Consider the following 55156-nt stretch of genomic DNA (forward strand, 5'->3'; position numbering starts at 1 on the left):
CCCAGAAGCCGGCGTTGGCCAGCGCCCCGGCCACCCGGGTCGCGAGCAGCACCCCGTAGCCGGGGGTCAGCGCACCCACCACATGGGAGGCGATGAACACGCCCAGGAAGAACAGCAGCGCACGGCGCCGGGGCCAGGTGCGGCCCGCCAGGGCGGTGAGCGGTGCGCCGATCACCATTCCGATCGCGAAGGCCGAGGTCAGCAGCCCGGCGGCGGCCAGTGAGACGTCGAGGTCGGTGGCGATGCCCGAGAGCAGGCCGGACAGCATGAACTCCGATGCGCCCTGGGCGAAGACCGCCAGCCCGAGCACGTGGACAGCGAATGGCATGAGAAGAAGACCCCTTGTACGGAACCGTCGGAGGAACGAGCGGTGTTCGTCGGGGGTGCGGGCCGCGCCCGTCCGTGCGCACCGGGGCGCGGGGAACGGCAACGCGGCGGAATGCCCGGTGTTCTCACGGACAGGGGAGTCGGCCCACACCGCCGCGGGATCCGGCGGTGGTCGACGACGCGACAGGGGAAGGCTCACCGACCGCTGGGGTCAGAGGCCTTCGGCGCTGCGGGTCGGCCACCGGCGGACCGGCGGCCGGAGTCTGTCGGACTCGGGGCTGGGCATGGGGAGAGGGTACCCGCCCCTCAGAGTGCGATGCGGGCCGCGATCGGGAGGTGGTCGCTGTCCGTGGCGGGGAGGGTCCAGGACGACAGGGGTTCGACGCCCCTCACCATGATCTGGTCGATGCGGGCCATCGGGAACGACGCCGGCCAGCTGAAGCCGAAGCCGTCGCCCGCCGCGCCCTGCGTGGAGCGCATCTGGGCGGTGACCGCGTTCAGGGAACGGTCGTTCATCGTGCCGTTGAGGTCGCCGAGCAGGGCCACCCGGTCGAGCCGTTCGTCGGCGATCGCCTCGCCCAGCGCGTCGGCGCTCTTGTCCCGCTGGTTGGCGGTGAAGCCCGCGTGCAGCTTGACCCGTACGGAGGGGAGATGGGCCACGTACACCGCGATCGAGCCCTGTGGCGTGCTGACCGTGGCGCGCATCGCGCGGGTCCAGCCCAGCTTGATGTCGACGGGGCGGGAGTCCGTCAACGGGTACTTGCTCCACAGGCCGACGGTGCCCTGTACCGAATGATGCGGATAGCGGGCGGCGAGGGCTTCCTCGTACGCGGCCACCTTGCCGCCGGGCAGTTCCTGCAGGGCCACGACGTCCGCGCCGGATCCCGCGACCTGCTGGGCGGTGCCCGCGGGGTCGGGGTTGCCGGCGTTCACGTTGTGCGTGGCGACGGTGAGGTCACCGCCGGCTCCTGACTTGTCGGCGAACAGGAGGCCGCCGAACAGGTTGAGCCAGACCACGGCCGGCAGGAGCACGGCGATCAGCGCGGTCGCCGAACGCCGGACGAGGCCGAGGAGGAACAGCAGCGGCACGAGGAGGCCGAACCAGGGCAGGAAGGTCTCGATCAGGCTGCCCGTGTTGCCGATGGTGTTGGGGATCTCCGCGTGGAAGATCATCATCAGGGTCAGGAGGACCGCGCAGAGCGCGAGGAGGATGCCGCGCCGCCAGATGCCGGGGTCCGTCGCCAGTCTGTGGCGCAGGGCCCTGAGGCGGGGCCCGGGTCCCTGCGGACCCGTGCCGGCGTTCTCGGTGTCCGCCCTGTACGCCTGCACCATTGCGCTGTCCTCACTGCCTTGCCGTACACATCGCCGCGCCTCACGACCCTAGGCGATGGGCGACGCTATTCGTGCCGTCGACGACGGCCGTACTGCCATCAGGACGACGGATCTGGCGTCGTGGGTTCCGGCCGATGGGGTGGTTGTGGTGGCTTGTGACAGAACGCTCACACAGGAGCGGTCGTCGGCTTCCCGGCCGTGACCTGCGGTTTCGGTGCGAGGCCCTGGAGCAGGATCCCGATGATGCGGTCGGCGAGGTCCTCGGGCAGGGGTGCGTCGGGGCGGTGGACGGTGCGTACGAGCATGGGGCCGAGGAACAGGTCGTCCATCAGCTCCGCGTCGAGGTCGTCGCGGAGCTCGCCCGCGTCCACGGCCCGCTGCACCGCGGCCAGCATGGCGACGCGGCGCGGCGCGATCACCGTGCACTGGTACTCGGTCCACAGCTTGGGGTGGCTCTTCATCTGCGCGAACACGTTGTGCAGGAGTACGGAGGAGCGCTGGGCGAGGCCACGCGTACGCATGGATTCCAGCAGGAGGCGGAGGTCCGCGAGTCCTTCGGTGCCGGAGACGGTGGGGTCGGCGGGTTCGATGTCGCGCAGGACGTCGACGAAGAGCTCCTCCTTGCCGCTCCAGCGACGGTAGATCGTGGCTTTGCCGACGCCCGCGGTGCGGGCGATGCGCTCGATGGACAGGCCGGCGAGGGGTTCACCGGCCTCCAGCAGCTCCACGACGGCGTCGAGGATCGCGCGCTCGGCGGCTGCGCTGCGGGGGCGGCCGCGGCGGGGTTCGGGGTCCTGAGCGTGAGGGTCCTGGCCGTGAGGGTCCTGGCCGGGTGAATCGTCGGCCCGGTCCTGTGCATGGTCCTGTGCCGCCTGCACGTGGGTCACCTCTCGCTGCGCCGTCCACCGCTCGTCGTTCGCCGTTCATCCTGATTCTCGCCGACCGGCGGGGGGTGGGGCGACCGCCGGGGCGATCCGGACGAGGAACGGGCCTCGTACGGGCCGCTCCGGCACCCACCCTCTCCCTCAGACGCCGGACGGGCTCGACGCGGCCTTGTCGTCCTCCGCCACGGGGGCTGCCCGGTTCTCGTCCTGGCCCGGAGCCTGCTGCCTGCCCGGCAGGAACAGGCCCACCACCACAGCACCGATCAGGGCCACCGCGGCCGAGCCGAGGGCCGTGACGTGCATCGCCGAGATGAACGCGTCGTTCGCCGCGACGACGAGCGGCTTGCCCGCCGGGCCCAGCTTCGCCGCGACGCCGAGGGTCGCCTCGATCGACTCGCCCGCCACGTCCCGCGCCGCGGCCGGGACGTCCGCGAGATGGCCCTCGATGTCACCGCGGTAGACCGTGGACAGCACCGAGCCGAGCACCGCGATGCCGAGCGCCCCGCCGACCTGGCGGAACGTGTTGTTGATGGCCGAGCCGGAGCCTGCCCGTTCGCGGGGCAGGGCCTGCATCACGGCGACGGTGACCGGCGGCATGATGTGCGCCATTCCCGTGCCCTGCACGAAGAAGACGACACACATCACCCAGACCGGGGTCTCCGCGTCGAAGAGCGCGAAGGCCGCGAGGCCTCCCGCGACCAGCAGCATGCCGACGGTGCAGACCGCGCGGGCGCCGAACCGGTCGACGACCAGCCGGGCGCGCGGCGCGAAGATCATCTGCGCGGCGGCGAGCGGCAGGATGAGCAGTCCGGACTGCAGGGCGCTGTAGCCGCGGACGCTCTGGAGGTAGAAGGCGGAGAAGAAGGTGACGCCCATCAGCGCGAAGAAGACCAGCGCGATGGCGGCGACGGCGGCGGAGAAGGCCGGCTTCCTGAAGTACGAGATGTCGATGGAGGGGTGGCTGCTGCGCTTCTCGTGCCACACGAAGACCGCCAGCACCACCAGCCCGCCGATCAGCGGCGCGAGCACCGTGAGGTCGGCGAAGTCGGCGAGCTCGCCGCCGCGGATGATGCCGTACACCAGCAGGACCAGGCCGACGATGGACAGGACGACGCCCAGCGGGTCGACCCGGCCGGGGTTCGGGTCCCGGGAGTCCGGTACGAGGACGGCCATGGCGATCAGCGCGACGATCACCACGGGGACGTTGACCAGGAAGATCGAGCCCCACCAGAAGTGCTCCAGGAGCAGACCGCCGGTGATGGGGCCGATGGCGATGCCGAGGCCGACGCTGCCGGCCCAGATGCCGATGGCCTTGGGCTGTTCGTCGCGCTCGAAGACGTTCATCAGGACGGCGAGCGTGGCGGGCATCACGAACGCCGCACCGAAGCCCATCAGGGCACGCCAGGTGATGAGCTCGCCGGGCGTGGTGGAGAGCGCGGCCAGGCCGGAGCCGATGCCGAAGACCAGGATTCCGGCCAGCAGCACCTTCTTGCGGCCGATGCGGTCGCCGAGCAGGCCCGCGGTGAAGAGCAGTCCCGCGAAGACGAGCGTGTAGGAGTTGATCGCCCACTCGAGCTCGCTCTGGGTGGCGCCGATGCCGGTCGGTGCCGGGCTGGCGATCGTCTTGACCGCGACGTTCAGGATCGAGTTGTCCAGCACCACGATGAGCAGGCTGAACATGAGAACGGTGAGGATCGCCCAGCGGCGGCGGTGGACCGCTTCCGGGACACGGGACTCGGCGGCAGGGGCGCCGGACGGTATGGACATGGCGACGACCCTAACCCACTTTCGATACGAGACCGTCTCGTATTGGAAAGTCTTTACCCGGTCGCCCGGGCCCACTTCCCGGGAGCGGCTCCGGGATGCCACCATGGAAGGGATCCGGGGACGCCGTCAGGGCGCCACGAGATGACGAAGGAGCCGTTGGCCATGTCGCTTCAGGCTGCGCAGAATCAGAACACCACCACCCCAGCAGGTCCCTCCCCCTCCGCCGGCAAGGCGTTGTACGGGGGAAAGAGCACCCGCCGCATCACCGTCCACGACATCGCCGCAGCCAGTGAGCGCGGCGAGAAGTGGCCCATGCTCACCGCCTACGACGCGATGACCGCGTCCGTCTTCGACGAGGCCGGCATCCCGGTCATGCTCGTCGGCGACTCCATGGGCAACTGCCACCTCGGCTACGAGACGACCGTTCCCGTCACGATGGACGAGATGACCATGCTCTCCGCCGCCGTCGTACGCGGCACCAAGCGCGCCCTCATCGTCGCCGACCTGCCCTTCGGGGCCTACCAGGAGGGACCCGTCCAGGCCCTCCGCAACGCCACCCGGCTGATCAAGGACGCCGGCGTCGGCGCGGTCAAGCTGGAGGGCGGCGAGCGCTCCCACGAGCAGATCCGGCTGCTGGTCGAGGCCGGCATCCCGGTCATGGGCCACATCGGCCTGACCCCGCAGTCCGTCAACGCCATGGGCTACCGGGTGCAGGGCCGCGGCGAGGAGGCCGCGCAGCAGCTGCTGCGCGACGCGAAGGCGGTACAGGACGCGGGCGCGTTCGCCGTCGTCCTGGAGCTCGTACCGGCCGAGCTGGCCGCCGAGGTGACCCGCACCCTGCACATCCCGACCGTCGGCATCGGTGCCGGGCCGGACACGGACGCCCAGGTGCTGGTGTACACCGACATGGTCGGGCTGACCGGCGGCAAGGTGCCCCGTTTCACCAAGCAGTACGCGAACATGCGCCAGGTGCTCGAAGACGCCGCGAAGGAGTTCGCCGACGAGGTCGTCGGCGGAACGTTCCCGCAGCCGGAGCACACCTTCCACTGACGCCCCTCTGACCACTGCCGCACCACCGACAGCCCGCCGACTCCCCCATCGGCGGGCTGTCGCCCTGCGGTAGGTGCGCTGTCAGCGGCTTGTCGGTGACTTGTCGGTGGCGGCTGATGTCATGGTGGACATGACGCGAAACGACAAGAACCCCAGGAACGGCACGAACGCCGTCGAGGTGCGGGGGCTGGTCAAGCACTACGGCTCGACCAAGGCGCTGGACGGCGTGGACCTCGATGTGCGCGAAGGCACCGTTCTCGGTGTGCTCGGGCCCAACGGCGCCGGCAAGACCACCCTCGTACGCTGCCTCTCCACCCTGATCCTGCCCGACGCCGGGCACGCGGTCGTGGCGGGCTACGACGTGGTGAAGCAGCCCCGGCAGCTGCGCCGCACCATCGGCCTGACCGGGCAGTACGCCTCGGTGGACGAGAAGCTGTCCGGCTGGGAGAACCTCTACATGATCGGGCGGCTCCTCGACCTGCCGCGCAAGAAGGCCAGGTCCCGCGCCGACGAGCTGCTGGAGCGCTTCTCGCTCACCGACGCGGCCAAGAAGGCCGCGATGGACTACTCCGGCGGCATGCGGCGCCGGCTGGACCTGGCCGCGTCCATGATCGGCAGCCCGGCCGTGCTCTACCTGGACGAGCCGACGACGGGGCTCGACCCCCGTACCCGCAACGAAGTCTGGGACGAGGTGCAGCGGATGGTCGCGGAGGGGGCGACCGTGCTGCTCACCACCCAGTACATGGAAGAGGCCGAGCAGCTCGCCAACGAGCTCACGGTCATCGACAAGGGCAAGATCATCGCCCGGGGCGGTGTCGACGAGCTGAAGGCCAAGGTCGGCGGCCGCACCCTGCAGATCCGGCCCTCCGACCCGGACCAGCTCGCCGCCATGGCGCAGGCCATCAGGGAGGCCGGACTCGACGGGGTCGCCGGCGCCCAGGCCGTCCCCGACGAGGGCCTGCTGTACGTGCCGATCCTCAGCGACGAGCAGCTGACCGCCGTGATCGGCCTGCTCGGCACCCGGGGCTTCTCCCTCGCCCACGTCGCCACCGCTCTGCCCAGCCTGGACGAGGTCTTCCTCGCCATCACGGGCGACAAGGCCACCGTCACCGACACGATCCCCCAGGAGGTCGCGGCATGAGCACGACGACTCTGACGCCCACCCCCACCGACGCGGCCGTTTCCGCACCGGTCACGAAGCTCCACGGCGAGGGCCGGATCGGGCTGCGGAACAACCTGCGCCACATCGGGGCGCTGGTGCGGCGCAATCTGCTCCAGATCAAGAAGGATCCGGAGTCGATGTTCGACGCGCTCCTGATGCCGGTCATCTTCACGCTGCTGTTCGTGTACGTCTTCGGCGGCTCGGTCGGCGGCAGCATGGGCGGCGGCCGGCAGGAGTACCTCAACTACCTGATCCCCGGCCTGATGGCGATGATGGGCATGAACATCGCCATGGCGGTCGGTTCCGGTGTCAACGACGACTTCCGCAAGGGGGTCATGGACCGGTTCCGCACGATGCCGATCGCCCGCTCCTCGGTGCTCATCGCGAAGATCGTGGTCGAGCTCGGCCGGATGATGGTCGCCACACTGATCCTGCTGGGCATGGGCTTCGCGCTCGGCATGGAGCTCCAGGAGTCGGTGCTCGGGCTGATCGGCGCGATCGCTCTGTCGGCGGCGTTCGGCGCCGCCATCATGTGGATCTTCATCCTGCTCGGACTGACCATGAAGACGGCTCAGGCCGTCCAGGGGATGGGGATGCTCGTGCTGATGCCGCTCCAGTTCGGTTCGTCCATCTTCGCCCCGACCCAGACGATGCCCGGCTGGCTCCAGACGTTCACCGACTACAACCCGCTGTCCAACCTGGCAGACGCCGCCCGTGCCCTGATGATGGGCGGCCCGCTCGCCCACTCGGTCTGGGTGACGCTCGGCTGGACCGTGGTCATCACCGCGGTGATGGCCCCGCTCGCGGTGTCCAAGTTCCGCAAGAAGTCCTGACGGACCGGGATCAGTCCCGGTACGCGTCGACGAGGGCGGTGGCCTCCTCCTGGGAGAGGCCACCGCCCTCGTCGTACGCGGCCTCGTAGGCGGCGTCCCCGAGGACGCCCCGGGCCAGCTCCTCGGCGGCGGCGTAGTTGTCCCGCTCCACCGACGTCTGCACATGCCCGTCCGGCAGGAGCGCCCGTGAGGCGGCCAGCAGCCGCGCCGCGAGAACGCCCCTGCGCTCCCCGCCGAGCCCGCCCAGCGCCCGCGCCACGGTGACCAGGTAGAGCACGTGCATCTGCGGCGCCACCATCTGCGACAACCGGTCGTCGGACAGCGACAGCGCCTCCCGGCTCCGGGTCAGGGCGTCCTCGTACAGCCCCTCCTGGTTGTCCAGCCAGGCCAGGCCGCCCAGCACGAACGCCTCGAAGACCCCTACGGCGGACGATTTGAAATCCCCCTGCAGCACGCCCAGTTGCTCGCGGGCCTCGGCGGTGCGGCCGGACATGCCCAGCGACATGGCCAGGAAGAACCGGGCGAACGCCGTCGACTCGTGCGCCGCGTGCCGCCCCTCGACGAGCACCTCCCGGAGGATCACCTCGCCCTCCGCACCGCGGCCGAGCTCTACCAGGGCGGCGGCGTACCGGGTGCGGAGCACCAGTACCTGGGCCCGGGCGCCGAGCTTCTCCGCGTACCCGATCGCGGCCTGGTAGTCGTCGGCCGCCCGGGTGTGGTCGCCCCTCTTCTCGTTGGCCTCGCCGCGCGAGGAGAGCGCCTCCGCCGTACCCCAGTCGTCGCCGAGACGGCGGAAGATCTCCAGGCTCTCGTCGGCGTCCGCACGGGCGGCGCCCGCCCAGTCGGGCCGGTTGGCGAGCACGTTGGCGCGCATCTGGAGCGCGGCGGCCAGCTCCCAGTCGAATCCGAGCTCCCGTGAGGCGCGGACCGTCTCGTCCAGCACCCCGCGCAGGTCCGAGATGTCCCCGGTGAGCACGACGGCGAAGAACCAGAGCGAACCCGGGCTGCGGCAGGTCTGCGGCTGGCCCGGCCGGTAGGCGGCGGCGATGGCCCGCAGGCGCGCCATGCCTGCCTCGTTCGCCCAGATGTCCATCGCGTGGTCCACGCTGGCCATCTGGACCAGTGCCACCTGGCGCCGCGCCTCCTGGAGCATGTCGGAACTCATCGGCGGCGGCGCGTCGGTACAGCGTTCGACGAGCGAGGGCGCGGCACCGGCGTTCGCGGCGAACGGGTCGGGGCCGAGCGCGGAGGCGGCTTCGGCCCATTGCAGTGCGTCGCTGCGCAGATCGCGCATCTGCCAGTACCAGGCGAGCGAGAGCACCATGCAGAGCGATTCCTGCTCGTCGCGGGCGGCGACGGCGTGCCGCAGGGCCGTGCGCAGGTTCTCGTACTCCCGCTGGAGCACGTCGAGGGCGGCGAGCTGTCCGGGGCCCCGGAGTTCGGGGTCGGTGGTGCGGACCAGCTCCCGGTAGAACACGAGGTGCTGCCGTTCGACGACGTCCCGCTCCCCGGCCTCGTCGAGCCGTTCGGCGGCGTACTCGCCGACGGTCTCCAGCAGGCGGTAGCGCATCCGGCCGTCCGCGGCGGGGGCGGCGACGACGAGGGACTTGTCGACGAGGGAGCCGAGCACCCCGGCGACGTCGTACGCGTCCTGCGGCCGGTTCGCGCAGACGGCCTCGGCTGCCGGCAGGGTGCAGCCGCCGGAGAAGACCGACAGGCGGCGCAGCGCGGTGCGTTCGTCCTCGTCCAGGAGGTCCCAGGACCAGTCGACGACCGCACGCAGGGTCTGCTGGCGCGGCAGCACGGTGCGGCTGCCGCTGGTCAGCAGACGGAAGCGGTCGTCGAGGCGGTCGGCGATCTGGCGCGGGGTGAGCATGCGCAGCCGTGCGGCGGCGAGTTCGATCGCGAGCGGAAGGCCGTCGAGGCGCTGGCAGATCTCGGCGCAGGCCGCCGCTGTCCGCTCGTCCGCGTCGACCCGGAAGCCGGCCAGGGCGGCGGCCCCTCGCTCGGCGAGCAGGCGCAGCGCCATCGGGTCGGGCAGCGGGTCGACCGGCCGGACGAACTCTCCGGGTACGCCGAGGGGTTCACGGCTGGTCGCGAGGACGGTGAGCCCCGGGCAGCGGGCCAGGAGGTGGTCGGCGAGGGCCGCGGCTGCCTCGACGAGGTGCTCGCAGTTGTCCAGGAGGAGCAGCATGCGGCGCTCGGAGCAGTGTTCGGTGAGCCGGGCGAGCGGTTCGCCCGCGCCCCGTTCGGCGGCCCGGAGTTCTTCGGCGCCCGCCCCGCGCAGCACGGTCTCGCGCCCGCCGAGCGCGGTGAGGACGGCCTCCGGAACCGCTTCGGGATCGTCGACCGGCGCGAGCTCGGCCAGCCAGACGCCGTCCGGCCAGGCGGCCGGATCGACGGATTCGGCCACCTCCTGGGACAGCCTGGTCTTGCCCGCGCCCCCGGGGCCCAGCAGGGTGACCAGGCGCGCCCGGGAGAGGTCCTCGCGCAGGGCGGCGATGTCGGTCTCGCGGCCGACGAAGCTGGTGAGCCTGGCCCGCAGGTTTCCGGGCGGGGCGGGAGAGGGCACCGGTTCGGGCCGGGGCCGGTCCTGGTGCAGCAGTTCCTCGTACAGCCGGCGCAGCTCGGGTCCCGGCGAGGAGCCCAGGCGCTCGGCGAGCGCGGTCCGCGCCTCCCCGTACGCCGCGAGTGCCTGGGCGGTCCGCCCGGCGGCCTGCAGCGCCCTGATGCGCAGGGCCTGCAGGGGTTCGTCGATCGGGTGGTCGGCACAGAGCGCGGCGAGTTCGGGCAGGGCCTCGTCGGGGCGGCCCAGCGCGAGGACGGCGGCGGTCCTGGTGCGGCGGGCCTCGATGCGCCGGGCCTCCCAGCGGACGGCGGCCGCCGCACGGTCGGGCAGGTCGGCGAGGGCGGGCCCGCGCCACAGGGCGAGCGCGTCGTCGAGGACCGTGACGGCCTTCGCCGCGTCGCCGTCCTCCAGGGCCCGCGCCCCTTCCCCCACGAGCCGCTCGAAACGGTGCAGGTCCACGGCGTCGGGGTCGGCGGCGAGCCGGTAGCCGTTCTCCACGGAGCCGATGGCGTCCCGGCCGAGGGCACGCCTGAGGCGGCCCACGAGTGCCTGCAGGGCGCCCACGGCATCGGCGGGCGGATCGCCGTCCCACACCTCGTCGACGAGAACCGTCGCCGGGACCGTGCGGCCGGGGCGCAGGGCGAGCACCGTGAGCAGGGCGCGCAGCCGCGCCCCGCCGAGGGCCACGGCCGTGCCGTCGTCGTGGAGTGCCTGGGTCGTACCGAGAATGCTGTAGTGCACGCGCCCATTGTCCGTGACGGCTCCGCACTTCGTGGAACTACCACCCGACCGCGAGACGTTCTCGCCCTGTCACCCGTACTGTCGGGGCTCGCCGCCCGCAGTCCAGCACAGCACCCAGGAGCTCCGCCGATGACCACCGCCTTCCGCCGCAGCGACCGGCGGATCAGTCCGATCTTCCTCGGGATCGTCGCCGTCATGGCCGTCTCGGGCTGGGCGGTGTGGACGGACTTCGCCGGCGAGACGGGCTTCGCGGTCTTCCTGTTCGTCACGGCGGCCTGGATCGTCTCGCTGTGTCTGCACGAGTACGCGCACGCCCGCACGGCACTGCACAGCGGGGACATCTCGATCGGAGCCAAGGGGTACCTCACCCTGAATCCACTCGCTTACACCCACGCCCTGCTGAGCATCGTGCTGCCGGTGCTCTTCGTGATCATGGGCGGCATCGGCCTGCCGGGCGGGGCGGTCTACATCGAGCGGGGCCGTATCACCGGCCGCTGGAAGCACAGTCTGATCTCGGCCGCGGGCCCCCTGACGAACGCTCTGTTCGCGATCGTCTGCACGGCGCCGTTCTGGCTGGACGCGCTGGACGGGGTCCCGCTCTCCTTCCGCCTGGCACTCGCGTTCCTGGCGCTGCTGCAGGTCACGGCCGCCATCCTGAACTTCCTGCCGGTCCCGGGGCTGGACGGCTACGGCGTGATCGAGCCGTGGCTCTCGTACAGGGTCCGGCGGCAGGTGGAGCCGTTCGCGCCGTTCGGGCTGATCGCGGTCTTCGGGCTGCTGTGGATCCCGGAGGTGAACGGGGTCTTCTTCGACGCGGTCGACGCGCTGCTGCGGGGGCTGGGCGTCAGCGAGGTCGAGACGTACTGCGGGCTCGACGCGTACCGCTTCTGGCGGGAGTGGTTCGGCGACCAGGACCCGGGCTGCTCGACGCTGGGGGCGTGAGGCCTAGCTCCCGGCCGCCGCGCTCTCCACCCTGTGCTTGCGGATGTAGAACCACGCCATGTTCGAGGAGAGGCCGGCCAGCAGCACCCAGATGATCCCGAGGAAGCTGCCCTGGACGAAGGAGACCACGGCTGCGGCGACGGCGAGAACGCAGACGACGAGGGCGTAGATGGCGAGGCGGGGCATGAGGGCTGGTGCTCCTGTCCGGGGATGGTGCGCGGTCCCGTCCAGTGTCCCTCATGCCCGTTCCTGCTCCGGGCACGGGCTCACACGTCGGTGGCGCGCAGCCCCGCGTGTGCCTTGTAGCGGCGGTTGACGGAGATCAGGTTGGCGACGAGCGACTCGACCTGGTGCGCGTTGCGCAGCCGGCCCGCGAAGACGCCGCGCATACCGGGGATACGGCTCGCGAGTGCCTGCACGGTGTCGGTGTCGGCGCGTGCCTCGCCCAGCACCAGGACGTCGGTGTCGATCTCCTCGATCGTCTCGTCCTGGAGCAGTACCGCCGAAAGGTGGTGGAAGGCGGCGGTGACCCGGGAGTCGGGCAGCAGGGCGGCGGCCTGCTCGGCGGCGCTCCCCTCCTCGGGCTTCAGGGCGTAGGCGCCCTTCTTGTCGAAGCCGAGCGGGTTGACGCAGTCGACGACGAGCTTGCCCGCGAGCTCCTCGCGCAGGGACTCGAGCGTCTTGGCGTGTCCGTCCCACGGGACGGCGACGATCACGACGTCGCTGCGGCGCGCACATTCCGCGTTGTCCGCGCCCTCGACCCCGTGTCCCAGCTCGGCGGCGGCGGATTCCGCACGGTCGGCGGCGCGGGAGCCGATGACGACCTTGTGACCGGCGCGGGCGAAGCGGTAGGCCAGGCCACGGCCCTGGGGGCCCGTTCCGCCGAGTACGCCGATGGTCAGCCCGGACACGTCGGGGAGGTCCCAGGGGTCCTTGGCGGGGGGCTTGGGTGCGCTGCCGCTCTCATTCGTAGTCATGGCGCCGACCCTACTGCGCGGTAGGGGAGGGCACCCTGCGCCGTCGGCGCTCTGCGAGATCCGTCACGCCGACGAAGGCGATCGCGGCGAGCACCGCCACCGGCCCCGCCAGGGACCTGAGCCAGAACCAGTCGCCGGCGTAGGTGACCCCGGCCAGCTGGAACGCAGCCGATGCCACGGCGCTCGCCCAGAGGATCAGGCCTCCGATGCCGCGCGCCCGCACCATGCGCGGCGTGGCCCGGCGGCGCACCCACGCGGGGGCCCGGCCACACAGGAGTGCGAGCGAGAAGGGCAGGGCCAGCAGGGACCAGCCGCATATCCACGCCCAGTTGAAGGCGTTTGCCGAGGTCATGGCGCCATCATGACAGTTCCGGCAGGGGACGGCAGTGCCAGGTCCAGGCAGTTCCCGTACGGATGGACTGCCGGGAACGGGCAGCCCCGGGAGGGCAGTTGGAGGCATGATGCCGGACCATGGATGCCGTACGCGTCGCGCTGCTGCGTGAAGTACTCGCCGGGACCGAGTGGCCCGCGGCGACCCGTCGGTTCGCCAGGGCCCTGCGGTCCTCGGTCGTGCCGCAGGGCGGCGGGCTGCTGCTGGTGGGGACCGAGGTGTACGAGCCGTGGCACATGGCCGCGCATCTGGTCGACGAGTCCACGTGGTCGGGTCTGCCGCAGCTGCGGCCCACCCTCGTGCGGCACCGGGTGGAGCCGGGCGATCCGGCGCACCTGGCCGTCGGACTGGGCCGGATCGAGGCGGCCGGGCGGGGCGAGACCCTGCTCGTGGTGGCCCCGGAGCGGCCCGGCGGCGGGCTGCTGGAGCGGGTGCACGACGCACGCCGGGCGGGGGCGACGGTGCTGACGCTGGACCGTGGCGACGCGGAGGTGCGGGGGCTCGCCCATGAGGCGCTGACGGTGGGCGACGGGGACGACGTGGACCTGGACACCGTGCAGCACCTGGTCAGCGCGGCGGCCGGGGAGAACGGCGCACCCTCCCCGCGGGGGCGCCGCACGTTCCGGGACCGGCTGTCACGGCTGGCCGACCAGCTGACGGCCCCGCCGCCGGCCCGCTGGTGAAAATGCGGTTGCCGCGGCCCGCCCGTCTGCGGACCATGGCCTCTCGTGACGTCCCGCCTTCTGCCCGATCTCTCGCCCTGGCGTTCCTCCACCGACTTCCGGTTGCTGTGGATCCAGGGGCTGATCACGTACTTCGGCAGCTTCATGGCGCTGATCGCGCTGCCGCTCCAGATCAAGGACCTCACCGGGTCGCCGCTGGCCGTCGGAGCCATGGGGGCGGTGGAGCTCGTCCCTCTGGTCGTCTTCGGTCTCTACGGCGGGGCCCTCGCCGACTCCGCCGACCGCCGCAGGGTCATCCTGGGCACCGAGGCGGGGCTGGGTCTGCTCGCTGTCGTCCTGCTGGTGAACGCGCTCGCGCCCGACCCGGCGCTCTGGCCCCTCTACGTGGTCGCCGCAGGTGTCTCCGCGCTTGCCGGGCTGCAGCGGCCCGCGCTGGACGCGCTGATGGCGCGGATCGTGCCGCACGACCAGCTCACTGCGGCTGCCGCACTGAATTCGCTGCGCTGGCAGATCGGCGCGATCGCCGGTCCCGCGATGGCGGGTCTGGTGGTGGCCTACGCCGGGCACGCCACCGCGTACACGGTCACCGTCGTGACATTCGCCGTCTCCGTACTGCTGTGCCTGCGACTGGCGGCGGCGCCGCCCGCGCAGGACGCACAGAAGCCCTCACTGCGAGGCATCGCGGAGGGGGCGCGGTACGCCTGGAGCCGCCCCGTGCTCCTCGGGACGTACGCGGTCGACCTCGCGGCGATGCTCTTCGCCTTCCCGAACACGATCTTCCCGTTTCTCGCGGACGAGCTGGACGCCGAATGGTCGCTGGGGCTGATGTACGCGGCCGGGGCGGTCGGCTCCCTGGTGCTGGGGCTGACCAGCGGCTGGACCTCACGGGTACGGCGGCACGGGCTGTTCGTCGTGGGCGGCGCCGCCGTCTGGGGGTTGGCGATCGCGGCGGCCGGATGGTTCCACAACGTGTGGCTGGTGCTGTGCTGCCTGGCGGTCGCAGGCGCGGGCGACATGCTGAGCGGGCTCGGCCGCTCCACGATCTGGAACCAGACGATCCCGGACGAGCTGCGGGGCAGGCTCGCGGGCATCGAGGTGCTCTCGTACAGCCTCGGCCCCCAGCTGGGCCAGGTCAGGGCGGGCGCCATGGCCGGCTGGACGGGCACCAGGTCCGCGATCTGGACGGGCGGGGTGGCGTGTGTCGCTTCGGTCGCGCTGCTGGCTGCGGCGCTGCCGAAGCTGCTCACGTACGACTCCGGAACGGACGAGGACGCGGCGCGCAGGCGGGCAGCGTCAACGGACCCCGCCGGGGTCCAGGCTTCCGGGGTCTAGGCCTCCGGGGTCTCCTCCGTGCGGTCATGCCACTTCGGGTCGTTCTCCCACTCCAGGTTCCGCTCGCGCGCCGTGTCCATGGCGTGCTGCGCGTCCTCGCGGGAGGTGTACGGGCCGAAGCGGTCCTTCGCCGGGCACTCGGGGCCCTCCTCGACCTTCTTGTGCTCCAGGCAGTAGTACCATTCGCCCGGTTTGCCGACCGTGCGCTTCTTGAACAGGGCCATCGTCGGATCCTTTCCTCGCAGCCATGCTGCCCCAGGCGCGCTGGTTAGACTCGCTGGCATGTCTGGCCAGTCGCTTCTCGTACCAGGGGAGATCACTCCCGTCCGTTCCGTTCCCGGAAACATCCGGCGCCCCGAGTACGTGGGCAAGCCCGCCCCCACGCCGTACACCGGGCCGGAGATCCAGGACTCCGACACCGTGGAGCGCATGCGGATCGCGGGCCGTATCGCCGCACAGGCGATGGAGGAGGCCGCGAAGCACATCGCCCCGGGCGTCACCACCGACGAACTCGACCGGGTCGCCCATGAGTTCATGGTCGACCACGGCGCCTACCCGTCGACGCTCGGCTACCGCGGCTTCCCCAAGTCCCTGTGCTCCTCGCTCAACGAGGTCATCTGTCACGGCATCCCGGACTCCACCGTGCTGCGGGACGGCGACATCGTGAACCTCGACGTCACCGCGTACATCAACGGTGTGCACGGGGACAACAACGCCACCTACCTCTGCGGCGATGTCGACGAGGAGTCGAAGCTCCTCGTGGAACGCACCCGGGAGTCCCTGAACCGGGCCATAAAGGCGGTGCGGCCCGGCCGCCAGATCAATGTGATCGGCCGGGTGATCGAGTCGTACGCGAAGCGGTTCGGGTACGGCGTGGTGCGGGACTTCACCGGGCACGGGATCAATTCCTCGTTCCACTCCGGTCTCATCGTGCCGCACTACGACAGCCCGCACGCGACGACGGTGATGCAGCCCGGCATGACGTTCACCATCGAGCCGATGCTGACGCTCGGGACGCACGAGTACGACATGTGGGACGACGGCTGGACCGTGGTGACGAAGGACCGGAAGCGCACCGCCCAGTTCGAGCACACGCTGGTGGTGACGGAGACGGGGGCGGACATCCTGACTCTGCCGTAACGCTGCGCCCGGTCCGGGCCGGGCGTAATGTTTTACCGACAGGCAGTCGGGAACCAATTGACTTAGGTAAACCTAAGTAGGAGGATCAGCGTACTGGCAGTCGGCGGCGCGCGCAGCTGGTGCTGCCGACATTTCCGTCTCTGTCCGGACTTCCCGTCCCCTCGGCCCCCGGAGGCCCCTCTTGGACGCAACCGCCACCACCCCGTTCTCCACGCTCATCCGCACCGCTTCGCACGAGCAGCACACGGAGGCGGAGTCCTCCTCCTTCATGAGCGACATGCTCGGCGGGCGGCTCGGGGTGGACGCGTACACGCGCTACACCGAGCAGCTGTGGTTCGTGTACCGGGCGCTGGAGGACGGCGCGCAGGCGCTGCGCGACGACCCGGTCGCGGGTCCCTTCATCCAGCCGGAGCTGATGCGCAGTGCCGAGCTGGAACGCGACCTGGCGCATCTGCGGGGTGCCGGCTGGCGCGAGGGCCTGGAGCCGCTGGCGGCCACCGCCGCGTACGCGGAGCGGGTCGCCGAGTGCGCCCGTGACTGGCCGGCCGGTTACATCGCGCACCACTACACCCGCTACCTCGGGGACCTCTCCGGCGGCCAGATCATCCGGGGCACCGCGGAGAAGACCTGGGGCTTCGAGCGCAAGGGCGACGGGGTGCGCTTCTACGTGTTCGAGCAGATCTCCAACCCGGCGGCGTTCAAGCGGGAGTACCGGGAGCTGCTGGACGCGGTGAACGCCGACGATCTGGAGAAGCAGCGCATCATCGACGAGTGCAAGAACGCCTTCGCGCTGAACACAGCTGTCTTCCACGAGCTGGGCGAGGTCTTCCCGCTCAGCGCGTAACGGTCCGGTTCAGCCCTTGGCGGCCAGCAGGACGCGGCCCCCGATCTCCACCGTGCCGTCCGGCGCGGGTGCGGTGAGGATCTGGGAGCCGCGTCCTTGTGCGATGTTGAGGGCGCGGCCCAGCTCCGCGCTCAGCAGCATGGCCGCAGCCCCCGTCGCCTCGTCCTCTTCGATGCCGTCGTCGCTTCTCGGGAACGCCCGCGCCCGTACCCGCCCCGCCGCCTCGTCCTCCCAGGCCCAGACGTAGAGCCAGCCCTCTCCGGGCGGCGGCTCCGTCAGCGCCTCGACCTCGGCGACGGACGCGTACCGCTCCAGCGTCCACCGCGCCGCCCATTCGGGGCGGGCCGTGATCCAGGTGAACTCGCCGTCCTGCCGGGCGAACACGTCCCCGACAGGCATCTCCAGGACCTCCAGGTCGAGCAGCCACGCCGCGCCGACGAGCGGGTGTCCGGCGAACTTGAGCCGCAGCCCGGGTGTGCGGATGTCGACGTTCCCGCGCTCCGGGTCGTCGACGAACACGGTCTCTGTGAAGCCGAGCCGGCGGGCGAGCGTCTGCCGGGACTCGTTGTCGGGGTATCTGCGCCCGTCGCGTACGACGCCGAGCGGGTTGCCGTGACGGCCGTCCGGGCCGCAGAACACGCGCAGTACGTCGATGCCGTCGGGTACGTCGAAGTCGTTCACGTGCGCATTCAAGCACCGAGCGGGCCGGGGTGACGCGACAGGCCGCACCGGCGGGTTCCGGTGCGGCCTGTCGCGGTAACCGATGGCGGGGATCAGGCGGTACGGCGGCGGCGCGCCGCCATCACCACTCCGGCGCCCGCTGCCACGACCACGCCCGAGGCCGCGAAGAGGGCTCCGGCCGGAACGTCGGAGCCCGTGGAGGCGAGCGAGCCGGATCCGCCGACCGTGCCGCCGGTGCCGCCGGTGGTCGAACCGCCGGTGGTCGAGCCACCGGTCGTGCCGGTACCGCCGTCGGTGCCCGATCCGCCGGTCGTGCCGGGGAGTTCGGCGTCCTCGTCGAGCGCGACCGCGAGGGTGAGGGCGTCGAGCTGCTCGCCCTTCGGGTACATGCCGCCGAACGCCTCGGTGCCGTCGGCGGTCAGCGTCGCCGGGACGCCGGAGAGGGTCACCACACCGTTCTTCGCGGCGAGTCCACCGGCGGGCAGCTTCAGGTCGGCGAGGGCCAGACCGGTGGAGGTGGTGACCTTCTTGGTCTCGCGGTCCTTGGTGGTGACGTCGGCGATCAGCGTGCCGGACGCCCCCCGTACCTGGACCTCCAGACCGGTGAGGGACAGGTCGAGCGTGTAGGCGTCGCCCTCCTTGTGGCCGAGGAAGCGGACCGTGCCCTCGAACGCGGCCTCCAGGGTCTGCTTCTCCGCGTCGAAGCGGCCGGTCGCGTCGGGGAAGCGGTAACCGTCGCCCGAGGCGGTGGCGCCGCCGGTCGTCTCGATCGAGCCCTTGGCGATGGGGCCTGTGACGTAGGTACGGAAGGACTTCTTGACGCCCCAGTCCAGGGTGCCGTCGACGAGCGCGCCCGGGTCGGCGGCCGGAGTGGTGGCCGAGACGGGCGGGGACGCCGGTGACGTGGGCTTGCCGGTGGCGGTCGCCGTGGCCGTCGGGGTGGCGGTCGGCTTCTCGGTGGGCTTCCCGGTCGGCGTCGGCTCCGTGGTCGGGGGCGCCGCGACCGCCTTGACGGAGAGGGTGGCCGGGTCGAGGGCGGTGCCCTCCGCGTACTGGCCGTTGAAGGCCTCGGCACCCGCCTTCGTCATCGTCGCGGGGATGTCCTTGAAGACCATCGCGCCACCCGCACCCTGGCCCGGCCTCACCGCCGACAGGTCGAGCGCCGCGACGGCCACATCGTTCTGGGTGCCCTGCGGAGTGGCGACATCGGCGGTGATCGCGCCGCCCGTGCCGACGGTGGTGACCTTCACGTCGGAGAGCGTGATGTCGAGGACGCCCCCGTGGGCATGGAAGTTGACGCCGCCCTCGAAGGCCGTGTCCGTGCCGTGGGTGCCCGTGTCGTAGGTGCCCTTGCCGTTGACGAACGTGAACACGCCGTTGCCCGCGGCCTGCTCGGCACCGTCCTTGACGGTGATCGTGCCTGCCCCGCCGATGTATCTGCGGAAGGACTCCTTGAAGCCCCAGTCCAGCGTGCCGTCCGTCAGCTCCGTCGTCGGGGCCGCCGCGACGGGGCGGGTGCCCGTGCTGTCGGCCGCGAGTGCGGGAAGGGCGAACGTCGCGCCGAGTGCGGCCGCGGTGGCGACTGCGGCGGCAAGGGCTATGGGGCGGCGGGTGGCTGCCATGGCTGGTGACTCCTCGAAGGACGAAGGTACGGAAGGGGAGAAGGGGGGATGGTGGGGTGGTCAGTGGCTCATGCGTCCGGCGAGCTGCGGCGCCGGGACACGTACAGCACGGCGGCGACGGAGGCGAGCAGCAGCAGGGCGCCGCCGCCGACAGCGGCGTAGGTTCCGGTGCGGGAGCCGGAGTCGGCGGCCACCGGCTGTGCGGCGGGGGTGGCGGAGGGCTTCTGCGCCGGTGCGGCGGAGGGCTCCGCCACGCTGCCGAGGTCGGGAAGTGCGGGCAGTTCCGCCTGTGCGTCGACGGCTACGGCGAGGGAGACCGGGTCCATCGCGGTACCCGCCCTGTACAGGGATCCGAAGGCTTCAACGCCTCCGGCGGTGAGGGTCGCGGGGGCTTCGGTGAGGGTGGCGAGACCGTTCTTCGGGGTGAAGCCCTTGGCGGTGAAGGTGACGAGCGGAACGTCCTTGCGGGTACTGCCCCCACGGGTGACGTCCGCCAGGAGCGTGCCCCTGCCCGACGTCACCCGCACGGCGACCCCGGCGAGTTCCAGGTCGAGACCGTCCGCCCCGGTGAAGCGGACGCTGCCTGCGAAGGTCGCGTCCAGGGTCTGCTCCGTGGCGTCGTAGGTGCCCTTGCCCTGCGGGAAGCGGAAGAGCGCTCCGCCGTCCTGGGCACCGCCGGCCAGGGTCCACCTGCCCCGGCCGATGGAGCCGGTGACGTACTCGCGGAAGGTGCGGCGTACGCCCCAGTCGACCGCGGCGGTCTCGAAGCGGCCGGCGGTCTCGCCCTTGGTCTTCGACGCCTTCTTCGACGGGGAGGAGGAGGGGGCGGCGGACTTCGGCGCGGCCGGGCCGGCGGTGTCGACGGAGAGGCTGATCGGGTCGAGGGGTGTCCCGGCCGTGTAGTAGCCGGCGAAGGCTTTCGCGCCCTGTGAAGTCAGGCTCGCCGGGACGTTGTTGAGGGCGACGGGCGTGGATCCGCCCCTCATGTCGATTCCGCCGAGCCCGAGCGTGGCCAGCGGCACCTGGGCGGAGGAGGTGACCCGGCCGCTCCCCCGGTCCTTGCTGACCATGTCGGCGTACAGGGTCCCGCTGCCGCCGCTGATCCGGACGGTGGGACGGCTGATGGTGAGGTCGAGCTCGTTGCCGCCGCCGGCCTTCCTGTGGCCGGTGAAGTGCACCCCGCCGGAGAAGCCGGCCGAGAAGGCACCGCTCGCCGGGTCGTAGGAGCCGGTGGCGGAGTGGAAGCGGAACTGGCTTCCGCCGACCGTCGCGGCTCCGCCGGTCAGGTTCCAGCTGCCGTTGGCGATGGGCCCGGTGACATAGCTCTGGAACGAGGACTTGATGCCCCAGTCCAGCCTGCCGCCCTGCACCGTGCGGCTCGCCGCCTGCGCGGCGGTGGCCGGGAGCAGGGCCGCCGTGAGCACCGCGAGAAGCGCAACGGCGAGCGCACGGACAGGTCGTGACGGCGGCATGGAACCCTCCGGGGGCTAGAAAGTGAGGTAAGGCTAACCTAAGCTCACTCCAGCTCGTGCCGGAACCCCCTCCGTCACTTCCCACCCGAAACACCCAGGACGGTGCCCCGTGCGTTTCCCCCAGAACTCCGTCACGGCGGGCCGGGAGGAAGGACGGCCACGCACCGCCCGGCTCGGAGCCCTCGCCGCGGTCGTGGCGCTCGCCCTGTCCCTCACCGGCTGCGGCGCCTCGGTGGATTCCGCCGCGGAACCTGCCGGAGCGGCGACCGCGTCCGCGGCCGCCGACCGTGTCGAGCCGCTCGCCACCACCCCCGAGCCGCACCTGCCGGTCACCGTGAAGTCGGCGGACGGGGCCGAGGTCACCATCACCTCGGCCGACCGGATCGTGCCGCTGACCGGCTCGCTCAGCGAGATCGTGTTCACCCTCGGCCTCGGCGGGCAGGTCGTGGCCCGCGACATCACCGCCACCTTCGAACAGGCCGAGAAGCTCCCGGTGGTGACCCGTGCTCACGACGTCTCGGCGGAGAGCGTGCTGTCGCTGAAGCCGACACTCGTCCTCGCCGACACCACGACCGGTCCCGCCGAGGCCATCGGCCAGATCCGTGACGCCGGCATCGCGCTCGTCGTCGTCGAGCCGCCCAAGGAACTGGCCGATGTGGGCCGCCGGATCGCCGCAGTGGCCGAGACGCTGGGCGTGAAGTCCGCGGGGGACGAGCTGAGGACGCGTACGGAGTCCCGTATCGGCGCCGTACAGAAGACGATCCCCGCACGCCGGGAGGGCGGGAAGCCGCGCGTCGCGTTCCTGTACCTGCGCGGCTCGGCCTCCGTCTATCTGCTGGGCGGCCGGGAATCCGGCGCGAGTTCCCTCCTCGAAGCGGCGGGTGCCGTCGACGCGGGCAAGGCCTCCGGGCTGACGAAGGACTTCACCGCCATCACCAGTGAGGCCCTCGCCGAGGCGGCACCGGACGCGATCCTCGTGATGAGCAAGGGACTCGACTCCGTGGGCGGCGTCGACGGCCTCCTGAAGATCCCCGGGGTCGCGGAGACACCGGCCGGGATGGACCGCCGGATCGTCTCGATCGACGACGGTGTGCTGCTGAACTACGGGCCGCGCACCGACCGCGTGCTGGCCGGACTCGTGGAGCAGCTCTACCCGAAGGGCGGCCGGGGCAAGTGACGACCACCCCGTACGAGCAGCGCACGGAGACGGTCACCGGCGCCGGGGCCCGGCGCGGCAGGGCGTTCGTCCTCACCGTCGCACTGTCGGCCGCACTGCTCGTCGGCTGCCTGCTCTCCGCCGGGCTCGGCGCGTACAACATCCCGCTCGGCGATGTCCTGTCCTCGGTGCAGCACCGGGTCGGGCTCGGCGGTCAGGCCCTGGACCGGGTCGGCGAGAGCGTCCTGTGGAACGTACGGCTGCCGAGGGTCGTCCTCGCGCTGCTCGTCGGCGCCTCCCTCGGCTGCGCGGGGGCCCTGATGCAGGGCGTGTTCGGCAACCCGCTGGCGGAACCCGGGGTCATCGGGATCTCCTCGGGGGCCGCGGTCGGCGCGGTCGCCTCGATCGCGCTCGGGCTGAACTTCCTCGGCAACTGGACCATCACCGTCTGCGCGTTCGTCTCCGGCCTCGCCACCGTCCTTCTCGTGTACGCGCTGTCACGCTCGGGGGGCCGTACCGAGGTGGTGACGCTGATCCTCACGGGTATCGCCGTCAACGCCTTCGCGGGCGCCCTGATCGGCCTGTTCATCTTCTTCGCCGACAACGCGCAGATCACCCAGATCACCTTCTGGCAGCTCGGTTCACTGGCCCAGGCGACCTGGCCCAAGGTGCTGGCCGTGCTGCCGTGCGCGGTGACCGGGCTGCTGCTGGCTCCGTTCTACGCGGGGAAGCTGGATCTGCTCGCGCTCGGCGAGCGGCCCGCCCGGCACCTCGGGGTGGATGTCGAGCGCCTGCGCGTCGTGCTCGTCCTCGTGGTGGCGCTGCTGACCGCCGCCGCGGTCGCCGTCGCCGGGATCATCTCCTTCGTGGGACTGCTCGTTCCGCATCTGCTGCGCATGGCGAACGGCCCCGGCCACCGGTTCCTCGTCCCCGGCAGTGCGCTCGGCGGTGCCCTGGTGCTGGTGGCGGGCGATCTCGCGGCCCGTACCGTGGCCGATCCCGCCGAGCTGCCGCTCGGGGTGTTGACCGCGCTCTTCGGCAGCCCGTTCTTCTTCTGGCTGCTGCGCAGGACCCGTCGCAAGCAAGGTGGTTGGGCATGAACCCGTTGAGGAAGCTGTTCGCGGTACGGGGCCGGGAGCTGCCGCCCCCGGTGGCCCCCGGCTCGCCGGTCGCCGAAGCTGCCGCACTGGGCGTCCGGCTCGGCGGGCGGCGGGTGCTCGACGCCGTGGACCTGACCGTCCTGGCGGGCGAGGTGCTGGCGCTCGTCGGGCCGAACGGGGCCGGAAAATCGACCCTGCTGGCGGCACTGGCCGCCGATCTGGCCCCTTGCAGCGGCGAGGTACGCATCGGCGGCCGCCCGGCCGCCGAGTGGTCGGCGGCCGAACTCGCCCTGCGCCGGGCCGTGCTGCCGCAGTCGGCCGTGCTCTCCTTCCCGTTCCCGGTCGAGGACGTCGTACGGATGGGACGTGCGCCCTGGTCGGGGACGGACCGGGAGGACGAGGACGACACGGCTGTCGCCGCGGCGATGGCCGCGACGGAGGTCACGGAGTTCGCCGCCCGTCCGTTCTCCGCGCTGTCGGGCGGCGAGCGGGCCCGGGTCGCGCTGGCCCGGGTACTGGCCCAGCGCGCCCCGCTGCTGTTGCTCGACGAGCCGACGGCCGCGCTGGATCTGCGCCATCAGGAACTGGTGCTGCGGATCTGCCGGGAGCGTGCGGCCGCCGGGGACGCCGTGGTCGTGGTGCTGCACGACCTGGGGCTCGCGGCGGCCTACGCGGACCGGGCCGTGGTCATGGACGGCGGCCGGATCGCCGTCGCCGGGCCGCCCGCCGAGGTGTTCACCGGAGAGTTGCTCGGCACGGTGTACCGGCAGCCGGTGGAGGTGTTCCCGCATCCGCGGACCGGGGCGCCGCTCGTTGTGCCGACAAGGGCCGCTTGACCCGCTTTTGACCTTCCTGTGGGTTCTCTGTGGGACAGCCGTGACCTGCTCGTTCTCCTGGCCCTCCGGTGAGAGCTGAATCACTGCACGGAGGGGTACCGACCAGGTAAGGCACCGCTAAGTTAGGTCCGCCTCACCAGCCTTTGGTCCGGCCTTTTCTCCGTTCTCTCGTCCCCTGTGGAGCCCGCATGCGAGCCGTTCGTCTCTCCGTTGTCACCGCTGCCGCGACCGTGGCCGCTCTGACCGCCGTCACGGGCTGCGCCGAGAAGAGCGACGGCAAGGGGGACGGCGCCGTTCAGGTCGTCGCGAAGGACGACGCGTGCGAGGTGTCGAAGACGAAGATCCCGGCCGGCCACGTCGAACTCGCCGTGGAGAACAAGGGATCCAAGGTCACCGAGGTCTACGTCCTGTTCCCGGACGACCGCATCGTCACCGAGCGCGAGAACATCGGCCCCGGCACCAAGGCGAGGATCACCGCCGAGGTCAAGTCCGGTACGTACGAGATCGCCTGCAAGCCCGGCATGAAGGGCGAGGGCATCCGCTCGACGATCGAGGTCACCGGCGGAAAGGCGGCCGAGCGCAGCCCCGAGATGGACAGGGCCGTCGCCGGCTACCGCACCTACGTGCAGGCGCAGGCCGACGAGACACTGCCCAAGGTGAAGGTCTTCACGGACGCCGTGGCCGCCGGCGACATCGAGGCGGCGAAGAAGGCGTACGCGGACTCCCGTATCGGCTGGGAGCGCACCGAGCCGGTCGCCGAGTCCTTCGGTGACATCGACCCGAAGGTCGACGTCCGGGAGGACGGCCTGGAGGACGGCCAGAAGTGGACCGGCTGGCACCGCCTGGAGAAGGCGCTGTGGCAGGACAAGAAGCTGGGCGCCGAGGAGAAGGCGCTCGCCCCCCTCCTCTACAAGGACCTGGCCGACTGGCAGAAGCGGGTCGGCAGGGCCGAGATCACCCCGACCTCGATGGCGAACGGCGCCAAGGAACTCCTCGACGAGGTGGCCACCGGCAAGGTCACCGGCGAGGAGGAGCGCTACAGCCACACCGACCTCGTCGACTTCAAGGCCAACGTCGAGGGTGCGGAGAAGTCGTACGAGCTGCTCAAGCCGATCGCTACGAAGAACGACCCGGTGCTGACCGCCACCCTGGACAAGCAGTTCGCCGCGCTGGACACGCTGCTGGACAAGTACCGCGCGGACAAGGCGTCCTACGAGTTCACCTCGTACGACAAGGTCGGCAAGGCGGACCGCAAGGAGCTCTCGGACGCGGTCAACGCGCTCGCCGAGCCGCTGTCCAGGCTCGCCGCCGCGGTGACGAAGTAATGCGGCCCCGAGCCGTCGAGACCTCCGGGGAGAAGGACTCCGCCCCGTCCCGCCGCGCACTGCTCGGCTGGGGCGGTGCCGGGCTTGCGCTGGGCGCCGTCGCGGCGGGCGGCGCGGTCGCCGCGGTGCGCTCCGAGGAAAATACGGAGCCTGCGGCGGACAGCGGCGCGGCAGTGCCGTTCCACGGTGCGCACCAGGCGGGCATCGCCACCGCCGTACAGGACCGGCTGCACTTCGCCGCGTTCGACGTGACGACGAAGGACAGGGCCGAGCTGATCGCCCTGCTCAAGGAGTGGACCCGGGCCGCCGAGCGCATGACGGCCGGGCGGGCGGTGGGCGACGGCGCGTACGGAGGCCCGGCCGAGGCACCGCCGGACGACACCGGTGAGGCGCTGGGCCTCAGGCCGTCGCGGCTGACGCTCACCATCGGCTTCGGCCCGTCCCTGTTCGCCGCGGACCGGTTCGGCCTCCAGGACCGCCGTCCCGAAGCACTCGTGGATCTCCCGAAGTTCCCCGGGGACAACCTCGACGCCACCCGCAGCGGCGGCGATCTGTGCGTCCAGGCGTGCGCGGACGACCCGCAGGTAGCCGTGCACGCGGTCCGCAACCTCGCCAGGATCGGCATGGGCCGCGCCTCGGTCCGCTGGTCGCAGCTGGGCTTCGGCAAGACCTCGTCGACGACGCCCGACGCCCAGACCCCGCGCAACATGATGGGTTTCAAGGACGGCACCCGGAACATCGCGGGCACCGATGAGGCCGCCCTGACGAAGCACGTGTGGGTGGGCCCGAAGGACGACGGCGGGTGGATGACCGGGGGTTCGTACCTGGTGGCCCGCCGTATCCGGATGCACATCGAGACCTGGGACCGCACTGGGCTCCAGGAGCAGGAGGACATCTTCGGCCGGGACAAGGGCGAGGGCGCCCCGGTCGGCAAGGCGAAGGAGCGCGACGAGCCGTTCCTGAAGGCGATGCTGCCCACCGCGCACGTACGGCTCGCCCACCCGGACACCAACGGCGGGGCTTCGCTCCTGCGGCGCGGCTACTCGTTCACCGACGGTACGGACGGTCTGGGCAGGCTCGACGCGGGACTGTTCTTCCTCGCCTACCAGCGCGATGTCCGCAAGGGCTTCATCCCGGTGCAGCGCAGCCTCGCCGCGAACGACGCCCTCAACGAGTACATCCAGCACGTGGGTTCGGCGGTCTTCGCCGTTCCGCCGGGCGTCCGCGACAAGGACGACTGGTGGGGCCGGGCACTGTTCTCATGACCGACACCGTGGAAGGACCGGCATGTTCGGCAACTATCTGATCGGCCTGCGCGAGGGTCTCGAGGCCAGTCTGGTCGTCTGCATCCTCGTCGCGTACCTGGTCAAGACCGGCCGCCGTGACGCCCTGCGCCCCGTGTGGACGGGCATCGGCGTCGCCTGCGCCATCTCGCTGGCCTTCGGCGCCGCACTCGAATTCGGCTCGCAGGAGCTGACGTTCGAGGCGCAGGAGATGCTCGGCGGTTCGCTGTCGGTCATCGCCGTCGGGCTGGTGACCTGGATGGTGTTCTGGATGCGGCGGACGGCGCGGCATCTGAAAGCCGAACTGCACGGCAGGCTCGACGCGGCGCTCGCCATGGGCACCGGTGCGCTCGTCGCCACGGCCTTCCTCGCGGTGGGCCGCGAGGGTCTGGAGACCGCGCTCTTCGTGTGGGCCTCGGTGCGGGCGAGCGGCGAGGGTTCCTCGTCGCCGCTGATCGGGGTGCTGCTGGGCATCGCGACCGCGATCGTGCTGGGCTGGCTCTTCTACCGGGGTGCGCTGAGGATCAACCTGTCGAGGTTCTTCACCTGGACCGGTGGCATGCTCGTCGTCGTCGCGGCGGGCGTGCTCGCCTACGGCGTGCACGACCTGCAGGAGGCCCGCTTCCTGGGCGGCCTGCAGGACAAGGCGTTCGACATCACCACCACGGTTCCGCCGGACAGCTGGTACGGCACCCTGCTCAAGGGCGTCTTCAACTTCCAGCCCGATCCGACCGTTCTTCAGGTCACGGTGTGGGCGCTGTATCTCATCCCCACGCTCGCGCTGTTCCTCGCCCCGGTAGGGTTCGGACGGTCAGTGCGGACGACGGATCAGAAGGCGCAGAAGGCAACGGATGACAAGGCTGGGTCGACTGGCGACGGGGCTCGCGACAGCGGCGGTGCTGAGCATGACGGCGAGCGGCTGCGTGACGGTGCACGGCGAACTGGAAGTTCTGCCGGGAGCGACGAGAACTGAGGCCGCACAGGCCCTCGATGACTTCCTCGTCGCCTACAACAAAGCGGACAAGGCATACGATCCGGCGCTGGACGCGGACCGGGTGACCGGTTCGCTCGGCGCGATCAACCAGGCCGGGCTGAAGGCCCGTCGGAAGTCCAGCCCGCAGGGAAACGCGTCGCACAAGCCGCTGGAGCTGACCGACGCCACGTTCAGCATTCCCAAGAAGGCGGGCTGGCCCCGGTGGTTCGTCGCGGACACGGACTCCAACCGCGACCAGGACAACGGGCGGCAGGACACCCGCTGGCTGCTGGCGTTCCTCCGCACCGGCCCCGACGCCCCCTGGAAGGCCGCCTATCTGGCGGTCGTCCCCCAGTCCCAGGTGCCGAAGTTCCACAAGGACGCCGACGGCCTGGCGCAGCCCGTACCCTCGGCCGACACCGACGGCACCCTGGCCGTGCAGCCGAAGGGCCTCAGCGGGACGTACACGGGCTATCTGTCGCAAGGATCACCGGATGTCTTCGCTCCGGGGCCGACGACGTCGGGCTGGCGGGACGCGCGCAAGAACACGCGCAGGGCCGGCTTCTCGTTCCAGTACGTCGACCAGGCGCTGGACAGCGGGACGTTCGCGCCGCTGGGCCTGAAGACGGAGGACGGCGGGGCCCTGGTCTTCTTCAGCAGCAAGCACTTCGAGCGGCAGACCGCGGCGTCGGGGCTGCGGCCCACGGTCAACCCGGACGTGGAGGCGCTGCTCACCGGTGAGGTGAAGAGCACCCTCACCAAGGAGCGGGTCTCCAGCCAGCTGGTGTACGTGCCCAAGCGGGGCGCCGGTGACTCGGGCGGCAAGGTGCGCGTGCTGAACCGGCTGCCCGGCCTGATCGCCGCACAGGGATCGTGACCTCCTCGGGTCACCTGCCGCCTCGTCCGGCGGTGTCCCTCAGCGGCTGAGCGGCCAGGCCACGGAATCGTGGTCGAGGTCGCTCTCGTCGGCCGTGTCCGCGTACTGCGCACAGGCGTCGGTCAGCGTCTCGAGCAGGGTCAGGGGGTCGGGCAGCGGGTTCTCCGCGCCGCGGATCCAGTGCACGTCCAGCTCACCGGGGAGCCGGGCGGGCGGCAGGAGGACGTAGCTGCCGCGGCAGTGCCAGCGCAGACCCGGGTGCTCGTCCATGGTCTCGGGGTGGCAGTCCAGCTCGCACGGCCACCACTCGTCCTCGTCCTCGGGGGTACCGCGGGTGGCGGTGAAGAAGAGCATCCGGTCCTCGCCGGACTGGGCCACGGGGCCGACGTCGATGCCCGCTTCCAGGAGCCGTTCCAGAGCGGCGCGGCCGGCCGTCAGGGGGACGTCGAGGACGTCGTGGATCATGCCCGTGGCGGTGATGAAGTTGGCCAGTGGCTGGCCCGCGGCCCAGCGCTCGATCTGCGCGCGGTCGGTCGTGGACTGCGTCTGCCAGGCGAACGAGACGGGATGCCGGGCGGGCGTGGGACAGCCGATGCGTTCGCACGAACATCGGTATCCGGCGGGATGCGCGGCAGGAGAGATCGGCATACCTGCCTCGGCGACGGCCAGGAGCAGCTCCAGCCGGGCGGCGTCGTCAGCCTCCGGCTGCGGTTTCGGCCGACGTCGCAGCCATTGGGAGATCCTGCTCTCTGTGCCGCGATAGCGGCCGGAATCGGCGCCCATCTATCCCCTCACCTCAGCGTTGCTCCTCCATGGTCCCACCATCCTGCTCCTCGGGTGGCCAGAGTTCCCAAGCGGGGTGCCCCGGGCTCCACGGAGAAGGGAGCCCACCTGCACCGAAAGTAAGGTTATGGACGTTTTATTCCGCTGGTCCGGCCGCGAGTCCCCGCAGGGTGAGGTCGACCACCGCGTCGGCGTACTCATGGGTGAGCGGCAGGGTCCGGAGCAGCCAGCGGTGGGTGAGCGGGGCGATCAGCAGCTCCAGCGCGATGCGCGGATCGATGTCGCCGCGCACCTCGCCGGCCTCCTGGGCGGAGCGCAGCCGTGTGACATACAACTGCATCTGCGGATCGAGCAGCTTCTCGACGAACTGGGCGCCCAGCACCGGATCGATGACGCCCTCGGCGGCCAGTGCGCGCATCGGCGCCTCGGTCACGGGGTCGTTCAGTTCGTCGACGGTCGCCCGCAGGACGAGCTTGAGGTCGGCCGCCAGGTCCCCGGTGTCGGGGATCGCGTAGCCGCCCCGGTCACCGGCCTCCTCGGCCGCCCGGGTCCCCACGTCGATGAAGGCCTCCATGAGGACGGCCGCCTTGGACGGCCACCAGCGGTAGATCGTCTGCTTGCCGACCCCCGCGCGGGCGGCGATACCCTCGATCGTCGTCCTCGCGTAGCCGGCCTCGCCCACGAGGGCGAGGGCGGCGTCGTAGATCGCACGGCGGGAGCGGTCGCTGCGGCGGCTGGAATCGGGCGCCTTGTGGGGTGACATCCACCCAGCCTACAAGCCCACGGTCCGATACGTATCGTCTTGTTGGCTGCCTGACGACCATCGCATGAACCACCCGATCGGATCACTGCGCATCGGCCGGGAGCAGCGCACCATGAACTCACGCACAGACCGTGCGCATCCCACCGTTCCGCAGCTCCGGCTGCCGTTCGAGAGGAGCCTGCATTGACCCGTGACGCCACCCCTCGTCGCTACCTGATGTGCGCCCCGGCCCACTTCAAGGTCACGTACTCCATCAACCCATGGATGGACCCCTCGAAACCTGTCGACCTGCCGCTGGCCAACACCCAGTGGGAGGACCTGCGCGACCGCTACCGCTCGCTCGGCCACACCGTCGAGCTGCTCACCCCGGACCCGGACCTCCCCGACATGGTGTTCGCCGCCAACGGCGCCACCGTCATCGACGGACGGGTGCTGGGCGCCCTGTTCGCCTACCGGGAGCGGTACGCGGAGGCCGAGGCGCACCGGGACTGGTTCCGGGCCAACGGCTTCACCGACATCCATGAGCCGGATCACGTCAACGAGGGGGAGGGCGACTTCGCGGTCACCTCCTCGTACCTCCTGGCGGGGCGCGGCTTCCGGTCCAGTCCGCTCTCCCACGACGAGGCGCAGGAGTTCTTCGGGCGCCCCGTGATCGGCCTCGATCTGGTGGATCCGCGCTACTACCACCTGGACACGGCACTGTGCGTCCTCGACGACGCGGCCGACGAGATCATGTACTACCCAGGGGCCTTCTCGCCGGGCAGCCGGTCCGTGCTGGCCAGGCTCTTCCCGGACGCGCTGATCGCCGAAGAGGCGGACGCCGCGGCGCTGGGCCTCAACGCGGTCAGCGACGGCCGCCACGTGCTGCTTCCGCAGGCCGCCGTCGGGCTCCTCGATCCGCTGCGGGACCGCGGCTTCGAGCCGGTTCCGATGGACCTCGGCGAGTTGCTCAAGGGCGGCGGCAGCGTGAAGTGCTGCACCCAGGAGCTGCGACCCTAGGGGTTCTCCGGGGGCGGCCAGGCGTCGCCCCACGCGGTGTCCCGGGCGGCACGGTACAGATCGCCGTGCCGCTTGGTGACCGTCGCGCGCTGCAGGCCCTCCTCGCGGGTGCAGAGCTCGAGGAGCACCTGGCCCTTGCGGATCTGCGGCCTCCGGGTGACCCGCGCCCCTACCGGATCGGTGGGGAAGCGGGTCGCCACGACGTAGCTGAACTTCTCGTCCTCGTGGCTCAGCGAGCCGCCCTTCACCCGGCGGTGCAGGGACGAGCGGCTGACCCGCGCCGAGAAGTGGCACCAGTCCGTGCCCGGCTCGATGGGGCAGGCGTCGCTGTGCGGGCAGGGCGCCGCCACGGTCAGCCCGGCGCCGATCAGCAGGTCGCGGGCCTCGATGATGCGGGCGTAGCCGTCGGGGGTGCCCGGCTCGACGATCACCACCGCCTGCGCGGCGGCCGCGGCCGCGTCCACCACCTGGATCCGGTCCTGCGGGGTGAGCTCCTTGAGGACGTACGAGACGGTCACCAGATCCGTGGGCGCGAGTTCCAGCGCCGTGCCGATCCTGGCTCGCTGCCACTCGGCGTCCCGCAGCCCGGGAATGCCCGAGGCCGCGGCCAGTTCGCGGCCGAGCTCGAGGGCGGGTTCGGCCCAGTCCAGCACGGTCGTGCGCGGCCCTTCCCAGGCTCCCGCGACGGCCCAGCTCGCCGCGCCCGTACCGCCCCCGATGTCGGTGTGCGTGGCGGGCACCCACTCCGGCGCCGCCTCACGGAATGCCGCGAGGGCGGACCGTACGGCCTCGAAGGTCGCGGGCATCCGGTACGCGGCGTACGCGGCGACGTCCGAGCGGTCGCGCAGGACCGGGGCGTCGGTGGGGGTGGTCCCGCGGTAGCTGGCGATCAGCCGGTCGACGGCCTGTGCGGCCTGCTTGGGCGGCAGCCCGTCGAGCAGCGCGTCCAGGGCCGTGCGCAGGGCTTGCGCTGTGGGGAGGGTGGCGTTCACCGCCGAATTGTAGGCGCAGGAGGCCGGTCCGCCGCTGCCGGACGGTCCGGTACGGAACCGGGACAGAACGGCGACGGAACCGAACTGCTCCCGGCCGCTGTCCTGTTGCTACGCTGACCGGCGCCGGATCGGGGACAGGTCATCGGGGATCGGTCGGGGGGATTTCTCATCGGGGGGACCATGAGACAGAAGATCGTGCGCCTGGCCCTGGTCGGCGGGGTGCTCTTCCTTGCGCTGCTGCTCCTGCTGGCCACCTGCGGCGGGGACGGCGGCAGCGGCAAGAAGGACGACAAGCCGAAGAAGCCGGTGAGGAAGAGCGCGGGCCCGGCGACGCGGTTGACGGTCCCGCCGGCCTACACGACGTCCCGCGGCTGGGAGATCGTGGGTGTGGGGCCCGACTACGCCCTCTCGCACACGACGGGCCGGCTCGCGTATCTGGTGAAGGCCTCCGAAAACCGCTACCGGCTGCGGACCGTCGACACGGAGACGGGCCGCAACGGCTGGAGCGGCGAGGCCTGGCGGCCGCCGGACCCGCTGCACTTCCCGAAGCTGCTGAGCGTCGCCAAGGAGGACCGGCAGTTCTTCGTGACCTGGTCGTACGGGAAGGTCGGCGACGGACTGACCCCGGCCGACACCTTCGTCTCCCTCGACGTGTACGACGCCGCGGACGGCGAGCGCCGGCGGGTCGAGCTGCCGTGGAACGGCGCGCCGACGGTCACGGCGACCGGCCCGGACATCCTGATCAGCGACGGCCGTGCGAACAGCGCGACGGTCGACCCGGTGACCGGCCGGGTCTCGGAGGTCGGCGCCGCCTCGGTGACGTACCCGAAGGGCTGCGCCGCCTGCAAGCAGCTCACCGAGGTGCGCGGGCAGACGGCGAAGGGGCTCCTGTTCAGCGGGGTGCGCGAATTCTGGGTGCGGGGCGGCTGGTTCAGCAGGACGGTCGCTCCCAAGGGCGCCGACGTGCTCTCCGGCGTGCCGACGTCCGTGGCCTCCGACCGGATCCTGGCGAAGTGGCGGCTCGCCAAGGGGTCGAAGCGTGCCGCGACGCACGAACTGTGGACGGTGCACGACGCCACGAGCGGCAAGGCGATGGTCTCGGTGGAGTGCCACAAGCCGGCCATCGAGCCCGGGCGCCATCCGCAGGCCGTCGTCTCTCCTTCGGCCCGCTACCTGGTGGCGGGGAACCTGGCCTTCGATCTGGCGGCGGCGAAGGGGGTCTGCTTCGAGGAGGAGGACGGGGCGGCGCAGCTGACGCTCGCCTCGGTGACGGACGAGGGCACGGCGTACGGCGCGACGAACGCGCGCGACGCCTCCGACGCCCTGGAGAGCGGCGGGGCCCCGGTCACGATGAGCTTCACGACCTGGGGCACCGAGCCGCTGTCACCGAATGTGCGGCTGCCGGAGGTGGAGACGTCCGGCATCGGAGTGTTCCGCTGGACGGACCGGAAGGACCGGCTGCACCTGCTGGGCTATCCGCGCGTGGGCTGATCCTGCGGTCCGCCCCTGTTCTGCCACGGCCGGCACAGGCCGAGGAAGCACGCCACCGCCGAGAGAGCGCACACGACCTGCACCACGGCCATGGGTACGGCGGTCTGCTCCCCCGCGATCCCGACCAGGGGTGAGGCGATGGCGCCGACGAGGAACGACGTCGTGCCGAGCAGCGCGGAGGCGGACCCCGCCGCGTGCTTCGTGCGCATCAGGGCCTGGGCGTTGGTGTTGGGCATCGCCAGTCCCATGGCGGACATCAGGACGAAGAGCCCGGTGGCGACGGGCAGCAGGCCGACGTGGCCGAACACGCCGGAGGTCATGAGCAGCAGGGCGACGGCCGCGAGGGAGATGACGGCGAGTCCGAGACCGAGCGCCTTGTCGAGGCTGATCCGGCCGACGAGCACCTTGCCGTTGATCTGGCCGACGGTGATCAGCCCGATCGAGTTGATGCCGAAGAGCAGGCTGAAGGTCTGCGGCGAGGCTCCGTAGATCTCCTGCACGACGAACGGGGACGCGCTCACGTAGGCGAACAGCGCGGCGAAGGCGAGACTGCCCGCGATCATGTAACCGGTGAACACCCGGTCCGCCAGGAGGCCGCGCATGGTGCGCAGCGCGTCACCGATGCCGCCGGTGTGCCGTTCCTCCTCGGGCAGGGTCTCGTGCAGCCACTTCCACACGATCAGGGTGAGCAGCACGCCGACGGCGGTGAGCACGACGAAGATGCCGCGCCAGTCGGTGAACCGCAGCACCTGTCCGCCGATCACGGGCGCGATGACGGGGGCGACGCCGGAGATCAGCATCAGGGTGGAGAAGAACCGGGCCATCTCCATGCCGTCGTAGAGGTCGCGCACCACGGCCCTGGAGATCACGATGCCCGCGGCGCCCGCCAGTCCCTGCAGGAGGCGGAAACCGATGAGGAGTTCCGCGGAGGGGGCGAAGGCGCAGATCGCCGTGGCGACCACGTAGATGATCATGCCGAGGAGCAGCGGCTTGCGCCGTCCCCACCGGTCGCTCATCGGTCCGACGACGAGCTGGCCGAGCGCCATGCCGGTGAGGCACGCGGTCAGCGTGAGCTGGACGGTCGCGGCCGGGGCGTGCAGCGAGTCGGTGACCGCGGGCAGCGCCGGGAGGTACATGTCCATCGAGAGCGGCGGCAGCGCGGTCAGCCCGCCGAGGACCAAGGTGACCAGGATTCCGGCCCGCCGTGCCGCGTCGGTGGCCGAGGGGCCCGGGGTCGCCGGTATGTGTTCCTGCCGGTGTTCCTGCCGTGCTGGGCGAATGTGCCGCTCTCGCTGCTCGTGGCGCTCGGACTGATCCGGTCGTTCTTGCTGTTCCTGCTGGGCCCGGCTCACGCCGCTGTCCGGCATCCTCGTCTCCGCTTCGTTGAATCCACATCTATGCTCTCAGCTCAGTCGTAGTGGTCGGAACCTTTTTTCATGAGGGCGGGCGGGCATGAGCAGGACTGTGCGTTGGGGTGTACTGGCGACGGGCGGCATAGCCGCGACGTTCACCGCGGATCTGCTGGCGATGAAGGACTCCGGCGCCGAGGTCGTCGCGGTCGCCTCCCGCACGGACGCCTCCGCGAAGGCCTTCGCCGAGCGGTTCGGGATCGGGCGGTCGTACGGCAGCTGGGCGGAACTCGTCGCCGACGACGACGTCGACGTCGTGTACGTGGCCACGCCGCACTCCGCGCACCGGGAGGCCGCGGGGCTCGCCCTGGAGGCCGGGAAGCACGTGCTGTGCGAGAAGGCGTTCACGCTCAACGCGCGCGAGGCGCGGGAGCTCGTGGCACTGGCCCGGGAACGCGGACTCTTCCTCATGGAGGCCATGTGGACGTACTGCAACCCGGTCATCCGCCGCATGACGGAGCTGGTGCGGGACGGAGCCATCGGCGAGATCCGCACGGTGCAGGCCGACTTCGGTTTCGCGGGCACCTTCGGCGCCGAGCACCGGCTGCGGGATCCCGCGCTGGGCGGCGGCGCGCTGCTGGACCTCGGGGTCTACCCGGTGTCGTTCGCGCACCTGCTGCTGGGCGAGCCGGACCGGGTGCAGGCGGACGCGCTGCTGTCCCCGGAGGGCGTCGACCTCAACACCGGGATGCTGCTGGGCTGGGACTCGGGTGCCACGGCCCTGCTGAGCTGTTCGATCGTGGGGAACCTGCCCACCACGGCGTCGGTCACCGGCACGGCCGGGCGGATCGACTTCCCGCACGGTTTCTTCCACCCGGAGCGCTTCGTCCTGCACCGTTCCGGCCGGGAGCCCGAGGAGATCACCACGGGCCCCGGACCGCAGGGCCTTTCGGGCATGCAGTACGAGGCCGCAGAGGTGACGCGTGCGCTGGTCGCGGGTGAGACGGAGTCCCCGCTGGTGCCGCTGGACGGTTCGCTCGCCGTGATGCGGACGCTCGACGCGGTACGTGACCGCATCGGCGTCCGCTATCCGGCGGACGACCGCGCCTGACCGTTCCGGCCGGCACGGGGCCGGGTCACGCGGGGGTGAGCCCCGGGTTCCCGGCCTCGGTCACGAAGGACGCGGCGGTGCTCAGGGGTGCTCCGGGCGTGGTGACGGCCGACACCGTACGGAAGTCGGCGCGCGCCTGTTCCGTGCCGAGGGTGACGAGGGCGTAGCCGCGGCGGCCGTTGTAGAACTTCATGTGCGGGTTGGCCTGGGTCTGGTTGGTCCAGTTCGCCGGCTTGTCCGCGCCGTCCTTGCCGCTGGCGATCGAGGTGGCCACGATCTCCGTGCCGACGGTCCGGGACGACGGGTCGTCGAAGTCCTTCTTCAGGTCGAAGCCGTAGCCGACGTGGACGTCCCCGGTCAACACCATCAGGTTGTCGACCCCGGCGGCCTCCGCCCCGTCCATGAGCCGCTGCCTGGAGGCCGGGTAGCCGTCCCACGAGTCCATGGACAGCTTGAAGGCGTCCGTGGGCACGTCACGCCGCTGGGCGAAGGTCACCTGCTGCGGTACGACGTTCCAGCGGGCGCGTGAGTTCTTCCAGCCGTCGAGCAGCCAGCGCTCCTGGGCGGCTCCCGTCATGGTGCGCGTGGGGTCCTCGGACTCGGGTCCGGGAACCTTCCAGCCGTCGCCGTACGCCTGGTTGCTGCGGTACTGGCGGGTGTCGAGGATGTCGAACTGGGCGAGCCGGCCGAACTCCAGGCGGCGGTAGAGCCGCATGTCGGGGCCGGTGGGGCGCTGCGGGGTGCGCAGCGGCTGGTTCTCCCAGTAGGCGCGGTAGGCGGCGGCCCTGCGCAGCAGGAACTCCTCCGGCGGGACGCTGTTCTCCGGGGTGTCGCCCGCGTAGTTGTTCTCGGTCTCGTGGTCGTCCCAGGTGACGACGAAGGGGTGGGCCGCGTGGGCGGCACGCAGGTCGGGGTCGGACTTGTAGAGGCCGTACCGCATCCGGTAGTCCTCCAGCGTGACCGTCTCCCGGTTGTAGTGGGCCGGGAGGGTGCGGTCGGTGTAGTTGCGGGCGCCGCCCGTGGCGGTGACCGCGTACTCGTAGAGGTAGTCGCCGAGGTGGAAGACCACGTCGACGTCCTCGGCCGCGAGGTGCTTGTAGGCGGTGAAGTAGCCGTCGTGGTACGCCTGGCAGGAGACGGCGGCCAGGGTGAGCGAGCTGTTGCGGGCGCCGCGTGCGGGAGCCGTGCGGGTCCGGCCGGCGGGGCTGATCCAGCTGCCCGCGCGGAAGCGGTAGTAGAAGGTCCGGTCCGGGCCGAGGCCGTCGACGTCCACGCGGACGCTGTGGCCGAACTCCGGGTGCGCGGTGACGGATCCGCGCCGGACGATCCGGGCGAAGCGCTCGTCGCGGGCGACCTCCCAGCGGACCTGCACGCGTGTGGCGGGCAGTCCGCCGTCGGCCTCGAAGGGGCGGGGCGCGAGTCTCGTCCACAGGAGGACGGAGCCGGGCAGCGGGTCGCCCGAGGCGACGCCGAGGGTGAAGGGGTCCTCGGTGATCTTCCGGGCGTCGAGCTCGGCGGCGCTCGCGGCACCCGCTGTGGGCAGGTTGACGGCGAAGGCCAGTGCGGCGGCGGCGCCGGTGACGGTGAGGAACCTGCGGCGGTCCACGCCGGACCCGAGACTCCGCGCGGCGTTGCGGAGCTCGGCGGAATGCCCCTGCTGACCGGGCGTGCTGATCTGTGCGGCTGTCATATGCCCCTCCCCTGCCGGATGCTGTCAGAGGCATTGGAGTGCGGGGCGACGACGTGCCGTTGGCGGGTACACAACATCCGTGTGGCGGCGCGATGAGCACCGGGTGCCCTGCGCCGCGAAACCTCCCGTACGCTGCCGGGCCATGAACGCTGAGCAGAGAATCGCTGTCGTCACGGGTGCGGGATCAGGCATCGGCCGGGCCGTCGCCCTCACCCTCGAGGAGGCCGGCTGGACCGTGATCCTGGCGGGGCGGCGGCAGGAGCCCCTCGGGGAGACCGCCGCCGCGGCCGGCGGCCGGGGGGACACCGTGTGCGTGCCCACCGATGTGACGGACCCGGACGAGGTGACGGCACTCTTCTCGCTCGCCCGGGAGCGCTTCGGCCGTCTCGATCTGCTCTTCAACAACGCGGGGACGTTCGGACCGCGTTCGGTGCCGGTCGAGGACATCGCGTACGAGGACTGGCGCACGGTGGTGGACGTCAATCTGACGGGGGCGTTCCTGTGCGCGCAGGCCGCGTACCGCCTGATGAAGGAGCAGGACCCGCAGGGCGGCCGGATCATCAACAACGGCTCCGTCTCCGCGCACGCGCCCCGCCCGCACTCGATCGCGTACACCGCGACGAAGCACGCCATGACGGGTCTGACGAAGTCGCTGTCACTGGACGGGCGTCCGTACCGGATCGCCTGCGGGCAGATCGACATCGGCAACGCGGCGACCGACATGACGGAGCGGATGCGGACGGGAATCCTCCAGGCCAGCGGCGACGTGGCCGTCGAACCGGTGATGGCGGCGGCCGACGTGGCCCGGACGGTGCTGCACATGGCGGAGCTGCCGCTGGAGGCGAACGTGCAGTTCGCGACCGTCATGGCGACCGCGATGCCGTACGTGGGCCGGGGCTGACACCTCGACGGCCGGACCGCCCACGCCCTCGCCCCGCCTGCCAGAACCCGTCGCAAAATGACCGAGTTTGCTGATTTCCGCAGCCACCACCGCGCAAGCGCGTGCTGCCCGTATGCTGCTGACCTTCACCAGAAGAACACAGAAGGAACACACAGCATGCGCATACGCACCGCCGCGCCTCTCGCCCTGGCCGCCGCCACCGCTCTGGCCGGCTCGCTCCTCGCCACGGCTCCGGCCTCGGCGGCCTCCCATCAGGGCGGACTGCACCTCGGCAAGATCCAGTACAACAGCCCCGGCAGCGACACCCGGACGAACACGTCCCTGAACGCCGAGTTCGTGGACATCCACAACAACGGCACGGTGAAGCTCCAGCTCAAGGGCTACCGGCTGAAGGACAACACCGGGTACACGTACACCTTCGGCAGCTACACGGTCGCCGCGGGCAAGACGGTCCGGGTCCACACGGGCAAGGGCAGCACCTCCGGGGCCCACGTGTACTGGAACCGCGGTTCGTACGTCTGGAACAACACCGGCGACAAGGCCAGGCTGTACAAGCCCAGCGGCTCGCTCCAGGACTCCTGCTCCTGGACGAGTTCGAGCACCGGGATCAAGACCTGCCACTGACCGCAGTGAACGGCCGCCGCGGTCCGGGGGGTCCGCGGAACGGCCAGGGGGTGGTACGGGGGGTCAGGGCCCCGTACCACCCCTCGGGAATTCCCCCGGCCGCGCTTCAGTTGTCGTGAGGCATGAGCCGACCGCCCCGCACCGAGGTACTCCGCTACACCGCCTTCTCCGCCGACCCGGACGGGGGCAATCCCGCCGGCGTCGTGCTGGACGCCTCCGGTCTCGACGACGCGGCGATGCTCGCCGTCGCGGCGGAACTGGGGTACAGCGAATCCGCGTTCCTCACCGCATCGGACGGCCGGGGTGGGTACACGATCCGCTACTTCAGCCCGAAGGCCGAGGTCCCGTTCTGCGGCCACGCGACGGTCGCGACGGCGATCGCCCTCGCCGAACGCGACGGTCCCGGAGACCTGCTCCTCGCCACCGCCGCCGGTACGGTCCCGGTCACCGTCACCCGGGACGGCGACGAGCTCCGCGCGACCCTCACCAGCGTCGAGCCGAGCGTCTCGGACATCGGACCGGACGACCTGACGGAGGCACTGGCCGCGCTCGACTGGCCCGCCGCCGACCTCGACCCGGCCCTGCCGCCCCGTATCGCCTACGCGGGCGCCCGCCACCTGGTGCTCGCCGCCGCGACCCGTGAGCGACTGGCGGACCTGGACTACGACTTCGCCCGCCTGGAAGCCCTGATGCACCGCCTGGACCTGACCACGCTCCAGCTGGTCAGCCGCGAGTCGGCGACCGTCTTTCACGTCCGCGACCCGTTCCCGGTCGGCGGCGTGGTCGAGGACCCGGCCACGGGCGCGGCGGCGGCCGCGTTCGGCGCGTACACCCGGGAGCTCGGCCTCGTCCCGGACGACGCCGTCCTCACCCTTCACCAGGGAGCGGACATGGGCCGCCCCGGCACGCTCACCGTGGAACTGCGCCCGGACGACACCCGTATCAGGGTGAGCGGCACGGGAACCCGCATCGACTGACCCGCACCGACCGCTGCGGCGCCCTCAGATCACATACACGCCCGCCCGCGCCGCCACCGCCGCCGCCTCGGCCGCGCGGTCGGCGGCGGCTTCGTCGAGGGGGTCGCCGCTGGCCAGCAGCCGGTAGTAGAGGGGCGCGGAGACGGCCCGGATCACCTCGCCCGCGTCGGTCCCGGCGGGCAGCTCGCCCCGCTCGACCGCCGCGTCGACGCAGCCTGACCACTCGGCGATGCGCACGGCGTAGAAGCGGTGCAGCGCCTCGGCCGTGCGGGCGTCACAGGTGGCCGCCGCGATCACGGCGGCGAAGAGCGCACCCTGGCGCGGGTCGGTCAGGGTGCGCACCACCAGCCTGGCGTTGGCCCTCAGGTCCTCGTCCAGAGAACCCGTGTCCGTACGCGGTACGGACTGCTCCGCCATGTCCGTGAGCAGATCGGCGACCAGACCCGCGGTACCGGCCCAGCGCCGGTAGACCGTCGTCTTGCCGACCTCGGCGCGTCGCGCGACATCGGCGAGGTCGAGCCGGTCGAATCCCTGCTCGACCAGCACGTCACCGGCCGCCCGCAGGACCGCTTCCCGCACCCGGGCCGTGCGCCCACCGGGCCGGACCATGCCCGGCTCCGCTCCTTCAGCATCCATAACGGGCCTCCAGTTCCATTAGTAACCCCAGTCCTGCTACGGTGACTCCACCCTAACGGAACCACGGACCCGTTAGAGCCATCCGCTTCAGGAAAGGGCTCCCCATGTCCACGTCCCGCACCGCACCTCTCACCAGCCCGGCTCCCGCGGCCCCTCCCCTTCTCCGCATGACCGGACGGCAGAAGCTCGTCCTCGTCCTGCTCCTCGGCGCACAGTTCATGATCGCCGTGGACTTCTCGATCCTGAACGTCGCCCTGCCCGCCGTCGGCGAAGGGCTCGGCTTCTCCCTCTCCCACCTCCAGTGGATCGCCACCTCCTTCGCGCTGGCCGCCGCCGGGTTCACCCTGCTGTTCGGCCGCGTCGCCGATCTCGTCGGCCGTAAGCGCCTGTTCATCGGCGGCATGGTCGTCCTCGGCCTGTCCTCCGTACTCGGCGGGCTCGCCACCTCCCCCGAAGTGCTGCTCACCGCACGGGTCCTGCAGGGCCTGGCCACCGCCGCAGTCACCCCGGCCGGGCTCGCGCTGCTCACCACCGCGTTCAGGGAGGGACCCCTGCGCGACCGCGCCCTCGGTCTCAACGGCGCCCTGATGTCGGCCGGTTTCACCGCCGGGGCGATCCTCGGCGGCCTGCTGACCGACCTGCTCTCCTGGCGCTGGGCCTTCTTCGTCAACGTCCCCGTGGCCGCACTGGTCGTGGCGCTCGCCCCGTCCGTGATCACCGACTCCCGGCCGGCCGAACGCACCGGGCTCGACGTGCCGGGCGCCGTGACCGTGACCGGCGGCCTGCTGCTTCTCGTGTTCGGGCTGACGCAGGCCGGCGAGTCCGGCTGGCTGGCGCCGACGACCCTGGCCGCGCTGCTCGCGGGCGCCGCCCTGCTCGTCGCCTTCCTGTTCGTCGAGAAGCGGGCGGCGGCGCCCCTGGTCCCGGTGCACATCCTGAAGCGGCGCAGTGTCATCTGGGGCAACGCCACCGGACTGATCGCCTTCGTCACCGAGACCTCCCTGGTCTTCCTGCTCACGCTCTACCTCCAGGAGGTCCTCGGCTACTCGCCTTTCGCCACCGGCCTCGCCTTCGGCGTGCTGGGAGCCGGGACCGTGATCGGCGGCATGCTCGGCGGCCGTGCGGTGGGCAGGTTCGGCAACCGGCGCACGATCGTCCTGGGCGGCGTCGTCCAGGCCGCCGCCACCCTCTCCCTGGTGGCGCTCGGCACCTCGGGCGGCTGGATCCAGCTCCTGCTGGCCGCGACCTTCGTCGGCGGCATCGGGAACATGCTGATGATCGTGGGCTTCATGGTCACCGCCACCTCCGGACTCCCCGACGAGGAACAGGGCCTGGCCACCGGGCTCGCCACGATGACGCAGCAGGTCGGCATCACGATGGGCATCCCGGTCATGAGCGCGGTCGTCACCGCGCGGATGGGAGCGGCCACCGGGCCCGACGCGGTGCTGTCCGGCGTGTCGGCCGCGGTCCTGGTCAATTCGGCACTCGTCCTGGCCGGTGCCCTGCTCGCCGGAGCCTTCCTCGGCAGGCCCGGCGCGCGGACGTCCGCAGGGTGAGTCGGGTCCGGTCCTGGGACGTGTTCGCGAAAGGATGACGGCCATGGCACGCCCCCTTACCGTTCCCAGCCTCACCGCCGGAGCCGACTTCGTCCTGCGCCCCTGGGAGATGAGCGATCTGCCCCTCGTGCGCGAGGTGGCGGCGGACGACTACATCCCGCTGATCACCACGATCCCCTCGCCCTACTCGGACCCGGAGGCGGAGGCGTACGTCAGGCGCCAGTGGGAACGGGCGGCCACCGGCACCGGCTACCCGTTCGCCATCGTCCGCACCCGGGACCGGCGGCCGGTCGGCTCCATCGGGCTGTGGCTCAGGGACGAGGCCGAGGGCCGCGCGTCGGTCGGGTACTGGATGAGCGAACGCGCCCGTCGGCAGGGAGTGGCCGGCGCGGCACTGCGTGCGGTCACCACCTGGGCCCTGCACGACCTCCGTATCCCCCGCGTCCAGCTCCTCGTCGAGCCCTGGAACACCGCGTCGGCACGGACCGCCGAGAGTGCCGGGTACCGGCCCGAGGGGGTGATGCGCGGCTGGCAGCAGATCGGGGACCACCGCCGGGACATGGTCATGTACGCGCGCCTGACCGATGCCGCGCCCGCCGAAGGCTCCTGACCGGCCTCGGCACCCGCCCGCATGTGCTCCCGTGCGGCGGTCAGCCGAGCCAGCTGCCGTCGCGCATGAGGTCGCGTCCCCGCAGCTCGTTCGCCTCGCGCCAGGCCTGGATGCGCCGCGGCCTGATCAGGAAGTACTGGTAGGGCTCGTCGAGCCCGCGCGGGTCGAAACCGGTCCTGGCCGCGAACGCGTCGCCCGTCCCCGGCGCGAGGCCGTCGACGTCCACCGGCTCGGCGATGCCGTCGACGAGGACGGCGTCGCGGGTCGGCCCGAGGCTGAGGCGCACCCGGTGGTCGGCCAGCAGGTTGCGGCCGGTGACCGAGGCGCGCGGTGTCGAGACGAGGAACGCGGTCCCGTCCCAGAGGTACGAGAGCGGGATGAGGTGGACGCCGCCCGGGGAGCCCGACGTCGCGACCCAGAGATCGACCTCGTTCTCCAACTTCGCGCGGGTGTCCCGCAGCCTCTCCTCGCGTCCACGCGGCGGCGCACCCGTCATGATTCCTCCAGTTGTCCCGTGGAGAGCCCGTCCTTCGGGGACGGGCTCCGTCAGCAGTGGCAGGTGTGGCGGCAGTCGCACGTCAGGACGCGAGTGCCGGCGAAGCCGCCTCCCAGGCAAAGCCGTCCGGGTCGGTGAAGGGCCCGTCGGCGCCGCCGATCACGAGGCGGTGCGATCCGGTGCCGTCAGGGGAGACCCCTGCGTCCTTGGCGAGGGCACGGCGCCGGTAGAGCGCCAGCTTGACGGGGCCCGGTCCGGCGGCGAACTCGACGTACACGCGTCCGAAGCTCTTGGCCACGGCCAGGCCCTGACCGGCGTAGAACCGCTTGCTCGCGACCACGTCGGCGACTCCCAGCAGGAGCACGACGTCGTCGATCCGACGGGTGGCGGGACCGGTGTCCTTCTTGGCCGAGGTCGCGACCTTCCAGATCGCCCCGTCCGGTGCCTGTACGACACCGCCGTAGCCCCAGAGCGACTTCGCGGCGGGCTTCAGCGGGGTGGCGCCCGCGTCGACCGCGGCGTCGACGAGGCTGTCGACGTCGGCCGGCTGCGACACGGTGAGCGAGAGCGTGTACCCGCGGAAGCCGGTCGTGGGTGCCTCCGAGGCCCGCAGGCGAATCTGCGTGTCCAGGCCGAAGGCGGTGGAGTAGAAGTGGCGGGCGGCCGACGGGTCGGCCACGTCGAGGGTGACGGATTCGATGGAGTTCATGGTCATCACGCTAGTTGCGGCTCGACGGCCGGCGCTTCTTGATTCCTGACCGGTCTTGTCACCTGTTTGGCCACACACGGCGGCATCCCCGCCACAGCGACCGTCGCGCCGCGGCGGTAGGCGCCGGGCGGCATGCCGACCAGTTCGGTGAAGCGGGTGGTGAAGGTGCCCAGCGACGAGCAGCCGACCGCGAAGCAGACCTCGGTGACGCTGAGGTCACCGCGCCGCAGCAGCGCCGCCGCGCGCTCGATGCGCCGCGTCATCAGGTACGAGTACGGCGACTCGCCGTACGCCAGCCGGAACTGACGGCTGAGGTGCCCGGCGGACATGTGCACGCCGACCGCGAGCGCCTCGACGTTCAGCGGCTGTGCGTACTCCCGGTCGATCCGGTCGCGGACGCGGCGCATCCGGGCGAGGTCGTCGCTCAGGCGCTGCGTCGCGATGCGTGCGCGCCCCCACGAGGGGTGACACATGGGAGAACTCCTTCTCGTCGGTGTCCGAAGAGTTTTCGTCGGTGTCCGCGAGCATCCGCAGGCATGCCGAAGCACCCGGCGACGTGCTCGACGGCGGTGAGGGCTTGCCGGTTCTCCTCGGGCGGTCATCGGTCCGGCCGTCACGGCCGGACCGATGACCGGACGGATCAGCGGACTTGCTGGATGCGGACCAGGTTGCCCGCGGGGTCGCGGAAGGCGCAGTCGCGGATGCCGTACGGCTGGTCGGTGGGCTCCTGGACGATCTCGGCGTCTCCGGCCTGCACCTTCTCGAAGGTCGCGTCGAGGTTCGGGGTGGCCAGCAGGATCCAGCCGTAGGTGCCCTTGGCCATCATCTCGGCGATGGTGCGGCGCTCGTCCTCGGTGATGCCGGGGTCGGCGGCAGGCGGCGCCAGGAGGATCGAGGTCCCGGGCTGACCGACGGGGCCGACCGTGATCCAGCGCATCTTGCCCTGTCCGACGTCACTGCGGACCTCGAAGCCGAGGACGTCGCGGTAGAAGGCGAGGGACGCGTCCGGGTCGTCGTGCGGGAGGAAGCTCGCGTGAATGCTGATGTCCATGACGACCAGATTAGGTGCGGGTCCATGACCCGCGCTTCTCGAATCCTGACCGATCCGGCGCCCTCAGACGATCGGCGGGCGCCCCAGGCGCGTCATCCTCCACACGGTGCGCCACCTCATCGGCCTGCGCGGGGCGCAGGGCGTCCGCACGCCCTCGACGAAGCCGCCCCACCACGCTCCGAGCCCGGCCAGGGACCGGCTGCGCACCAGGGTGAGGAGGATCCACACACCGAGATGGACCGGGATCAGGGGCGCGGGGAGCCGGCGGCGGACGAGCCACACCCGGTTCCGGGCGGTGAACCGGTAGTGGACCGCGTGCCGGGCAGGCGAGGTCTTCGGGTGCTGGAGGACGAGCTCGGGTTCGTACAGGATCTTCCACCCCGCGTCGAGCGCGCGCCAGGCCAGGTCGGACTCCTCGTGCCCGAAGAAGAACTCCGAGGGCCACAGGCCGGTCTCCTCGAGCATGGGCATCGAGAAGGCGTGTCCGCCACCGAGGAACGCGGTCACCAGGCCGCGGCGCATCGGATCGTCGGCACGCAGCCGGGGCACCCAGCGCCGCTCTGTGTGTCCGTGTTCGTCGGCGACCCGGAAGCCGATGATCCCCAGCCGGGGGTCCGCCGCGAACAGCAGCTGGACCGTGCGGAACACGTCGTCGGCGACGAGCAGGCCGTCGTCGTCCAGCTCGATGACGGCGTCGACCTCGCCCGATTCGCGCAGCACCTCCAGACCGACGTTCCGGCCTCCCGGGCAGCCCAGGTTCTCGCCGAGCGGGACCTTGGTCACGTTCTCGGCGACGTCCACGCCGTCGAGGGGCGTCGCGTTGCCGATCAGCACCACTCTCGCCGCGGGGACGTCCTGCTTCTCCACCGAGGCGAGCAGCGCCTCCAGCTCCCGCGGACGGTTCCCCATCGTCACGATGACAACTCCGAGGCGTGGCAAGGACATGGCGGCAGGCTCCCGTGCTCGGCGACGAGGCCGATGCTAAGGGCTGTCCTGCCGTCCCCGGTGGATCAGCGCGCGGGGTCGGGCGCGACCGCGGGCGGAACCTGCGGGGCCCTCCACCGGTACAGCACGTCGGGTTCCTTCTCCTCGTTGCGGCTGCCGTCGTCGTAGGACTCCGCGGTGAACCCGTGCCGCTCGTAGAAGGCGCGGGCTGCGGTGTTGCGCTGGAAGGTGTACAGGCTCAGTTCCCCGCCCGAGGCCTCCTTGACCAGGGCGAGGAGCTGCGAGCCGATGCCGCGGCGCAGGGAGCCGGGGCGCAGGTAGAGCTGGTCGAGTTCGTGCCCGTCCACGTCCAGCGAGGCGAACCCGAGCACCTCCCCGGCCTCGCTCTCGGCGACCCACACCGTGCTTCCGGGAAGCACGACGTGGGTGATCCAGGCGAGCGTGTCCTCATCGCTGTGGACCCGGGGCAGGTAGGGCAGGGCGTCGGCCCGCGAGTCCAGGAAGACCTGGGTGATCTCCTCGGCGTCCCGGGCCGACGCGGCGCGCAGCCGTATCCCGGTCCCTGCCTGCTGTGCCGGCTCGTCCGTCGTCATCCCTTTGCTCCCTCGCTCGTGAACGCACAGCTATACCAGGGGCGTCGGGGTGTGGCGCGGTCTTTTCCGGGCCGCAGGCGGGCAGTTCGGCCGGAGTACGGGGCGGATGCAACCGAGCCCTCAGGCGATTCCGAGATGGTGCTTGAGGGTCGGCCCGTCGTAGTCGTTCCGGAACAGCCCTGCGCGGCGCAGCGCTTGCGCCACGCCCTGGGTCAGCAGCTCCAGCCCCTCGGGCAGATGGCTGTGCGACAGCACGAAGCCGTCCGCAGCCCTCTCGTGGAAGAGCTCGGCGAGCTCGGCAGCCACCTTCTCGGGCGTACCTGTGAATCCGAGGTGCAGGCTGTTCTGCCGGTGCTTGATCACCAGCTGCCGGACCGTCTGCCCGTGATGGGTGCGCAGCCACGCCGCGCCCCGCTGGTACTGCTCCTCCCGGAGGGCCTCGGCCTCTTCGAGCAGAGTGAGAGGAATCGGCTCGTCCAGGGGCAGTTCGGCCAGTCTCAGGTGGGGGCTCACCACCGTCTGGAGGTAGGCGATCGCCTTGCCGACATCGATGCCCTCGACCCACTCCCGCTCCAGCGCCGACGCCTCGGCCTCGGTGGCGCCGAGGACGACGTGGGTGCCGAGCAGGATCTTCAGCGACTCCGGATCGCGGCCCTTGCGTCTGGCCCGGTTCTTCATGTCGGCGTAGAACGCCTGGGCGCTGCTGACGTTGTCGGCTGCGGCGAAGACGACATCGGCGTAGGTGGCGGCGAAGTCACGGCCTTCGTCGGAGCGGCCGGCCTGGACCAGCACCGGCCTGCCCTGCGGAGGACGGTGGATGTTCAACGGCCCGTCGACACTGAAGTGTTCGCCGCGATGACGGATCGGGCGAATCCTCGCCTCGTCCGCGAAGACGCCTGCCTCGCGGTCGAAGACCATCGCATCGGGCGCCCAGCTCTCCCAGAGCCCGATGGCGACATCGACGAACTCCCGTGCGCGGGCGTAGCGCACGGCCTTGGAGGGCAGCGGCTGGTCCCCGTAGTTCTCCTCGCCGACCGTCGAGGTCACCATGTTCCACCCCGCACGGCCACCGCTGATGTGATCAAGGGTCGCGAACTGGCGGGCCAGTGTGTACGGCGCGTTGAACGTGGTCGATGCCGTGCCGATGAGGCCGATGTGCTCGGTCCGCGCCGTCAGCGCCGAGAGCACGACCATCGGTTCCAGATAGTGCGGCGGGCCGCTCGCCCGTACCCGTGAGGGATCGAGGCGCAGGTTGTCGGCGCGGAACAGTGCGTCGAACTTCGCGTCCTCGGCGGCCCGGGCGACCTCGGAGAGCAAGGGGAGCGAGAAGGCTTCCTCGATGCGGCTGTTCTTCCGCCGCCAGAGCTGGCCGGCGGGCCGCCCGACCGACATCGCCAGATGGATCCGACGGGGCCGTTCGGCAGCCATTACTGCGGCCCGTCGGGCAGCGGCGGCTCGATGATCGGCAGAGCTTCGGCATGCCAGCGCGCGAAGCCGCCCCTGACGTGGGTGACGTTGCGGTAGCCGTATTCGTTCAGTTTCTCGATGACAGGATCTGAGCCGAATTCGGAATTGCAGAAGACCACGATCTCCCCGTCTTCCGGGAGGTCGGAAAGCTGCGATATCAGGGTCGGCGAGTCGGGGTCGAGCAGCTCATCGGCGTGCGCCTTGTTCACCTTCACCGCACCCTCGATATCTCCCTTCTTGGCGTCCGGTCGATTCCTGCGGACGTCGATGAAGAGAGCCCCCGCCTGACGTTTCCTCTCGGCGACATCGGGCTCGATCAACTGGTCTGCGTGGTGAATGACTCGGGTTTCCGGGTTGGCCATGACCGCGTTTCCTCCTGGGGAATTTATGATCCGGCAGAACGGGCGCCACGCCATTGATTCGCAATTTGGCCGGCGCCCGTCATGCGCTGTGAACTCTATTTCCTCGATGCCGCCCGCACAACCCTGCATCAAACACTACGGACTTGAATCATAATTTCGCAGTACATCAATGATTCGCACGGCGACGGAGCGCGAGAAATCCGCTCGGCGGGCAGTTCGAACCGCCGGCTCAGAAGCCGACCGGCCGCCGCGGCGTGTACGGGTCCTCCAGACGCGCGATCTCGCCCTCGTCGAGCTTGACGTCGATCGCCCCCAGCAGTTCCTCGAGCTGTTCGACCCTGCTCACGCCGACGATCGGCGCACTGACCGCGGGCTGGTGCAGATTCCAGGCCAGCGCCACCTGCGCCCGGGTGAGACCCCGTTCGGCCGCGACCGCGCCCACCTCCTCCACGATGGCGCGATCCGATTCCTGCGCCTGGTTGTAGAAGGTGGAACCCGGCTCGTCCGTCTCGAGCCGGTGGGTCACCGTGCCCCACTCACGGGCCAGCCGGCCACGGGCCAGCGGGCTCCACGGGATCACGCCGATGCCTTCCTCGAGGCAGAACGGGTGCATCTCGCGCTCTTCCTCGCGCATGAGCAGGCTGTACTGATCCTGCATCGAGACGAAGCGGGTCCAGCCGTGCAGGTCCGCCACGTACTGCGCCCGGACGAACTCGCGGGCATGCATCGAAGAGGCCCCGATGTAGCGGACCTTCCCGGAACGCACCAGGTCGTCAAGTGTCTGGAGGGTCTCCTCCACCGGTACGGAACGGTCCAGGCGGTGAATCTGGTACAGATCGATGTAGTCCGTGCCGAGGCGTCGAAGACTCGCGTCGACCTGGCTCAGGATGGCGCCGCGCGACAGCCCGCCGCCCTTCGATCCGGGGCCCATCCGGCCGTTCACCTTGGTCGCGATGACGACCTCCTCGCGTACCCCGAACTCCTGGATGAGGGCGCCGAGGATTTCCTCGCTCGTCCCGTCGGAGTACACGTTCGCCGTGTCGAAGGAGGTGATCCCGGCATCCAACGCCGCGCGGACAACCGGTCGCGCCTCGTCGATTCCGATGGACCACGGGTGCGTTCCACGGTTCGGCTCGCCGAAGCTCATACAGCCGATGATCAACCGGGAGGTGGTCAGGCCGGATTTTCCAAGACGTGTGTATTCCATCGACTTCTTCCTTTTTTCATGTCCCGCCGATGAGTGATCCCGGCGGAAGAGTGATGTATGAGGTGCCCCGATGCGCCCCGGTCGAGAGCGGACCAACCGGATCCGAGGCATGTTCATCAGCCCGGGGCGTCACCGCGTACGACGGGACGGGACGGGTCCGAAGCCCACTCCGACCACGAACCTGGGTACAGCTCGGCAGCAATTCCGAGCGTGCTCAGGGCCAGAATGTCGACGGTGGCGGCGATACCGCCGCCGCAGTACACCCCGACCCCGGTCCCCTCTGATATGCCGAGCGCCGCGTACTGCTCGCGCAGCTCGTCCTGTCCTTTCAGACGGCCGTCCGTACCGAGATTGGCGGCGCTGGGCAGGTTCAGCGCACCAGGAATGTGCCCACCGCCCTGCTCCCCCGTGTAGGCGTCGGCCGCGCGGGCGTCGAGCAGCTTGCCGGACCGTGCCAGTCGCGCCGCTTCCTCGGCGTCGAGCGTCGGCAGCGAGCCCGGCGTCACCGTGAAACCGCCGCCCCCTTCGGCAGGTTCCTCGCGGCTGAGCCGACCGCCCGCGGTGACCCATGCCTCGACACCCCCGTCCAGGTATCGAACGTCGGGCACCCCCGCCCAGGTGAGAATCCACCACGCCCGTGTGGCCAGTTGCGGCTCCGCCCGGGTGTGGACCACGACGACCGCGCCGTCGTTGATCGACCATCGCCGCACCTGGCGCTGGACCGCCTCCCTGCTCGGCAGCGGGTACGTGCCGGAGCCCGGGTACCGCGCGCCCGCCAGTTGCGTGGGCAGGTCGACGTAGTGGGCGCCGGGCAGATGCTCCGACGCGGCCAGGGCGTGCGCCGGCTCGCGCCCGATCTCCAGCAGGACGATGTCGCGACCGCGCTCCAGCTCCTTCAGCAGGTGCTCGGCCGAGATCACGGCCCTCCCTGTTCCCGTACCTGTCATCGCGCCGCTGCCTCACTGTTCTCGAAGGGTTCCGGCAGATCAGCGCTCTCGCCACGGAGCGGTTCAGCCCACAGTCCGGCCAGCAACCGGCGGGCCGTACGGTCCGTTTCGCGCAGTGCCACGGCGTCGCCACGTGGCGCCGGCGCGGCCAGCGAGCTGACGCGGGTGTCGCGCATGAGCACGCCGAGCGCGTACAACTGCGACGCGTGGCCCTGCTCCGGCGCACCTTCCGGCTGGAGCAGGCGTCCGGTCAGCGGCTCGGCCAGGGGTGCGGCGGTGGGTACCGGTCCGTGGGCCGACGGCAGGTGGAAGACGTCAGCGAGCTCGCGGCGCCGAAGGGCCCGCAGCAGCGGATCGGTTCCGGTGTGCAGGCTCGGTGCCGGTACGCGCGCCTCGATCACCAGGTCCGCCCGTACACCGGCACCGGGCACGCGCGGCGAGCGCCACTGTGTGTGGCCGGTGGCATCGGGACGGCCGTCCGGGACAGCGCGCGGGCCGAGGAACCTGACCACTCCTGCGTCGTGGAGCGCCAGCAGCTGCCGCAGGCGTACGGAGGGCGGACCGTTGTTGAGACGGAACGCGAGGTCGATGAAGTGCGCGTAGCCGCCGAAGTAGCTTTCGGCAGCGAGTCCGCCGTCCTCCACCGCGGCGACCAGCAGTCCGCGTGCTTTGCCGAAGGAACGGTGTGCCACCTTGAGACTGCTCGCGGCCCCCTTCGCGGTCTCGGCCACATCAGTGAGCAGGCGGCCCCGGACCGCGTCCCCGAACGTTGCCGGGCTGTCCCACACCCGCTGTGCGAGCGCCGCATCGCTGTGCAGGTCGAGCCGGTGCGCAGGGTCCGGGACCGCGTCGGCGACGACGTCCCGCCACTCGGCGCTGTCGGGTGCCAGCGCGACGAGCGCGTCCAGCAACTGCGGCAGAGGGACGGTGAGCACGTCCGGATTCGCCGTCGCCAGATGCGTGTAGTAGTCCCAGAGCGTGTCGCGCGCGATCGCCGGGCCCACGCCGTCGAACCGTCCCGGGCGCGGTTGGCGAAGCAGCGCCTCGCCGAGGAAACGGTGCCGGCTCTCCCCGTCCGGCACCGCCGTACCCGGACGGCTCCAGTACGGAACGCCGATGCGCGAGGTGGCGTGCAGCACGGGTTCGGAGCCCGATGGTTCGTAGCGAAGCCCGTACGGAGTGGCATCGTCGGGCAGGAAGCGTCCGCCTCGGCCGATCGTGAGCAGGGTGGCGACGTCGAAGAAGCTCAGCCCCAGGCCTTCGACCACGACGTCCGCACCCGGCTTGGCCTCGGCCAGGTCCTGGTCGCTCGCGTTGTCACCGCGCAGTCGCCGGACCGCCGTGGGCGGGCGGACGGTCTCGTGGTCCCGGGCAGGCGTCGACCAGCCGGTGCACAGGACGACGGCGTCGGCCAGGAGCGGCACGGCGCCGCCTGCGAGGGAGACGCGGTAGCGTGCTCCGACCCGCTCGATGTCGGTCACGCGGTCACGTCGCCAGTCGTGACGCACTCCCTCCGGGAGTGAGGCGACCACCGTCTCGTGGCACCACCGCAGGTAATGGCCGAGCAGCACCCGCGGGGTGCAGGTGTCCGGTGTCGCGGCCCTGACCGAAACCGCCAGTTCGGGCCGCCGGGCCAGATCGGCGGCCAGTTCCCCGGTGACGACGGCGCGGCCGGTGTCCGTGAGACCGCCGTCGGTGCCGAGGTCTCCGCCGCCGGTCGCCTCCGTCCCGGTGAGGAAGCCCGCGACCTGCTGCTGCCACTCCCACAGACTCGGTCCCGCCACCTTCGGCCCGTCGGAGCTGACGGAATCGTCGAGCCATACGGTGTAGGCGGACGCCGGAGTGTTCATGAGCAGGGCGGTGCACTGGTCGGTGCGCCAGATGCGGCCCGGTCCGGGCGGCTGTTCGTCGACGGAGACGATCCGGAGCCGCCCGCCGGGTGGCCGGAACTCATCGGTGTTCGCCGCCAGCCGCTCAAGGACCGATGTCCCCCGGAAACCGCCGCCGATCACCACGACGACGCGCTCGGACGGCTCTGCAACCGGCCCTGCGGCCTCAGACATGAGCGGTGGCCCCGACCCGTCGCGCGGGGCGGCTGAGCCCGTAGTGCCGGCGCAGAGTGGTTCCCGCGTAGTCCGGCGGACGCAGGCCCCGCCGTTGCAGTTCGGGGACCAGGTGCTCGACCAGCGCGTACGTGCCCTGGTGCAGCAGCTCCGGCTGCAGGTTGACGCCGTCCAGCGCCCCGGCCCTGAACCATGCCTCCAGCTCGTCGGCCACCGTGGCGGCGTCACCGACCAGCAGGTTGTCCGCGCCGAGGCCACCACCGAGGCCCTGCGCGAACTCCAGGACGGTTCCCGGGCGTTCGCGCTCCACGAAGCGGTGAACAGCCCGAAGGTGCGAACGGTAGGAGTTGGAGCTCTCCACCGGGGGCACAGGGGGAAGCGGGGCGTCGAGCGGCAGGTGACTCAGGTCGTATCCGCTGAACAGGGCCACCTGTCCGAGTACATGCCGGGGATCGGCCAAACGGTTCAGCTCGGCTTCGAGCGCCCGCGCTTCGTCCGTCGTACCGGCGACGAGCACGCGGAAGCCCGCGAAGATCCGCACCGAGTCCGGGTCACGTCCTTCGGCCGCGGCACGGGCGCGCAGGTCCGCGCGGAACGCAATGCCGTCGTCGATCGCGCCGACGACCGTGTAGACGGAGTCGGCGTGGCGGGCGGCCAGCGAACGGCCGTCCTCCGAGGAGCCGGCCTGCACGATCACCGGCCACCCCTGCGGCGGGCGCGGGGAGTTGAGCGGGCCCGCGATCCGGAAGTGATCGCCGGCGTGATCGACCGGGTGGATCTTCTCCGGGTCGACGTACCAGCCCCGGTCGCGGTCCTGGACGATCGCGTCGTCCTCCCAGCTGTCCCAGAGCTTCTTGACGGCCGTCACGAACTCCTCCGCCCGGCGGTAGCGATCGCCGTGCTGAGGCAGTTCGTCCTGACCGAAGTTGCGGGCGGCTGCCTGGATGGCGCTGGTCACCACGTTCCAGCCGAACCGGCCACGGCTGATCCGGTCCAGCGACGCGGTCTGACGGGCGACGACGAAGGGATCGGAGTAGGTGGTCGAGATGCTGCCTATCAGGCCGATGCGGCTGGTGCCCACCGCCAGCGCGGACAACAGGGTGAGGGGCTCGAACACCGGCGCGACGGCGGCGGGTTCACGCGAGAAGGTGAGTTTGTCCGCAAGGAACAAGGCGTCGAACCTGCCACGTTCCGCGGTGCGGGCGATGTCGAGAAGCGCATCGATGTCGTTGATTTCCGCCAGGTCGACGGAGGGGTGGCGCCACGCGGCAGGGTGCGAGCCGGCCGGCTTGATGTTCAGGTTGAGGCCGAGCGTCGCTCGCGATGGTCCGGTCACGGTGGTCTCCTTCAGTACATACCTAGGCATAGAGATCTCGCATCTGCCCGTGCGTCGCGCGCCCGATCGCATCGGCGAGCCGGTCGATCGACGCCGTGTCGTCCGGCAGTCGGAGCGTGGCGATGCGGAGATGGCCTGCGGATGGTGGTTCCACGAAACTGCGGCTGCCCGCGCCGACGGAGTAGCCGGCAGTGGCGAGGTCGATGAGGGTGTCGACCTCGCTGTTCACTTCGGCCCAAAGGAACTGGGCATTCGGGCCGGAGTGGGTGGTGATACCGCGTCGCAGCAGGGCGTCGGCCAGCGCCGCCTTGCGTTTGGCGTACACACCGCGCGCCCGCTTGAGCGTCCGGGCGGTGGCGGAGCTCTCGATGAGGTGGGCGAGCGCGTCCTGCATGATGCGGCTGTTGACGGCCAGCCCGTAACTGCGGTTGTCGCGGATGCGCTCCACCGCCTCGCGCGGACCACCGATCACCGACGTACGCAGATCGACCCCGTACGACCGGCAGAACGAGCGAACGCGTACGGCCTGGCCCGGCAGGACAGTGCCGAACGTCGGGCCCGCCACGTTGGCGAGCGGACCCACCGCGTCGTCCTCGACCACGATGACGTCATCGAAATCGGCGATGACGTCGGCGAGTTCCCTGACGCGTTCGGCGGTGGCGGGCGGTGTCATGGCGTAGGGGCCGGTCGGCTGGAACAGGTAGGTGCGGGCGCCCCCCTGCAAGGCCGATGCCAGTGCGTCCGGGTCGGCCCCGTTCGCGTCGGCGGGTACTTGGAACACCTCGAGGCCCAGCCGCCGGATGTGATCGAGAAGGCCGGGATTGATCGGGACGTCGATCGCGACCTTCCCGCTCGGCGTGGCCAAGGTGCCGACGCAGAGCAGCGCGGCCTCCGCGCCGCTGCCGCCCGCGATGTACGCCTCGGCCGCGAACGGCCAGTCCCGCTGGGCGACCGTCCGCAGCCGGTCGGTGATGTACTGGCGGACGTTCGAATGCAGATTCGGGCTCCGCAGACCGGCGGCCAGGGCCTCGGCCAGGTCCGGCAGCAGGTCGGGGTCGGACGATGCGTGCGCGAGTTCACCGGCCGGGCTCGTCGCCGGGGCCTCGGTACCGCCGGGTTCGGCAGTGGGGGCCGGGCGGGCTGTGAGGGGATCGGCCACCACGGTGCCGCCCCGCCGGCGCGTCTCGACGAGGCCCTTG

General features: G+C 71.2%; 53 protein-coding genes and 1 pseudogene (2 of these 54 cut by a window edge). 23 read left to right on the top strand and 31 right to left on the bottom strand.

What is annotated here, in order from left to right:
- From ACFW9O_RS16800 to ACFW9O_RS16815, 4 genes are all read right to left on the bottom strand, one after another.
- Positions 1–328, bottom strand: the start of a protein-coding gene (locus tag ACFW9O_RS16800; protein ID WP_384609984.1) for a Cmx/CmrA family chloramphenicol efflux MFS transporter. Its footprint begins 884 nt before the window's first position; the window shows 328 of its 1212 coding nt (coding positions 1–328); the start codon lies at positions 326–328; its stop codon lies off the left edge, out of view.
- A gap of 305 nt (positions 329–633) precedes the next feature.
- On the bottom strand, positions 634–1659 hold the full coding sequence (locus ACFW9O_RS16805) for an endonuclease/exonuclease/phosphatase family protein (protein ID WP_384609987.1): 1026 nt from the start codon (positions 1657–1659) through the stop codon (positions 634–636).
- Between the two features lie 167 nt (positions 1660–1826).
- The gene (locus ACFW9O_RS16810; protein ID WP_384609990.1) at positions 1827–2537 is read right to left on the bottom strand and encodes a TetR/AcrR family transcriptional regulator; all 711 of its coding nucleotides are present in this window, start codon (positions 2535–2537) and stop codon (positions 1827–1829) included.
- 147 nt (positions 2538–2684) lie between these two features.
- Positions 2685–4310 carry an MFS transporter gene (locus ACFW9O_RS16815; protein ID WP_384609993.1) on the bottom strand — a complete coding sequence of 542 codons (1626 nt, stop codon included), beginning with the start codon at positions 4308–4310 and terminating at the stop codon, positions 2685–2687.
- A 162-nt stretch (positions 4311–4472) separates the two neighbouring features.
- Between ACFW9O_RS16815 and panB the strand changes: the two genes are divergently transcribed.
- From panB to ACFW9O_RS16830, 3 genes are all read left to right on the top strand, one after another.
- Positions 4473–5360 (top strand): 3-methyl-2-oxobutanoate hydroxymethyltransferase, encoded by an 888-nt coding sequence (panB, locus tag ACFW9O_RS16820; RefSeq protein ID WP_351171760.1) that lies wholly within the window; start codon positions 4473–4475, stop codon positions 5358–5360.
- 121 nt (positions 5361–5481) lie between these two features.
- Positions 5482–6501, top strand: a complete 1020-nt coding sequence (locus tag ACFW9O_RS16825; RefSeq protein WP_351171757.1) for an ATP-binding cassette domain-containing protein — start codon at positions 5482–5484, stop codon at positions 6499–6501.
- Positions 6498–7355 carry an ABC transporter permease gene (locus ACFW9O_RS16830; protein ID WP_384609996.1) on the top strand — a complete coding sequence of 286 codons (858 nt, stop codon included), beginning with the start codon at positions 6498–6500 and terminating at the stop codon, positions 7353–7355. The genes ACFW9O_RS16825 and ACFW9O_RS16830 overlap by 4 nt, the downstream gene beginning before the upstream one ends.
- Positions 7356–7365: 10 nt before the next feature.
- Here the strand turns inward: ACFW9O_RS16830 and ACFW9O_RS16835 are convergent, their stop codons facing one another.
- On the bottom strand, positions 7366–10665 hold the full coding sequence (locus tag ACFW9O_RS16835; RefSeq protein ID WP_384609999.1) for a BTAD domain-containing putative transcriptional regulator: 3300 nt from the start codon (positions 10663–10665) through the stop codon (positions 7366–7368).
- A gap of 129 nt (positions 10666–10794) precedes the next feature.
- Here ACFW9O_RS16835 and ACFW9O_RS16840 point away from each other — a divergent pair, with 129 nt between their 5' ends.
- Complete coding sequence (locus tag ACFW9O_RS16840) at positions 10795–11607, top strand: site-2 protease family protein (RefSeq protein WP_384610002.1); 813 nt, start codon at positions 10795–10797, stop codon at positions 11605–11607.
- A 3-nt stretch (positions 11608–11610) separates the two neighbouring features.
- Here the strand turns inward: ACFW9O_RS16840 and ACFW9O_RS16845 are convergent, their stop codons facing one another.
- From ACFW9O_RS16845 to ACFW9O_RS16855, 3 genes are all read right to left on the bottom strand, one after another.
- Positions 11611–11793, bottom strand: a complete 183-nt coding sequence (locus tag ACFW9O_RS16845; protein ID WP_384610004.1) for a hypothetical protein — start codon at positions 11791–11793, stop codon at positions 11611–11613.
- Between the two features lie 80 nt (positions 11794–11873).
- Entirely contained in the window at positions 11874–12584 is a 711-nt protein-coding gene (npdG, locus tag ACFW9O_RS16850; protein WP_351171742.1) for an NADPH-dependent F420 reductase, read from the bottom strand.
- Positions 12585–12594: 10 nt separating this feature from the next.
- Positions 12595–12936 carry a hypothetical protein gene (locus tag ACFW9O_RS16855; RefSeq protein WP_384610007.1) on the bottom strand — a complete coding sequence of 114 codons (342 nt, stop codon included), beginning with the start codon at positions 12934–12936 and terminating at the stop codon, positions 12595–12597.
- A 119-nt stretch (positions 12937–13055) separates the two neighbouring features.
- On the opposite strand from ACFW9O_RS16855, the gene ACFW9O_RS16860 reads away from it, so the two are divergent.
- Positions 13056–13658, top strand: coding sequence for a hypothetical protein (locus ACFW9O_RS16860; protein ID WP_384610010.1), 603 nt, complete (start codon positions 13056–13058; stop codon positions 13656–13658).
- A 45-nt stretch (positions 13659–13703) separates the two neighbouring features.
- Positions 13704–14990, top strand: a complete 1287-nt coding sequence (locus ACFW9O_RS16865) for an MFS transporter (protein WP_384610013.1) — start codon at positions 13704–13706, stop codon at positions 14988–14990.
- Here the strand turns inward: ACFW9O_RS16865 and ACFW9O_RS16870 are convergent.
- Positions 14987–15214, bottom strand: a complete 228-nt coding sequence (locus ACFW9O_RS16870; protein ID WP_384610016.1) for a hypothetical protein — start codon at positions 15212–15214, stop codon at positions 14987–14989. The two genes, ACFW9O_RS16865 and ACFW9O_RS16870, sit on opposite strands and share 4 nt — an antisense overlap.
- 58 nt (positions 15215–15272) lie before the next feature.
- Between ACFW9O_RS16870 and map the strand changes: the two genes are divergently transcribed.
- Both map and ACFW9O_RS16880 read left to right on the top strand, forming a co-directional pair.
- Entirely contained in the window at positions 15273–16130 is an 858-nt protein-coding gene (map, locus tag ACFW9O_RS16875) for a type I methionyl aminopeptidase (protein ID WP_329211695.1), read from the top strand.
- Between the two features lie 181 nt (positions 16131–16311).
- Entirely contained in the window at positions 16312–16974 is a 663-nt protein-coding gene (locus tag ACFW9O_RS16880) for a heme oxygenase (biliverdin-producing) (RefSeq protein ID WP_384610019.1), read from the top strand.
- 9 nt (positions 16975–16983) lie between these two features.
- On the opposite strand, the gene ACFW9O_RS16885 is transcribed toward ACFW9O_RS16880, so the two are convergent.
- From ACFW9O_RS16885 to ACFW9O_RS16895, 3 genes are all read right to left on the bottom strand, one after another.
- A complete protein-coding gene (locus tag ACFW9O_RS16885) occupies positions 16984–17655 on the bottom strand; it encodes a PhzF family phenazine biosynthesis protein (protein ID WP_384610021.1) in 672 nt (223 codons plus the stop codon).
- A gap of 92 nt (positions 17656–17747) precedes the next feature.
- On the bottom strand, positions 17748–19277 hold the full coding sequence (locus ACFW9O_RS16890) for an HtaA domain-containing protein (protein ID WP_384610024.1): 1530 nt from the start codon (positions 19275–19277) through the stop codon (positions 17748–17750).
- 68 nt (positions 19278–19345) lie between these two features.
- Positions 19346–20749 carry an HtaA domain-containing protein gene (locus ACFW9O_RS16895; protein WP_384610026.1) on the bottom strand — a complete coding sequence of 468 codons (1404 nt, stop codon included), beginning with the start codon at positions 20747–20749 and terminating at the stop codon, positions 19346–19348.
- A gap of 109 nt (positions 20750–20858) precedes the next feature.
- Here ACFW9O_RS16895 and ACFW9O_RS16900 point away from each other — a divergent pair, with 109 nt between their 5' ends.
- The 7 genes from ACFW9O_RS16900 to ACFW9O_RS16930 all read left to right on the top strand — a co-directional run bounded on the left by ACFW9O_RS16900 (position 20859) and on the right by ACFW9O_RS16930 (position 28299).
- Positions 20859–21926 (top strand): hemin ABC transporter substrate-binding protein, encoded by a 1068-nt coding sequence (locus ACFW9O_RS16900; RefSeq protein WP_384610029.1) that lies wholly within the window; start codon positions 20859–20861, stop codon positions 21924–21926.
- Positions 21923–23005, top strand: a complete 1083-nt coding sequence (locus ACFW9O_RS16905) for a FecCD family ABC transporter permease (protein WP_384610031.1) — start codon at positions 21923–21925, stop codon at positions 23003–23005. Before ACFW9O_RS16900 ends, ACFW9O_RS16905 begins: the two co-directional genes overlap by 4 nt.
- Positions 23002–23841: a heme ABC transporter ATP-binding protein gene (locus ACFW9O_RS16910; RefSeq protein ID WP_384610034.1), complete on the top strand. Its 840-nt coding sequence runs from the start codon at positions 23002–23004 to the stop codon at positions 23839–23841. The genes ACFW9O_RS16905 and ACFW9O_RS16910 overlap by 4 nt, the downstream gene beginning before the upstream one ends.
- Before the next feature lie 188 nt (positions 23842–24029).
- The gene (efeO, locus tag ACFW9O_RS16915) at positions 24030–25166 is read left to right on the top strand and encodes an iron uptake system protein EfeO (protein WP_384610036.1); all 1137 of its coding nucleotides are present in this window, start codon (positions 24030–24032) and stop codon (positions 25164–25166) included.
- Entirely contained in the window at positions 25166–26431 is a 1266-nt protein-coding gene (gene efeB / locus ACFW9O_RS16920) for an iron uptake transporter deferrochelatase/peroxidase subunit (RefSeq protein ID WP_384610038.1), read from the top strand. The genes efeO and efeB overlap by 1 nt, the downstream gene beginning before the upstream one ends.
- A 22-nt stretch (positions 26432–26453) precedes the next feature.
- Complete coding sequence (efeU, locus tag ACFW9O_RS16925; protein WP_384610041.1) at positions 26454–27422, top strand: iron uptake transporter permease EfeU; 969 nt, start codon at positions 26454–26456, stop codon at positions 27420–27422.
- Positions 27355–28299, top strand: coding sequence for a hypothetical protein (locus ACFW9O_RS16930; RefSeq protein WP_351171698.1), 945 nt, complete (start codon positions 27355–27357; stop codon positions 28297–28299). Before efeU ends, ACFW9O_RS16930 begins: the two co-directional genes overlap by 68 nt.
- Positions 28300–28338: 39 nt before the next feature.
- On the opposite strand, the gene ACFW9O_RS16935 is transcribed toward ACFW9O_RS16930, so the two are convergent.
- Both ACFW9O_RS16935 and ACFW9O_RS16940 read right to left on the bottom strand, forming a co-directional pair.
- On the bottom strand, positions 28339–29082 hold the full coding sequence (locus ACFW9O_RS16935) for a bifunctional DNA primase/polymerase (RefSeq protein ID WP_351171695.1): 744 nt from the start codon (positions 29080–29082) through the stop codon (positions 28339–28341).
- Positions 29083–29218: 136 nt separating this feature from the next.
- Positions 29219–29845 carry a TetR/AcrR family transcriptional regulator gene (locus ACFW9O_RS16940; protein ID WP_384610045.1) on the bottom strand — a complete coding sequence of 209 codons (627 nt, stop codon included), beginning with the start codon at positions 29843–29845 and terminating at the stop codon, positions 29219–29221.
- Positions 29846–30007: 162 nt separating this feature from the next.
- On the opposite strand from ACFW9O_RS16940, the pseudogene ddaH reads away from it, so the two are divergent.
- Positions 30008–30844 (top strand): annotated as a pseudogene (gene ddaH / locus ACFW9O_RS16945) (dimethylargininase); the annotation flags it as partial.
- On the opposite strand, the gene ACFW9O_RS16950 reads toward ddaH, so the two are convergent.
- Positions 30841–31836, bottom strand: coding sequence for a small ribosomal subunit Rsm22 family protein (locus tag ACFW9O_RS16950; RefSeq protein WP_384610048.1), 996 nt, complete (start codon positions 31834–31836; stop codon positions 30841–30843). The pseudogene ddaH and the gene ACFW9O_RS16950 sit on opposite strands and share 4 nt — an antisense overlap.
- Before the next feature lie 180 nt (positions 31837–32016).
- Here ACFW9O_RS16950 and ACFW9O_RS16955 point away from each other — a divergent pair, with 180 nt between their 5' ends.
- Positions 32017–33327 carry a hypothetical protein gene (locus ACFW9O_RS16955; RefSeq protein WP_384610051.1) on the top strand — a complete coding sequence of 437 codons (1311 nt, stop codon included), beginning with the start codon at positions 32017–32019 and terminating at the stop codon, positions 33325–33327.
- On the opposite strand, the gene ACFW9O_RS16960 is transcribed toward ACFW9O_RS16955, so the two are convergent.
- On the bottom strand, positions 33309–34694 hold the full coding sequence (locus tag ACFW9O_RS16960; protein WP_384610054.1) for a multidrug effflux MFS transporter: 1386 nt from the start codon (positions 34692–34694) through the stop codon (positions 33309–33311). The genes ACFW9O_RS16955 and ACFW9O_RS16960 overlap by 19 nt on opposite strands.
- Before the next feature lie 85 nt (positions 34695–34779).
- Here ACFW9O_RS16960 and ACFW9O_RS16965 point away from each other — a divergent pair, with 85 nt between their 5' ends.
- Complete coding sequence (locus ACFW9O_RS16965; protein WP_351171680.1) at positions 34780–35787, top strand: Gfo/Idh/MocA family oxidoreductase; 1008 nt, start codon at positions 34780–34782, stop codon at positions 35785–35787.
- A 25-nt stretch (positions 35788–35812) separates the two neighbouring features.
- Here the strand turns inward: ACFW9O_RS16965 and ACFW9O_RS16970 are convergent, their stop codons facing one another.
- On the bottom strand, positions 35813–37477 hold the full coding sequence (locus ACFW9O_RS16970) for an alkaline phosphatase D family protein (RefSeq protein WP_384610057.1): 1665 nt from the start codon (positions 37475–37477) through the stop codon (positions 35813–35815).
- A gap of 142 nt (positions 37478–37619) precedes the next feature.
- Here ACFW9O_RS16970 and ACFW9O_RS16975 point away from each other — a divergent pair, with 142 nt between their 5' ends.
- From ACFW9O_RS16975 to ACFW9O_RS16985, 3 genes are all read left to right on the top strand, one after another.
- A complete protein-coding gene (locus ACFW9O_RS16975) occupies positions 37620–38378 on the top strand; it encodes an SDR family oxidoreductase (RefSeq protein WP_384610059.1) in 759 nt (252 codons plus the stop codon).
- 156 nt (positions 38379–38534) lie between these two features.
- Positions 38535–39002: a lamin tail domain-containing protein gene (locus ACFW9O_RS16980; protein ID WP_384610062.1), complete on the top strand. Its 468-nt coding sequence runs from the start codon at positions 38535–38537 to the stop codon at positions 39000–39002.
- 122 nt (positions 39003–39124) lie between these two features.
- Positions 39125–39979, top strand: coding sequence for a PhzF family phenazine biosynthesis protein (locus ACFW9O_RS16985; RefSeq protein ID WP_384610065.1), 855 nt, complete (start codon positions 39125–39127; stop codon positions 39977–39979).
- Positions 39980–40003: 24 nt separating this feature from the next.
- Here the strand turns inward: ACFW9O_RS16985 and ACFW9O_RS16990 are convergent, their stop codons facing one another.
- Entirely contained in the window at positions 40004–40615 is a 612-nt protein-coding gene (locus ACFW9O_RS16990) for a TetR/AcrR family transcriptional regulator (RefSeq protein WP_384610068.1), read from the bottom strand.
- A 104-nt stretch (positions 40616–40719) separates the two neighbouring features.
- Here ACFW9O_RS16990 and ACFW9O_RS16995 point away from each other — a divergent pair, with 104 nt between their 5' ends.
- Both ACFW9O_RS16995 and ACFW9O_RS17000 read left to right on the top strand, forming a co-directional pair.
- On the top strand, positions 40720–42171 hold the full coding sequence (locus ACFW9O_RS16995) for an MFS transporter (protein WP_384610071.1): 1452 nt from the start codon (positions 40720–40722) through the stop codon (positions 42169–42171).
- A gap of 43 nt (positions 42172–42214) precedes the next feature.
- Positions 42215–42781, top strand: a complete 567-nt coding sequence (locus ACFW9O_RS17000) for a GNAT family N-acetyltransferase (protein WP_384610074.1) — start codon at positions 42215–42217, stop codon at positions 42779–42781.
- 40 nt (positions 42782–42821) lie between these two features.
- Here ACFW9O_RS17000 and ACFW9O_RS17005 read toward each other — a convergent pair whose 3' ends face one another.
- The 13 genes from ACFW9O_RS17005 to ACFW9O_RS17065 form a co-directional block, all read right to left on the bottom strand.
- Positions 42822–43277 (bottom strand): pyridoxamine 5'-phosphate oxidase family protein, encoded by a 456-nt coding sequence (locus ACFW9O_RS17005; RefSeq protein WP_351171656.1) that lies wholly within the window; start codon positions 43275–43277, stop codon positions 42822–42824.
- An 82-nt stretch (positions 43278–43359) separates the two neighbouring features.
- Entirely contained in the window at positions 43360–43986 is a 627-nt protein-coding gene (locus ACFW9O_RS17010) for a glyoxalase (RefSeq protein ID WP_351171653.1), read from the bottom strand.
- Between the two features lie 5 nt (positions 43987–43991).
- The gene (locus ACFW9O_RS17015; RefSeq protein ID WP_384610077.1) at positions 43992–44459 is read right to left on the bottom strand and encodes a helix-turn-helix transcriptional regulator; all 468 of its coding nucleotides are present in this window, start codon (positions 44457–44459) and stop codon (positions 43992–43994) included.
- Between the two features lie 167 nt (positions 44460–44626).
- Positions 44627–45037, bottom strand: coding sequence for a VOC family protein (locus ACFW9O_RS17020; protein ID WP_351177127.1), 411 nt, complete (start codon positions 45035–45037; stop codon positions 44627–44629).
- A gap of 63 nt (positions 45038–45100) precedes the next feature.
- On the bottom strand, positions 45101–45982 hold the full coding sequence (locus tag ACFW9O_RS17025; RefSeq protein ID WP_384610080.1) for a glycosyltransferase family 2 protein: 882 nt from the start codon (positions 45980–45982) through the stop codon (positions 45101–45103).
- 65 nt (positions 45983–46047) lie between these two features.
- Entirely contained in the window at positions 46048–46575 is a 528-nt protein-coding gene (locus ACFW9O_RS17030; protein WP_384610082.1) for a GNAT family N-acetyltransferase, read from the bottom strand.
- A gap of 120 nt (positions 46576–46695) precedes the next feature.
- A complete protein-coding gene (locus tag ACFW9O_RS17035) occupies positions 46696–48003 on the bottom strand; it encodes an NtaA/DmoA family FMN-dependent monooxygenase (RefSeq protein WP_384610086.1) in 1308 nt (435 codons plus the stop codon).
- On the bottom strand, positions 48003–48404 hold the full coding sequence (locus tag ACFW9O_RS17040; protein ID WP_384610089.1) for a rhodanese-like domain-containing protein: 402 nt from the start codon (positions 48402–48404) through the stop codon (positions 48003–48005). Before ACFW9O_RS17040 ends, ACFW9O_RS17035 begins: the two co-directional genes overlap by 1 nt.
- Before the next feature lie 229 nt (positions 48405–48633).
- On the bottom strand, positions 48634–49611 hold the full coding sequence (locus tag ACFW9O_RS17045) for an aldo/keto reductase (RefSeq protein WP_384610092.1): 978 nt from the start codon (positions 49609–49611) through the stop codon (positions 48634–48636).
- 116 nt (positions 49612–49727) lie between these two features.
- A complete protein-coding gene (locus ACFW9O_RS17050) occupies positions 49728–50531 on the bottom strand; it encodes a sulfurtransferase (RefSeq protein WP_384610093.1) in 804 nt (267 codons plus the stop codon).
- Between the two features lie 23 nt (positions 50532–50554).
- Positions 50555–52621: an FAD/NAD(P)-binding protein gene (locus ACFW9O_RS17055; protein ID WP_384610096.1), complete on the bottom strand. Its 2067-nt coding sequence runs from the start codon at positions 52619–52621 to the stop codon at positions 50555–50557.
- The gene (locus ACFW9O_RS17060; RefSeq protein WP_384610099.1) at positions 52614–53957 is read right to left on the bottom strand and encodes an NtaA/DmoA family FMN-dependent monooxygenase; all 1344 of its coding nucleotides are present in this window, start codon (positions 53955–53957) and stop codon (positions 52614–52616) included. Before ACFW9O_RS17060 ends, ACFW9O_RS17055 begins: the two co-directional genes overlap by 8 nt.
- Before the next feature lie 22 nt (positions 53958–53979).
- A protein-coding gene (locus ACFW9O_RS17065; RefSeq protein ID WP_384610102.1) for an aminotransferase class I/II-fold pyridoxal phosphate-dependent enzyme crosses the window boundary here: on the bottom strand, positions 53980–55156 show its 3' portion. 242 nt of this gene lie beyond the right edge of the window; only the last 1177 of its 1419 coding nucleotides appear in the window; the start codon falls outside the window, past its right edge; the stop codon is at positions 53980–53982.

The sequence above is a fragment of the Streptomyces sp. NPDC059499 genome, from assembly GCF_042749285.1.
Lineage (GTDB): Bacteria > Actinomycetota > Actinomycetes > Streptomycetales > Streptomycetaceae > Streptomyces.

Coding starts and splice junctions, on each gene's coding strand:
- ACFW9O_RS17000 (WP_384610074.1), top strand. CDS start 42,215: ATGGCACGCCCCCTTACCGTTCCCAGCCTCACCGCCGGAGCCGACTTC.
- ACFW9O_RS16855 (WP_384610007.1), bottom strand. CDS start 12,936: ATGACCTCGGCAAACGCCTTCAACTGGGCGTGGATATGCGGCTGGTCC.
- ACFW9O_RS16955 (WP_384610051.1), top strand. CDS start 32,017: ATGAGACAGAAGATCGTGCGCCTGGCCCTGGTCGGCGGGGTGCTCTTC.
- ACFW9O_RS16805 (WP_384609987.1), bottom strand. CDS start 1,659: ATGGTGCAGGCGTACAGGGCGGACACCGAGAACGCCGGCACGGGTCCG.
- ACFW9O_RS17035 (WP_384610086.1), bottom strand. CDS start 48,003: ATGGCTGCCGAACGGCCCCGTCGGATCCATCTGGCGATGTCGGTCGGG.
- ACFW9O_RS16970 (WP_384610057.1), bottom strand. CDS start 37,477: ATGACAGCCGCACAGATCAGCACGCCCGGTCAGCAGGGGCATTCCGCC.
- ACFW9O_RS16840 (WP_384610002.1), top strand. CDS start 10,795: ATGACCACCGCCTTCCGCCGCAGCGACCGGCGGATCAGTCCGATCTTC.
- ACFW9O_RS16980 (WP_384610062.1), top strand. CDS start 38,535: ATGCGCATACGCACCGCCGCGCCTCTCGCCCTGGCCGCCGCCACCGCT.
- ACFW9O_RS16990 (WP_384610068.1), bottom strand. CDS start 40,615: ATGGATGCTGAAGGAGCGGAGCCGGGCATGGTCCGGCCCGGTGGGCGC.
- ACFW9O_RS16930 (WP_351171698.1), top strand. CDS start 27,355: ATGACGGCGAGCGGCTGCGTGACGGTGCACGGCGAACTGGAAGTTCTG.
- npdG (WP_351171742.1), bottom strand. CDS start 12,584: ATGACTACGAATGAGAGCGGCAGCGCACCCAAGCCCCCCGCCAAGGAC.
- ACFW9O_RS17055 (WP_384610096.1), bottom strand. CDS start 52,621: ATGTCTGAGGCCGCAGGGCCGGTTGCAGAGCCGTCCGAGCGCGTCGTC.
- map (WP_329211695.1), top strand. CDS start 15,273: ATGTCTGGCCAGTCGCTTCTCGTACCAGGGGAGATCACTCCCGTCCGT.
- efeU (WP_384610041.1), top strand. CDS start 26,454: ATGTTCGGCAACTATCTGATCGGCCTGCGCGAGGGTCTCGAGGCCAGT.
- panB (WP_351171760.1), top strand. CDS start 4,473: ATGTCGCTTCAGGCTGCGCAGAATCAGAACACCACCACCCCAGCAGGT.
- ACFW9O_RS16845 (WP_384610004.1), bottom strand. CDS start 11,793: ATGCCCCGCCTCGCCATCTACGCCCTCGTCGTCTGCGTTCTCGCCGTC.
- ACFW9O_RS16830 (WP_384609996.1), top strand. CDS start 6,498: ATGAGCACGACGACTCTGACGCCCACCCCCACCGACGCGGCCGTTTCC.
- efeB (WP_384610038.1), top strand. CDS start 25,166: ATGCGGCCCCGAGCCGTCGAGACCTCCGGGGAGAAGGACTCCGCCCCG.
- ACFW9O_RS16985 (WP_384610065.1), top strand. CDS start 39,125: ATGAGCCGACCGCCCCGCACCGAGGTACTCCGCTACACCGCCTTCTCC.
- ACFW9O_RS16860 (WP_384610010.1), top strand. CDS start 13,056: ATGGATGCCGTACGCGTCGCGCTGCTGCGTGAAGTACTCGCCGGGACC.
- ACFW9O_RS16825 (WP_351171757.1), top strand. CDS start 5,482: ATGGTGGACATGACGCGAAACGACAAGAACCCCAGGAACGGCACGAAC.
- ACFW9O_RS16935 (WP_351171695.1), bottom strand. CDS start 29,082: ATGGGCGCCGATTCCGGCCGCTATCGCGGCACAGAGAGCAGGATCTCC.
- ACFW9O_RS16910 (WP_384610034.1), top strand. CDS start 23,002: ATGAACCCGTTGAGGAAGCTGTTCGCGGTACGGGGCCGGGAGCTGCCG.
- ACFW9O_RS17045 (WP_384610092.1), bottom strand. CDS start 49,611: ATGGAATACACACGTCTTGGAAAATCCGGCCTGACCACCTCCCGGTTG.
- ACFW9O_RS16960 (WP_384610054.1), bottom strand. CDS start 34,694: ATGCCGGACAGCGGCGTGAGCCGGGCCCAGCAGGAACAGCAAGAACGA.
- ACFW9O_RS16965 (WP_351171680.1), top strand. CDS start 34,780: ATGAGCAGGACTGTGCGTTGGGGTGTACTGGCGACGGGCGGCATAGCC.
- ACFW9O_RS17025 (WP_384610080.1), bottom strand. CDS start 45,982: ATGTCCTTGCCACGCCTCGGAGTTGTCATCGTGACGATGGGGAACCGT.
- ACFW9O_RS17015 (WP_384610077.1), bottom strand. CDS start 44,459: ATGTGTCACCCCTCGTGGGGGCGCGCACGCATCGCGACGCAGCGCCTG.
- ACFW9O_RS16995 (WP_384610071.1), top strand. CDS start 40,720: ATGTCCACGTCCCGCACCGCACCTCTCACCAGCCCGGCTCCCGCGGCC.
- ACFW9O_RS16870 (WP_384610016.1), bottom strand. CDS start 15,214: ATGGCCCTGTTCAAGAAGCGCACGGTCGGCAAACCGGGCGAATGGTAC.
- ACFW9O_RS17020 (WP_351177127.1), bottom strand. CDS start 45,037: ATGGACATCAGCATTCACGCGAGCTTCCTCCCGCACGACGACCCGGAC.
- ACFW9O_RS16940 (WP_384610045.1), bottom strand. CDS start 29,845: ATGTCACCCCACAAGGCGCCCGATTCCAGCCGCCGCAGCGACCGCTCC.
- ACFW9O_RS16890 (WP_384610024.1), bottom strand. CDS start 19,277: ATGGCAGCCACCCGCCGCCCCATAGCCCTTGCCGCCGCAGTCGCCACC.
- ACFW9O_RS17040 (WP_384610089.1), bottom strand. CDS start 48,404: ATGGCCAACCCGGAAACCCGAGTCATTCACCACGCAGACCAGTTGATC.
- ACFW9O_RS17010 (WP_351171653.1), bottom strand. CDS start 43,986: ATGAACTCCATCGAATCCGTCACCCTCGACGTGGCCGACCCGTCGGCC.
- ACFW9O_RS16975 (WP_384610059.1), top strand. CDS start 37,620: ATGAACGCTGAGCAGAGAATCGCTGTCGTCACGGGTGCGGGATCAGGC.
- ACFW9O_RS17005 (WP_351171656.1), bottom strand. CDS start 43,277: ATGACGGGTGCGCCGCCGCGTGGACGCGAGGAGAGGCTGCGGGACACC.
- ACFW9O_RS16895 (WP_384610026.1), bottom strand. CDS start 20,749: ATGCCGCCGTCACGACCTGTCCGTGCGCTCGCCGTTGCGCTTCTCGCG.
- efeO (WP_384610036.1), top strand. CDS start 24,030: ATGCGAGCCGTTCGTCTCTCCGTTGTCACCGCTGCCGCGACCGTGGCC.
- ACFW9O_RS17030 (WP_384610082.1), bottom strand. CDS start 46,575: ATGACGACGGACGAGCCGGCACAGCAGGCAGGGACCGGGATACGGCTG.
- ACFW9O_RS16815 (WP_384609993.1), bottom strand. CDS start 4,310: ATGTCCATACCGTCCGGCGCCCCTGCCGCCGAGTCCCGTGTCCCGGAA.